The organism is Kribbella sp. CA-247076 (genome assembly GCF_050942445.1).
GTDB lineage: Bacteria > Actinomycetota > Actinomycetes > Propionibacteriales > Kribbellaceae > Kribbella.
The window spans coordinates 4,385,888-4,440,679 of the sequence record NZ_CP192051.1; the positions used below are offsets into that span (position 1 = coordinate 4,385,888).

Genomic DNA, 54,792 nt, shown 5'->3' on the forward strand with positions numbered 1-54,792 from the left:
CACCTCAGCCGTCATACGTCGGACCGGACCAGGATCAGGTTCAGCACATCACGACGGCGAGGATCTCGCAGGTTCAGCGCCGGTCGCGGAACCGGTGCAACACCCGTCGACGGGTGTTTCCCTGCCGGACCGGCGGCTCAGGCGTGCTGGGCACCGTCCGGTCGGGAGCGGGTGTCTGCAGACCGCTCGCCGACGGGTCGAGCTCGATCCGACGCTCGGTCGACGTCTCGGTGACCCGGTCGGCCTGCGGTTCGGCGGGCGCCGCCGTGGACTCCTCGACCGAGCGGTACTCCTCCTCGACGGCCGGGTCCAGCGACTGGGTGCGCACGCGGCGGCGCTGGTTGGTGATGTAGTACGACAGCCAGATCCCGGCGGCGCCCGCGAGCATGACGATCACACCGACGACGTTCAGATCCAGCGTGCCGCGGTCGTCGCGGATGCCGAAGGCAAGGATCGCCCCCGCCGCGATCAGGAAGATGCCGGCTCCGATACTCATCTCAACGCCTCCAGGATCGCCAGGACTGCCCTGCCCGACCGGTACCCAGCGTCACCCACCGTGAACCCACCGAGCTCAGCTCGCGGCCGCAGCGGGTCTGCGCAGGTGCCTGCCGGACACCTTCCACGTGCTCAACAGGTGCTCGGCGAAAAGGTTGTCGACGGCAAGCGAGCACTGGGCCCCGAACAGTACGTCGCCGATGGCTTCGGGATGCTCGGCCACGTAGCTGCCGCAGAGATCGTGCGCCGCGATCTGCTCGTGGACCGCGTCCGCCTCGACGTGCTCGGTGAAGTAGCGGGCTTCCTCCTCCGACGCACCGAGCCTGGCCGCGCCGGCGGCGTACTGGCGGTTCGGCAGCGTCGACGTCATCTCGAGGGCCGCGAGGTGCCCGAGGAGCGCGCCGGTCCATCGGCGGTGGATCGCGAACAGCGACATCACGTTGGACACCGCCAGCGTGACGGCCGGCACCTCCGGGACGTAGTACCCGTAGCTGTCGTCGAGCCCGAGCCAGCGCATCGTCGTACGGAACAGTTCGGAGTGCATCCGCTCCCGGCGACCGCCGCCGTACTCGTCCGCCTCGATCTCGACGAGGGCCGCCTTGGCGGAGCCGTCCAGCCGCGGGATGCCGAAACTGTGCGGGTCGGCCTCCTTGAGCTGGTAGACCGATCGGTGCAGGACGAACTGACGGAACCGGTCCTTGGTGGCATGCCGGCGCAGGTACGGCGCCAGCCGGGGACCGTCGTCGGCGTCGATCAGCGCGCGCAACTGGACCGCTACCGGCTCACCGGTCGGACGGATCCGGCAGCTGGCTTCGAGCCAGTCGACCCATGGCCGCTCCAACCGGGTGCGGAAGGCAATGACCTCCGGATCCCACTGGCGATCGGGGTCGACGTGCTCGAACCCGCGGTACTGCAGCTCGTAAGCGACCCAGAGGGCCAGCTGCAGGTCCTCGTCGGCGAACGGCCGGAGGGACGGCGTGACCTCGACGGTCGCGGCTCCGTCGTCGCCGCCCGTGAGCCGGTGGTTCAACCAGGCGCTGAGCGGCCCACGTGGCGGTGGTAGCTGCATGCAGATCTCCTCTCGAGGGGCAGCGAGCCGGTACCCGCCGGAAAACCGGGTGAGATCGGGGACCGGATGGGTACTGCCGGTGCATGACCTCGAAGGACGACAGCGGGACCGAGATCCGTGCCTACCCGGACGGTCCGATCCTGGTCAGGGGCGACTTCCAGCTCCTGGACGAGAACGGCGAGCCGATCCCGGCCGAACGCCGTACCATCGCGCTCTGCCGCTGCGGCCGGACCGGCATCCCGCCGTTCTGCGACGGCACGCACACGCTCACCCGGCACAGCCCGGCAAGCTGAGCCTGTCATCGGGGCGCCCGCGCCCGGATGATCACCACGTCCTCTTCCTCGAGGTCGGCGGGGATCGCCCCGGCCGCCTGCTGCGCGCGCATCAAGGGACCTAGCGGGCCGCGTACGCAGGCGCGCACCTCGGCGTCCACCAGGCCGGCCCGGCGCAGCCGCTGGAAGGTGGCGTCGATGCCGATGATCGACGAGTGCACGAGCAGCAGGACTCCTCCGGGCCGGAGATGAGCCGGAGCCGCGTCGCACAGCTCGTCGAGGATGAGCCGCCCGTCGCGACCCGCCGCCCACGCACGACTGGCGCCGTACCGGGGTACGCCGTGCCGCGATGACGGCACGTACGGCGGATTGCTGGCGATCAGGTCGAACCGCTCACCGGCGACCGGCGCGAAGGTCCGGCCGCGGAGCGTACGGACGTGCAGACCCGACCGCATCGCGTTGAGCCGGACCGTGAGCAGCGCACGCCGGGAGACGTCGACCGCGGTCGTCGCGGCCCCGCCCTCCGCCGCGGCGAGCGCGAGGACACCACTTCCGGTGCAGACGTCGAGCGCCCGGCCGCCCGGGCCGACGGCCTCGTGACGGATCGCGTCGGCGAGCATGAGCGAGTCGGAGATCGGGGCGAAGACGCCCGGCAGGGTGAGCAGTTTCACGGGGTGAACACCTCCGCGAGCCAAGGGACGACACGCTCGGGCCCGAGCGCCTTGAGGTGGTCGACCGGTGGGTGTTCGATGAGCTCGCGTACGTCGTCCAGACCGCCGGGCGCATGCGGTTCGGCGGCGTCGACGAGGTCGTGCAGACGGCGGCGGGTCGGCACGGCCTCGCCGGTCCGCAGGTCGAGGAGCTCGCCACGAACGCCGTCGCGGAGAGCGGCCCACCGGTTCTCGGCGATCCGCCAGGTCGGCGCGGGCGGCTGGAGGTCGCCGAGATGATGCAGGTCGGCCAGCCGGGCCGAGAGCGCGTGCACGAACCGGGCGATCGCGCTGGTCTGCTCGACGGTCGCCTGGACGTCGAGGACGCGCAGCTCGAGCGTGCCGAAGCGCAGGTGCGGCCTTAGCTCCCACCACCACTCCGACGCGTCGGTCACGGCGCCTCCGCGGACGGCCCAGGCGAGGTCTTCGGCGAAGTCGTCCCACGAGGTGATGATCGGCGGGACCCCTTGGCGGGGCAGTGCGGATGCGACCAACGGGCGTACCGAGCACAGACCGGTGTCGCGTCCACCTGCGAAGGGGGCGGCCGCGGCCAGTGCGGCCAGCTCGGGCAGGAGGTCTCGCAGCGCGTGGTAGACACTCAACGTGCAGTCGGCGTCGCCGAAGGCCAGGTGGACCTGCAACGAGGACACCAACTGCCGGCCGATCGCCTCCCGGTAACGGGCGCCGAGCTCGGCGGCGCGCTTCGTCGGCGACAACGGGGTAGGTCCGTCGAGGAGCGGGTGTACGGGAGCAGCGATCGCAGCTACGTCGGTTCCGCAGGCACTGGCGATCAGCGCGCGGCAGGACCGCAGCTCGTCGACGGCGTCCGCCACCTTCTCGTGCACCGAGGTCGCAATCTCCAACTGGCACGCAGGAAGCTCCGGCTTCACCCGGGGATCCCCGACGCCCGCCAGCACCGCCGCCGCGTCCACGGGCAACCACGTGCCCCGGTCGACCAGCAGCAGCTCCTCCTCGAACCCCACCGTCCCGGCAACGGTCCCCGAGAACACCGACCGCAACCGCTCGCCGCTGAGCGCCTCACGATCGGCAGGGCGGACAGACTCAGCCACACAAGCCTCCAGTCCACACCGGCACCAAATCCACCGGCCTCCGAAGGCTCACCTCTGAACCCGCACCCCCGGTTACCCACCCCATGCACGCCCGCAGTCTTCAGCTGCGGCGCCGCCCATTTCCTCCAGCGCCGCGAGGGTCGCGGCGACGGCAGGTGGCCGGTCCCCGGGAAGGCAGGCCGCCTGGATGTGGCGGAGCTCGCGCCGGCCGCTGAGAGGCTTGACCACGACCTGATCCGGTTCGAGTACGACGTTCAACCGGTGGGCGAACGTGATGCCGGCGCCCGCCGCGACCAGCGCCTGCGCCTCGATCGGCTCGTCCCCGTTCCCCGCCAGCCGGATCCGCGGTCGGGCCGGCAGACCGGTCAGCAGCCGGTCGACGAGCCGCGCGGCCGAGCCGGTGTGGGCCCGGATCCAGGTGTCGCCGGTCAGTTCGGACAGCTCGAGCTCGGCCCGGTGCGCCAACGGATGCCGGGCCGGCAGCAGGACGGTCAGTGGATCGTCGAACAGCGGCACGACCTCGACCCCGGCCACGGTCGCCGTCGGCTCCTCGGCGTACTCGAAGACGATCGCGACGTCGAGCGCGCCCCGGATCAGCTTGCTCACCGCCTCGTCGCGGTTGACCAGGTCGTCGGCGATGGTCAGGCCGGGATGCCGCTCCTCGAAGACGACGGCGAGCTCGGACGAGAGCACGACGAGCGCGGTGAAGAACGAACCGAGACGGACGGTGCCACCGCGGAGGCCGGCCAACTGGCCGATCTCCCACTCGGCGACGGCGAGCCGGTTGAGCACGGCGTCGGTGTGCTGCAGCAGGAGCGATCCCGCGTCCGTGACCCGCACGCCACGATGGGTCCGGACCACCAACTGCGTCCCCAGCCGGCGCTCGAGCAGGGACACCTGCCGGGAAACCGCGGGCTGGGTCAGGTTGAGCGACTTGGCCGCGGCCGAGAACGAGCCGTGCCGCACCACGGCCCGGAACGTCGTGAGCTTGTCGACCTCAAGCATGTTCTCAGCTTAGAACTGCCATGCCGGATCGGCATTTGAGGTATGAACTCGGCTCCGTTCGACTGGATCCATGAACTCGTACCGCGCGGTGCTCGTCACCTTCGTGCTCACCGGTCTGGTCTCCGCGACCTGGGCCGGCCGGCTGCCGGCCACCCAGGCCCGGCTGGAGCTGTCGACCGGGCGGCTCGGCCTCGTCGTCCTGGCCATCGAAGCCGGTGCGCTGATCGGGTTGCCTGTGGGCGGGCTCCTGGTCGGGCGGTACGGCAGTCGGTGGAGTCTCCGGCTGGGCCTGGCGTGCTTTCCCGCCCTACTGGCCGCGTTGGCGTTCGCCCCAACCCTGCTCTGGCTGGCGACAGCCGCCGCGATCTGGGCAGCCTTGAACAGTGTGATCGACGTGGCCATGAACACCGCCGGGATCGAGGTCGAGGCCGAGTACGGGCGGCCGTTGCTCTCGAGCCTGCATGCCGGGCAGAGTGCCGGACTGCTGATCGGTGGACTCGGGGCGGTGATCGGCGCCGCGCTCGACGTACCGCTGTGGGTGCATTTCGCGGCGATTGCCGTGCTGTGCGGTTGCCTGGGGTGCCTGGTCGCCGGCCGATTGCCGGCAGCGACTTCCAGGGATCGGCAGCTCGGCCGGCCCGACCGGCGGTTGTGGTTGCCCGGAGCGGTGGCCTTCTGCGGCTTCCTGGTGGAGGGCGGCGCGAGCAACTGGGCCGCGATCGACCTCAGCAGCCAGCACGACGCGCATCCCGCGGTCGCCGCGGCGGCGTACACGCTGTTCGTCGTGATGATGGCGGTCGTCCGGTACGGCGGGGATCGCATCGTCGACCGGTACGGACGGGCGCGCGCGGTCCGGGTCAGCGCAGTCACGGCGGCGGCCGGGACCGTGCTCGTCGTCGTCGCGCCGACCGCCGTCTCGGGCGTCCTCGGCTCGATCGCCGGCGTCGTGGTCGCCGTTGCCGGCTGGTCGATCGTCGGCGCGGGCGTGGCGCTGGTCGCGCCCACCGTGCTCGCCGCCGCTCCGGGCCTCGCGGGATCGGGGTCGCGATCGTCGGCGATCGCCGCGGTCAGCACGATGGGCTACCTCGGCGCGTTCACCGGGCCGGTCCTCATCAGCGGCGTCGCCGGCCGCAGCAGCCTCACCGTGGCCCTGACCGTGCTCACCGGCGCGGCCACCCTGACAGCTGCTCTCGCTCGCAGGGCCCTGAAGTCACCTGCGGGAGTCAGGTGAGTTGGTCGGGTGGGTTCTCCGGGCGGGTGTCGGTGAGGTAGCGGGCGGGGTCGCCGCCGGCGCTGGCGGCGGACGCCAGCCAGGCCTGCAGACCGTCGGGGTCACGGCGTTCGAGCTCGTCCAGGCACTGCTGTCGCGCCAGCACGATCCTCAGCCGGGCCGCCGGCGTCCTGGCCTGCCTCAACGAGAGGTAGCTGTCATGCCACTCCCGGCACAACTGCCGCGTGCTGACAGCTCGAGCCGGTGATGCCGGCGCTCCGGTGACGCGCGGCAGCACCCGGCCGACCACGCGCGGCGAAGTGGCGCCGACCAGCAGAAGCAGCAGAACGACGTTGCCGTGCAGTACGGCGCCAAGACCGAGGACCGCGATCACGGCGACCCCGGCGAGGAGCGCCCGCAGGAGGGTCTCGACGTCCGGCGTACTCCTCTCCCTGTCCTTCCCCGAGCGACTGACAACCGTCAGAAACGCCACGAAGACGGCGACCAACCCGACCAGGACCCAGACCTTCAGCGGCAGGACGAACAATCCGGCCACCACGCCGGCCGCGATCAACAGACCACAGACAACTCGCCAGATGACGCGGTAGGCGGCCATCCGACCTCCAGACAGGGGATCCTCACGGGCGGGAGGACTTCAAGTACCCCCACCGGCGCGGCACTAACCCCAGATCTTGCCCGATTTCGGCACGCCGTTGCCTAGAGCAACCAACCGTCGGGTTTCCAGGGTGGCGCCTCGGGTACGGCGGGTGCCCGTCGACCGAGGAGGCGCATCGCCCATGACAAACTGGGGATGGTGTACGGCGATCGCGCAGGTGCCGGGCGCCGGTGAGGTCGCTCTCCTCGTGGTGCAGCCACCGGCGGACGACCCGGTGCTGTCCGTCGGGTCCCCGGTGTCGGTCGCGGCCCTGTCCAGCGGAACGTGGAGCCGTGCGGCCGGTCTCACTGTCTACACGGTCGGGACCGTGCTCACCCGACTGCGGTCGCTGGGCGAGGACATCTACCCGCTCGCCACGGTCGATGTTCCGGCCAAGTGGCGCTCGATCACCCGCGCGACCGGTGTGGCCCTCTTCCTCCTGATTCCACCAGGCGCAGGTACGCCGGGCAGCCACCTCGTCGACCGCCTGCTCGCCCAGGCCGCCGAAGGGAACGTCCGCGGCGGCCTCATCGAAGTCCTCCCCGATCCCGCGGCCAACTGACCGCGGGGCCGCTCCTCAGCGTCCGGAGCCGCTGGGGCGATCGTCGTCGGGTGGGGTGGTGTCGACGTTCCGGATCTTGGTGTGCTCGGTCGAATGGGCGGCGGTCTCGTTCGAGTCGTGTCCCTTGATCGACTGCGCGCCCGACACGGCACCCCGGCCGGCGGCGAACAACGCCCAGAGCACGAAGGCGACGGCCGCCAGCACCAGCACCATCACCAGGATCCACAGCGGAGCACCCATCATCGCCTCCTGATCGAAAACGCCTCGGTACCCCGGCGTCCCCGCTCCAACCCCCGGCGTACATGCAGGCCGCCACCTCGGGTACCGCGTGACCATGACTCACAGCGACACAGAAAACGCGGCCTGGACCGGACTTGCCCTGGTCACCGGAGCGTCCAGCGGCATCGGGCTGGAACTCGCCCGGCAGTTCGCCAAGCACGGCTACGATCTCGTGATCGCGGCGGAGGACGACGGCATCGAGACCGTCGCGCCCGAGCTGCGGACCGCGGGCGAACGCTCGGTGCAGGTCGAGGCGGTGCGCGCCGACCTGGCGACCCCCGAAGGGATCCAGCGCCTCGTCACCTGCGTCGGCGACCGTCCGCTCGTGGCAGCCGCACTCAACGCGGGCATCGGGGCCGGCGGCTCGTTCACCGAGAACGACCTGGCCGCCGAGCTGCGGCTGATCGACCTGAACGTGAAGTCGACCGTCGCCCTCGCCAAGCCGCTGCTGCGCGACATGGTCGCCCGCGAGGAGGGCCGCATGCTGATCACCTCGTCGATCGCGTCCACGCTGCCGGGCTCGTACCACGCGGTGTACAACGCCAGCAAGTCGTTCCTGCAGTCCTTCGCCGAAGCCCTGCAGGACGAGCTCAAGGACTCACCGGTCACGGTGACCTCGCTGATGCCGGGACCCACCGACACGCAGTTCTTCCGCCGGGCCGGGATGGAGGACACCCGCGTCGGCCAGTCGGACAGCAAGGACGACCCCGCCGAGGTCGCCCGCCAGGGGTTCGAGGCGATGATGGCCGGCCGGGACCGGGTCGTCGCCGAGTCGCTGATGACGAAGGCGCAGGAGCTGGCGAACAAGGTCGTGCCGGACAAGCTCAAGGCCGCGGCCCACCGGAAGATGGCGGAGCCGAAGGGCGGCTGACACTCTGCACTAGGGTGCAGGCATGGGGAGCAGTGTCTACGTCGCCTCGGTAGAGGGTTCCACCGGGAAGTCCACGGTCGCGCTCGGCCTACTCCAGCAACTGTCGCGCCGGGTCGAGCGGGTCGGCGTGTTCCGGCCGATCGTCCGGCCGGACACCGCCCTGCACGGCGGGCGCGACTACGTCCTCGACCTGCTGATCGCGCACGACGCGGTCGACCTCGAGTACGACGACAGTGTCGGCGTCACGTACGACGAAGTGCACGCCGACCCCGACGCCGCGCTGGACCTGATCGTGCAGCGCTACCACGCCGTCGCCGACCGGTCCGACGCCGTCGTGGTCGTCGGCAGCGACTACACCGACGTCGGCACGCCGACCGAGTTCTCGTTCAACGCGAAGATCGCCGCCAACCTCGGCACGCCGGTCCTGCTCGTGCTCAACGGGTTCCGGCGCAGCCCGCGGGACCTCCGGGCGATCGCGGACCTCGCGGTCGGAGAGCTGCGGGCGAACCACGGCTCGCTCGCGGCGCTGGTCGCGAATCGCGTCGACCCGGAACGGATCCCCGACGCGGTCGCGGCCCTCGCCGGCACCGGTGGACCGGCGTTCGCCCTGCCGGAAGAACCGCTGCTGAGTCAGCCCACGGTGACCGACCTGTTGGCCCCGATCGACGCCCGGCTGCTGAGCGGGGACCCGGCGTTGCTGTCCCGCGAGGTCACCGGTCTCGTGATCGCCGGGATGACCATGCCGAACGTGCTCGACCGGGTGTTCGACGGCGCCGCGGTGGTGACCGCGGCCGACCGGCCGGAGGTCGTCCTCGGCGTCCTGATGGCGCACGCCTCCCTCAACTTCCCGCGGATCTCGACGGTGATCCTGAACGGCGGGTTCACCCTCCCGCCCCAGGTCCAGCGACTGATCGACGGGCTCGGCGTCACCCTGCCGATCCTCGAGACCACCCTCGACACCCAGTCGACCTCGACCGCGCTGACCGCCGTCCGCGGGCGGCTCACCAAGGAGTCGCCACGCAAGGTCGACGCGGCGCTCACGCTGTTCGACCAGCACGTGGACGGTACGGCGCTGCTCGACCAGCTGGCCGTCGCCCGCAGCAGCGCGGTGACCCCGTTGATGTTCGAGCACCAGCTGATCGACCAGGCAGTTGCCGAACGCAAGCACATCGTCCTGCCGGAGGGCGACGAGGAACGGATCCTGCGCGCCGCCGACGTCCTCCTGCGCCGCGGGGTGGCCGACCTGACCCTGCTCGGGAGCCCGGTCGCGATCAGCGCGAAGGCCGCCACGCTCGGCGTCGACGTCGCCGCGGCCACGGTCCTCGACCCTGAGCACGACGACCTCGCCGAGGAGCTGGCGGCCGAGCTGCACCGGCTCCGGCAGCACCGTGGCGTCGACCTGGACCGGGCCCGCGAGCTGGTCCGCGACGTCTCGTACTTCGGCACGATGATGGTCCAGCTCGGCCTGGCCGACGGCATGGTGTCCGGTGCGGTCCACACCACCGCCCACACCATCCGGCCGGCTCTCGAGGCCGTCAAGACCGTCCCTGGGGTGTCGGTCGTCTCGTCGGTGTTCTTCATGTGCCTGCAGAACCAGGTGCTCGTGTACGGCGACTGCGCGGTCAACCCCGACCCGACCGCCGAGCAGCTCGCGGACATCGCGATCTCCTCGGCCGAGACCGCGGTCGCCTTCGGCGTGGAACCACGCGTCGCCATGCTCTCGTACTCGACCGGCACGTCCGGCTCCGGGACCGACGTGGAAAAGGTGTCCAAGGCAACAGCCATCATCCGCGATCGCGCACCCGAGCTGCCGGTCGAGGGCCCGATCCAGTACGACGCCGCCATCGACGAGGCCGTGGCCCGGACGAAGCTGCCGGGCTCCCCCGTCGCCGGCCGGGCGACCGTGTTCATCTTCCCCGACCTGAACACCGGCAACAACACGTACAAGGCGGTCCAGCGGTCGGCCAACGCGGTCGCGGTCGGCCCGGTCCTGCAGGGCCTCCGCAAACCGGTCAACGACCTGTCCCGCGGAGCGACCGTCCGGGACATCGTCAACACGGTCGCGATCTCCGCCGTCCAGGCCCAGCAGACCCCGAAGGCAGGCACCGATGACCGACCGTGACTCCGGCCGGGCAGCCGATGAGGCCATGGATCATGTCCTGGTCGTCAACGCCGGTTCGTCGTCGCTGAAGTACAGCCTGGTCGACGCCGGCACCGGCGAGGCGACCGGCTCCGGTCTGGTCGAGCGAATCGGCGAGAGCCAGGGCCGCCACGTCCATCGCGGCCCGGACGGCGAGACCGAGACATCGGCGAAGGTCCCGACGCACGAGGACGCACTGCGCGCGGCGATCGAGGCGTTCGAGGCGCACGGGCCGTCACTGGACGACGTCGAGCTCGCCGCCGTCGGTCACCGCGTCGTCCACGGCGGGGCGACCTTCGGCGCACCGGCGCTGATCGACGACGACCTCGTCGCCGCGGTCACCGACCTGGTGCCGCTCGCGCCGCTGCACAACCCGGCCAACCTCGAGGGCATCCGGGTCGCCCGCCGGCTCTTCCCCGACCTCCCTCAGGTCGCGGTCTTCGACACCGCTTTCCACCAGACGCTTCCACCGCACGCCTACACGTACGCCGTACCGTCGTCGTGGTCGGAGGAGCACGGGATCCGGCGGTACGGCTTCCACGGGACGTCGCACGCGTTCGTCTCCCAGGAGGCGGCCCGGCTGCTCGGACGCGACCCGGCCGACGTCAACGCCATCGTCCTGCACCTGGGCAACGGCTGTTCGGCGTCCGCGGTCCGGGGCGGCGAGTCGGTGGAGACATCGATGGGGCTCACGCCGCTCGAGGGGCTGGTGATGGGCACCCGTTCGGGGGACGTGGACCCGGCGATCCCGGCGTACCTGATGCGGGAGCTGGACCTGTCGATGGACGACATCGACGAGGCGCTCAACAAGTCGTCCGGGCTCAAGGGACTGACCGGCGAGAACGACTTCCGCGAGGTCTCCCGGATGCGCGCCGACGGCGACGAGCGGGCCGCGCTGGCGTTCGACGTCTACTGTCACCGCATCCGCAAGTACGTCGGTGCGTACTACGCCGTCCTCGGGACCGTGGACGCCGTCGTGTTCACCGCCGGCGTCGGCGAGAACTCGGCCGAGGTCCGGGCGGCCGCGCTGAGCGGACTGCAGCGGCTCGGGATCTCCGTCGACGAGGACCGCAACGCCGAGAAGTCCAAGAAGGCACGCCACATCTCCCCCGACGACGGCGATGTCGCGGTGCTCGTCGTACCCACGAACGAGGAGTGGCAGATCGCCCGCGAGAGCGTCAGCCTGGTCCGCTCCCGGTAGCCGGGAGCTCGACCGTGGTCGCGCGCGGGAGGTCGCGCACCGACCGCGACACCAGGGTCACCAGGGCGATCACGACGTACACCACGCCGGCGACGACCATGACCTTCTGGACGCCGAACACGAGGCCGAGCGGACCGAACAGCAACTGACCGATCGGGATCGCGACGAACGAGCCGAGCATGTCGTAGGAGTACGCGCGCGACAGCATCTCGTCCGGCACGTGCTCCTGCATGGCCAGGTCCCAGCCGAGCCCGAAGACCTGGCTGCCGACGCCGGCCAGGAAGGCCCCGACCATCCCGACCAGGAGGATGGGCTCGATGCCGAGCACCAGCATGGGGATGCCGTTCAGCGCGACCGCGCCCATCCCCCACAGCAGCGGCCGGCGGAACGAGATCCGGATCAGGGCCAGCGAGCACATCAGGAAGCCCACCGCCTGCGCCGAACGGATCAGGCCCCAGCCGGCCTCGCCGATGTCGGTCTGGGTGGCGAGCACCGGGCCGAGGGTGTTGAACCCGCCGCTGCCGATCGCGTTGAGCAGGGAGAACGAGGCGACGACCACCCACAGCCAGGTCGTGGACCGGAAGTACGTCCACCCCTCGCGCAGGTCCGCGATCGCGCCCTTGCGCCGTTGCCCCTCGACCGGTCGCGGAAGGCGGACCCCGGTCAGCACGAGCATCGCGAGCAGGTACGTCGCGCCGTCCACGGCCAGCGCCCAGCCCGGGCCGACGACGGCCACGAGCACGCCGCTCACGGCCGGGCCGAGCACCATCAGCGCGTTCTCGGGCACCGCGAGCACCAGGTTCGCCGCCTTCAGTTGGTCGCGTGGGACCAACTGGGGCAGGACGCCGGCGAGCGCCGGCATACCCGCCGCGGTCGCCGTGCCGTTGATCGCGGCGAGCGCCGCCAGGTGCCAGACCTCGGCGGTCCCGGTGATCACCAGCGCGGCCGTCGCCAGTTGGCTGAGACCGGACAGCACGTTGGTCGCCTGGATCATCAGCGTCCGCCCGAACCGGTCGGCCAGCACCCCGCCGGCCAGCAGGAACACCACCATCGGAATGCTGTACGCCGCCAGCACCGTGCCCAACGCGGTCGCCGAGTCGCTGACGTGGAGTACGGCGAAGGACAGCGCGACGCCGGCCATCGTCGTACCCGCCTGGTCGATCAGCCGCGACAGCCAGTAGTAGCGGAAGTTCCGCTCACGCAGCGGAGCGAGCGCGCCGCTCACGACCGCGCGTTCCGGGTCAGCTGGAACGTCCAGGAGGTCGCGCTGACGTGCACGGTCCCCGGCGTCCGCGGCGGCTGGTTGTGGTCGTGCACCAGGTGCGACGCCTCGGTCAGCAGCTCGCGCACCCGCTCCCACACCTCCGGCGTCACCCAGCCCTCGAGATCGCTGAAGTGGTTCGGCGTGCCGGCCTTCCGCTGGGCGATCCGCCGTTCCAGATCACGCGCGAGCGCCCGCACCTCGGCGATCCGGCTGTCTGTCGTCGACCGCGTCCGGCGCTGTCCCCGCAGCTCGTGCGGATACCGGTAGCGTTTCGCCACCCCGCCCCGGATCCGCTCCTCCCCCGCCTCCACGATCGTGCCCGACTCGAACAGGATCCGCAGATGGTACGACGCGTTCGCATGCGTCAGCCCCAGCTCCCGCGCCACCTCGGCCGCACTCATCGCCGACCCGGTCAGCAACGACAACATCCGCAACCGCACCGGATGAGCCGTCGCCCGCAACTCCCTGACCTCGTCCACAGCCATCCCACTCCCCAACAACTCTTGGGCAGTATCATGCCGGAACCCGGGCCGACCGTCAAACAGTTCTTGGACGGTCGGCCCGGGTCGTCGCGCCGTGGGAGCTACTTGGCGATCGTGTAGCGGATGGTGTCGTGGCGGAGGAGGTCGCCGGAGGTTTTGACGATTCGGAGGGTGTGGGGGCCGTTCTTCAGGGTGGTGGTGAAGACCTCGCGGGCCGTTACCCGGGTGTCGTTGTGGAGGTTGACGCGGCGGATCAGTTTGCCGTCGAGGTAGATGTCGGCTTCGCCCTGGTCGGGGGCGAGGGCGGTGATCCACTGGACGCTGTTGCCGGTGAAGGTGAACGTGACCGCGTCACCGTTGGCGGTGGTGGCGTGGATGTCGTCGCGGTAGTCGCCGCGGAACCGGAAGTCCAGCTTCGTGGTGCCGGTCGGCTGGGCCGCGAGATACTCCTTCTTCACCGTGACCACGCCGCCGTCGACGGTGTAGTCGGTGCCCTTGACCAGGTCCGTGCCGGCCTTGGAGACAGCCAGCAGTTCGCCCGGATCGCGGCCGATCTGGACGCTCACGTCGGCCGGGGCGTTCTTGTCGAACGTCGCGGTGTCCGGGTTCAGCAGGCTCTCCTGACGGACGTTGAGTTTGTCCAGCAGCATGAACTGGCCGGACTTCTTCACGCCACGGATCGTGTGCGTGCCGTTCGGCAGGTCCGAGATGCTGTAGACCACCTGCTGGGCACCGCGGCCCTCCTCCTGATAGGTGCTCACGGTCTGCTTGAACTGGCCGTCGACGTAGATGTCGACGTCACCCTGCGAGTTGTGCTTCTCGGTCACGTAGTCCACGCCGGTCCCGACGAAGGTGTACGAGAAGGAGTCGCCGTTGGCCTCGGTGTACTGCACGTCGTCCTGGTAGTCGCCGAGCCCGCGCCCCGTGCTCTGACTCCACGAGCCCGTGTAGACGATCTGCGAGTCGTTGTTGTTGACCTCGATCGTCCGTACGCCGGCATCGGTCGAACGAGCCTTGGCCGAGGCGGAGTCGGTCACCGTGACGGTCAGCGGCTCCGAGACCGCGGGCACCTCGCGGTTGCCGTTGCGCTGCCAGTCACCGTCGTACCCGACCCGCAGGTCGTCGTCGTTGACGGTGATCGCGGAGTTCTTCTGCGGGGTGACCTTGAGCAGCCGGACGCCGTGGATCGGCACGTCCTTCGCGGTGAAGCCGGTCGCGAACCGACCGAAGTTCTTGCGGTCCCACAGATCGCGCACCTGCGCGGCTCCGGTCAGCCCGAGGTCCGACCAGTTGACGGTCATGTCCGCGTCGGTCTGGCCGAGGTTGAACAAGGCAACGGTGTACGAGCTGTCGGGGTTCAACGAGAACCACACCTGCCGGTTGGTCCTGGTCGACACCGGCTGGGCGGGACGCCCGGCCTGGTTGACCGCGATCACCTCGCGGTTCGTCAGCAGTTCCAGCCCGTATGCGTCGAGCTTGGTCATGTCGTTCCCGATGTACAGCGGCGCCGCGGACACGGCCCACAACGTCGCCGCCGTACGGCGTTCGTCGCGGGTCAGACCGTCCATCTGGCCGTTCCCGACGTTCAGCGAGTCGAGGTCGTTCCAGCCACCGGGGCCGGCGTGCCGCCACCAGTCGGCCAGCTTCGGGAACAGGCGCGCGATGTTCTGCCACGTGGTCAGCGCCTGGCCGGGGCAGTAGCACTCGACGTCCCAGTCGATCCGCCAGCCGTTCGCGTACTGCTTCCAGTAGTCGGCGTAGTTGATGTCGAGCGCCCAGGACAGCTCGAGCCAGATGCCGTGCCGGGCCAGCGCCTGCGACCAGGCCTTGACGTCGTCGCGGGCGTCGAGCGACAGGTCGCTGATCCCCGAGCCCGGTGTCACGCTGTCGAACTTGAGGAAGTTGACGCCCCACGCGGCGTACAGGTCGGCGATCGAGTCGATGTACTTCTGCGCGCACGGCTTGGAGAAGTCGATCTTGAAGCCGAGGCCCCAGTAGTCCGCCTTCTGCAGCGGCCGCACCGGCAGGTCACCGGTCCGGCACTCCGGCGCGCCGTACACCGGCAGGTTGGCGTCGATCAGCGTCTGGCCGATCCCCGGGATGCCGTAGAGCCCGACCTTCTGGCCGTTGCCGTGGATGTGGTCGATCACGTCCTGCAGACCGTCCGGGTACAGGGTCGTGCTCGGTACCGGCCGGCCGTAGTCGTCGATGTCGCCGTTCCAGCCGGCGTCGATGTTGATGTACTCGTAGCCGTACGGCTGGAGCTTCGCGTGCATGGCGTCCGACTGGGCCTTGAGCTGAGCCGCCGTGATCCACTGGTTTCCCGGCGGGGCGTAGACCTGCATGCTGTAGCTGCTCCAGCCCATGTAGGGCTTGAGCGCCTGCTCCCCCGCCGGTCCCCCGGCCGCGACCGTCGCGACGGCGGGCTCGGCAGTCGGGGCCGGCGCGGCGGCCGGTGCCGATGGGCCGGTCGGGCCCGGTGCGGCGGACGACGTGGCCGCGAGTCCGGCCGAGAGCAACCCGGCGAGGGCGAGGCCCACGACGAAACCTCTTCGTGGGCCTCGTCGGACCAAGGTCGGTAGGGATCTGGTCATGAGCGGTGACCTCTCTGACGATGTGTCAGCCGAGGCCCCACCCGTCCGGGTCCCCGGCAAGAATCCGAGAACCCGGATCGGATAGGATATTTGCTCCTTTACTTAACTCTGTCAAGATTCTGGCGCCGGTCAGCCGCGGTACAGCGAACCGCCACCCGAGATCGCCACCGTCGCGGCCTTGCCACCGACGTTCAGGCTGATGATGAACGTCGACCCCGACTGCCGGACCCGGTACGTGACCGAGCCACTCGACCGCACCGGGACCACGAACGACAGGATCGACGCCGTCGTGCCGGACCGGGCGAGCATGATCGTCGGCGCCGACCTGCGGACGTAGCTGCTCGGGTAGTGCCAGCCCTGGATCGGGTTGGTCTGCGCCTGCTTGAGCAGCGTCGCGCCGGCCGGCAGCGCCTGCTTGAACGGCAACTGGAACACGATCGTCTTGGTCGCATCCCCCGGCGCCATCGCCACCGCGGTCGTCCGCGAGTACACGGTCGCCCGCTGGTCCGGCGGCAGGTGCCACAGCGTCTGGAACGCCTGCGCGGTACGCGCCGACGCCCGGTCCCAGGTGACGATCAGGTCCGGATCCTTCAGCACCAGCACCGACCGCACCCGGCTGATCCCACTGCCCGGCGCGTCGGTGAACGTGTACGACTCCGCGTTCGTCTTCACCGAGTACGCCGTCAGCCGCGTCGCCGGGTTCACGTCCTTCGACAACGGCGTCGTCATCACGCTGTGCGCCGACGGGCTCATCGTCCAGGTCCGCCAGACGCCCGCCGAGTACGCCGCATAGCCGCCGTCGATCACGATGTCCCGCCCGCGGGACGTGTACGTGATGCTGGTGTGGTCGCTGTGCCCGTGGAACGCCCGGGCCGGCCCGTACCGGATGCTGTACGTCGACTCGCCCGCGAACTTCCGCGCCGGGTCGGTCCCCCACCCGGTCCGGCCGAACACGTAACCGGCCGAGTACACGCCGACCCGCCACGGCGGCGTCGTACCCTTCGTCCCCAGCGAGCCCGCGTACTCCATCGGCGTGCCCACCCACGGGTACGTCGACTGGAGCTCGGTGTCACCGAGTTGGTGCAGCTTGCCCATCGAGTTCGTCGCCAGCGCCAGCCACTTGGCCAGCAGCGCACGGCGGGTCGAGATCGTCGTACCGGGCGAGACACCACAGTTCTGCATCACCGCGATCGCCCGGCCCCAGAGCGAGTAGTTGAACGCGGCGTACCCGGTCGACTGTTCGTTGGTCGAGCCCTGCGCGTCGATCGAGGTGGTGATGCCGGCGCCGAACCGCTGGACCGCCAGGTTCTTGTAGTCGGTGCGGTTCAGCGTGCAGCCGACACCGAACAGCGCGATGCTCTCGTCGGTGCCGTGGTTCCAGGCGCCGCTCCAGTTGTACGTCAGGAACCGTGCGTGACTCAGCAGTGCCGCATCGACCCACGCGTACCGGGTCGGCACGGTGGTGACCTTGAGCCCGGACAGGATCGCCTGCCGCAGACAGATGAGGACGTTGGTCCGGTGCATGGTGGACTCCCAGGCACCCACGTTGCCCTTCCACGAGTACGGGTTGTCCCGGTACCAGTCCCAGGCGATTGTGTTCACCCGCGTCAGCGCGGTCAGGTCACCCTGGCCGGCCGCGACGATGCCCTGACCGAGCCAGCGCAGCGAGTGGAACCACATGTACCAACTGGCGTTCTTGTACGGGTTCGCCAGCCAGTTGATGTTGCCGCCGCCGTTGCCGACCCTGGCCGGCGCGTACGGTCCCCAGGCGAACGTGTCGCGGTACAGGTTCGCCAGCGGGTTGGTCCGCTCGATCCCGCTGAACCCCGGACACGCGTAGAACGGTGCCGCCAGGGTCTGCACCTTCTCCGTCCCGATGTCGGTGGCCGGCGCCGTCGTCGCGGGAACGACGTTGCTGCCGCCGGGCACGAACTGTGCGTCGTCCGGGCCCTCCGGCGCGGGCACGATCTGGATGCCCGGCTCTGCCGTCGGTGCCTGACTGTCTCCTGGTGCCGCTTGCACACCTTGTGCCGCTTGCGCCCCCGCCAGCAGTACGGCGATCGCGACGGCCACGGCGGCCGTCCTTCGTAATCGCATGACTGTGTCCTTCCCCCACCGTCACCACACCCCGCGGCGACGTGCTTCCCCTCTACTGGCCTTGATGCACAGCGGCCGGCAAAGGTTGTGAAGTGGTCAGATCCAGCCGTTGTGCCGGGCGATCCGGTAAGCCTCGGCGCGGGAGTCCGCCCGCAGCTTCTGGGTGATGGCCGCCAGGTAGTTGCGGACCGTGCCCTGGGACAGCACGAGCCGGCGGGCGATCTCGCGGATCGGCCGGTCCTCGCCCGCGGCCGCCAGGACCTCGGCCTCGCGCGGCGTCAGCGGTGACGGCGGCTCGGTGAGCGCGTCGGCGGCGAGGACCGGGTCGACGTAGCGCTGGCCCGCGTGGACCCGCCGGACGACGTCGGCCAGCGCGGTCGCCGGTGCTCCCTTGGCGAGGAAACCGCGGGCACCGGAGGTGAGCGCGCGCCGCAGGAGGTGCGGTCGGCCGTGGCCGGTGAGGATCACGCCCGCGCAGTCGGCCAGCTGCCGGCCGAGCTCGGTGATCACGGTGATGCCGTCGAGGTCAGGAAGCTGCAGGTCGATCACCGCGACGTCGGGACGGTGAGCGAGGGCCAGGTCGATGGCCTGCCGCCCGTCCGCGGCCGTCGCGACCACTTCGAGGTCGGGCTCGCGCTTCAGCAACTCGGTCAGCGCCGCGCGGATCAGCTCTTCGTCCTCGGCGAGCAGCACCCGGATCGTCACGCCTGCCTCACCTCGGAGTCAGCTCCACCCGGACCTCGTACTCCGCGCCGGCCCGACCCGCGACCAACCGTGCGCCCGCGTCCGCGCAGCGCGCAGCCAGCGACGCCAACCCGGTGCCGGGCTCCACCGAAGCGCTGGTCCGGAGGCCGTCGTTCACGATCACCAGTGTGGCGCACGGCCCGGCGGTCTCGAACCGGATCGACACCGTCCGGGCGTCGCTGTGCTTGAGGATGTTGCTGACCGCCTCACGCACCACCGCCGCCAGCAGCCGCGATCGATCGAGCGGCACCCGCTCGACCTCCACAGCGACGTCGGTCCTGATCCCGGCCGAGCCGAGCACCAGCTCCGCGGACGCGAGCTGGGTGGCCAGGTCGGCGACGGTCTCACCGTGCACGGCCGACCGGGCCTCGGCCAGCGTGGACGCCGCGAGCGCTCGGATCTCGTTGCTCTCCGCCGCCGACCGCGCCGGATCCTCCGCGGCCAGCTCGGCCGCCAACTCAGCCTTCAGCGCGATGATCCCGAGCCGGTGCCCGAGTACGTCGTGCAGCTCGCGACTGACCCGCAGTCGCTCCTGGGCGAGCACCAACCCGGCCTCGGCCTGCCGTCCCGCCTCGGCCGCCCAGACCAGCCCGAGCAGCCACACCAGCACCAACCCCGTCAGCCAGACGACGACCGCCGTACCGACGACGATGCCAAGGTTCGCGACCACGGATCCGTCGAAGGCCAGAGCTCCGGCGACCGCGCCGGCGACCAGAACGACGGCGGTCGCCATCCCGGCCAGGCGGTCGGCGAGCACGCCCGCGCCGACCGCGAAGCCGGCCATCCACGCCCACGGCTCCTGGCCGGCCTCGGCCCACGCGTACGCCGGCAGCCACAGACCGACCGTCACCACGCCGAGCACACCGACGAGGAGGCGGCGGCTCCGGACGGATTGCTTGGGGCTTACTGCTGAGCGCAGTACGAGCGTCAGTGCGACGGCGAAGAGCGCGAGACCGACGACGTACGCCGTCGTGGACAGCGGCGACGGCGGTCGGGCCAGCCGGAGCGGGAACACCAGCGCCCACGCGTAGCTGGCGAGCAGCGCGCCGAGCACGACCAGTCGGGGACTGATCGCGGACCGGGTGCCGGGATGCGGGCTCATCGGCTCACATTCCTCCGGCCGGAAGCGCATGCCTGAGTCATGACAACTGCACGTGCCGATTGAGCGGGCGCCTCTCCATCCTCGGAGTATGACGACGATGGAGGTCCCGGTGTCGGAGCCCGGCGACGAGCAGGCACGCCCGCACCGCTGGCGGCGGTACGTCCCCTGGCAGGGGCGCGCCACCCGCGTCGACCTGGCATTGATGGGCGCGATCCTGCTGGTGGTCGCGTTCGGCGTGGCGCTCCGGCCGGTCAAGCCGTTCCTGATCGCGTCCCATCCGGTGCTGCTGGCGTTCCTGACCGGCGACCTGACCGCGATCGGCGCCGCGGCGGCGTACGCCCGGATCGGTGAAGCCCAACTGTCGCTGGTCGTGCTCGCCGGCGCGACCGGGATGACCAAGTTCGACTGGCTGACGTGGTGGACCGGGCGGCAGTGGGGCGGCGGCATCGTCCGGATGTTCACCACCAGCGAGCGCACCCAGCGGTTCGCCGCCCGGGCCACCGAGCTGAATCCCTGGATCATCCGGGTCGCCGTCGTTCTCGCCGTACTCCCCGGTGTCCCGACCGCCGTCGTCTACGCGATGGCCGGCTGGGCCGGGATGCGCCTGACCACCTTCCTCCTCCTCGACCTCGTCGGCACGCTCGCGATGACCGCCCTCGTCGCCGGTCTCGGGTACCACCTCGGCCAACAGGCGGTCGACGTCGTCCTGCTGATCGACCGGTACGCCGCCGCCGTCAGCCTCACGCTGATCGCCACGGCGGCCCTTGTCCCGTGGGTGAAACGCCGGCTGCGAAGGTAAGTCGCGCGGGCATGCATCCACGCGGGTGGGCTGGGTACCTCGGGCGACCGTTCGACGTCGACCAAGGAGTTGCGATGTTCCGCCACACGAAGCGGTTGCAGTTCGAAGCCAAACCCGAACGTCCCGATCCGGTCTACGCGCGCAAGCTGCAGGAGCTCATCGGCGGCGCCTACGGCGAGATGAGCGTGACGATGCAGTACCTGTTCCAGGGCTGGAACTGCCGGATGGAGGGCAAGTACAAGGACCTCCTGATGGACACCGCGACCGAGGAGATCGGGCACATCGAGATGCTCGCCACGATGGTCGCCCGGCTGCTCGAGGGCGCGCCCGCCACCACCACGGCCGACGCCGTCCAGGACCCGGTGATGGCGGCGGTCCTCGGCGGCATGGACCCGCAGCAGGCGATCATCGCCGGCGGCGGCGCGCTGCCGGCCAACTCCCAGGGCGTTCCCTGGAACGGCGGCTACATCGTCGCCAGCGGGAACCTGCTCGCCGACTTCCGGGCGAACGCGGCCGCCGAGGCGCAGGGACGGCTGCAGACGGCCCGGCTGTACAACATGACCGACGACCCGGGCGTGAAGGCGATGCTGCAGTTCAACCTCGCCCGGGACACCGTGCACCAGAAGCAGTGGCTGAAGGCCATCGAGGAGCTCGAAGCCGACGGACTGGAGACCCCGATCGTGCCGAACGCGCTGTTCGATGAGGAGGACCAGGAGCACAACCACACCATCTGGCGGCTGTCCGACGGCTCCGACGGACCCAAGGGCGGCTGGTCCGAGGGCGACGACCCGCTCGAGTACCTGACCGACCCCGAGCCGCTCGGTGGCCCGGCCTCCGCGCCGGCGCCCGACCCCGCGCTGTTCGGCACCTACTCGGCCACCCAGGACCTGAAGGGGACCGTGAAGTCCAAGGCGAAGTCCGCCGCCCAGAAGGCCACCAGCAAGAAGAAGTAGTGGTCACGCGGAGGGGGCGGGACCACACCCCGCTCCCTCCGGCAGGTCCCGCTCCCTCGGCAGACCCGCTCCCTCCAGCGTGCCCGCCCCGTGCGGTCAGCACCCACCCAATCCCGCACATGGTTGCCTTGGGCAAGTGATCAGGTGCGGAGGTCCTCGATCTCCAGGACCTTGATCGTGGTGCCGGCGCCGACGAGTTGGTAGCTGACGCGAAAGCCGAGGCAGTAGAGGACCATCACCTCGTCCTCGTCCGGCCGGCCCCAGCCGGTGTGCAGCGGCAGGTTGGCCAGCTTGTCGACCAGCCGCGCGGCCTCGGCCGGCGCACGACTGCAGAACGCGGCGTCGAGCTGCGCGACCGCCCGCGGACTCCAGACCAGACTGTTCGGTGGCATCGGTTCGAGGCGGTTCCCCGAACCCGCGGGTCGAAACAAGTGAACGGCGACGCTTCAGCCTGTTTGGGGTGGGTACCCGGGAGTGGTCCGGCCGTGGTTCAACCCTAGCCACCTCCGCCGGACAGTGATTCTCAGGCGGCTCACATGTCGTTCATTGCCCAGCAGCCCCGGTCGTCCGCACCTGTCGTGGACAGCACCGAGACCCGCAGCGAACTGGCGGCGGCTGCGGAAAGACTCCTCCGGGAGGCCGCGACCCTCACCGGAACCCGGCGGGACGATCTGCTCGATCAAGCGATTGTTGTTTCCGTGCCGCTCGCCCGCACGTTGGCGAGCCGCTACTACCGGCGCGGTGTCGACGCCGAGGACCTGGACCAGGTCGCGTACGAGCATCTGGTCAAGGCCGCCCGCAGCTACCGGCCGACCGACGGCTCCGACTTCCGGTCCTTCGCCATCCCGACCATCCGGGGCGGGATCCGGCATCACTTCCGCGACCATGCGTGGGCGGTCAAGATGCCGCGCCGGCTGCAGGAGACGCAGACCCGGATCAGCGCGGTCGAGGGTGCGCTGGCGGCCCGCCTCGAGCGCTGGCCGACGTCGCACGAGCTCGCCGAGGCGCTCGACCTGGACGTCAGGGAGGTCGTGGAGGCGCAGCGCGCCCAGGGGTGCTTCACCCCGTCGTCGCTGGACACTCCCCTGCACGACGGCTCGTCGGTGACGCGTGGCCAGCAGGTCGCCGATCCCGCGGACACCTACCAGCTCATCGACCAGATCGAGTCGTTGCGGCCGGTGGTCGACGGTCTGGCGGCGCGCGACCGGCTGATCTTCCAGCGGCGGTTCCTCGAACACCGGACCCAGGCCGAGATCGGTCACGAGATCGGCGTCAGCCAGATGCAGGTCTCCCGGCTGCTCGGCCGGATCATGCTCCAGTTGCGTCTGGCGCTGTCGGTCTGACGGCCGGGTCGCCGTTGGCCAACGGTGATCCCGGCAGACGCGTGGCCTGGTCCGCGAGGATCAGGCCCGCCTTCTGCAACAGCTCGCCCGCACTGACGAGCAGCCGCGCGTCGTGTTCGCTGACTCCCGACTCCGGCCGCCGGTCGGCCAGGCAGACGGCCAGCGCCTCGGCAGCAGTCACCAGGCGGCTCAAGGCGTCGAGGTCGGCCGTCCATTCCTCCGGCGAGGGCTGGGCCACCGACTCGAGGAGACGCTGCGCCGAGTACAGGGCACCGGCCGCGCCGCGGATCCGGGCCGCGTTGCTCTGCGGACCATCGATTCCCGGGTATGCCATCCGGTCGTCACCGCCTTTCGTCTGTCGGGAGCTGCGGTGGGTGGGGTCGCAGTACCCAGGCGCAGTACCCATACGCACACCCAAAGTTGCGGATCCCTTGATTTCCGCCGGATTCCGGACGAGCAGCGCTACTGGCGGTGTACAAGCACTTCGACCGGGTACTGCGGCCGTTCTCGTCGACCAAGGGGAGGTTCGAGCCGGATGCGAGTGCTCGGAGTGAACGCGATCTTCCACGATCCGTCGGCCGCGCTGGTGGTCGACGGACGGATCGTGGCCGCCGCCGAAGAAGAGCGGTTCAGCCGTCGCAAGCACGGCAAGCGGCCGGTGCCCTGGTCGGCCTGGGAGTTGCCCGAGCAGGCGATGCGCTGGTGCCTGGACCAGGCCGGCCTCCGGCCGCAGGATCTCGACCTGGTCGGCTACTCGTTCGACCCCGCCCTGTGCGTCGACCTGGCGGACCTCGGCGTGACCGACCCCGGCGACGCCGTCCGCACCGACTACGCACGCCGGGCTCCCAAGTTCCTGGCCGCGGCCTTGCCCGGCCTCGATCCGGACAAGGTCCAGTTCGTCCAGCACCACGTGGCGCACGCGGCATCGGCCGGGTTGGCCGCGCCTTTCCAGGACAGTGCCTGCCTGGTGCTCGACGGCCGCGGCGAACGCGCGTCCCACCTCGCCGGGCGCTACCGCGGCCCGGACCTCGAGGTCTTCGCCGCGCAGGAACTCCCCCACTCACTCGGCCTGCTCTACGAGGACCTGACCGAGCACCTCGGCTTCCTCCGGTCCAGCGACGAGTACAAGGTGATGGCGCTGGCGTCGTACGGCAAGCCGCGGCATCTGGACGACTTCCGCGAGCTCGTCCGGGCCACCGGGGACGGCGGGTTCGTCACCGAACCGATCGACTGGGAGGCGTACGCACCCAAGGCCCGCAAGGGCGACTCGCTCGGCGACGCACACGCCGATCTCGCCTGCAGTGCGCAGCAACGGCTCGAAGAGGTCCTGCTCGACCTCGCCCGGTGGTTGCACGACCGCACCGGCGCACGGAACCTGACGATGGCCGGCGGCACGGCGCTGAACTGCGTCGCGAACTCCGTGCTCGCCAGACGCGGTCCGTACGACGAGATCTGGGTGCAGCCCGCGGCGGGCGATGCCGGCACCTCGCTGGGCGCGGCCCTTCACCTGAGCGCCGGAGCCGGTCGTACGCCGGAGCCGATGACGACCGCCGCACTCGGCCGGGGCTGGTCCGACGACGAACTGGCTGCCCGCTTGGCGCAGGCGTCGCTGCCGTTCGAGACCCCGCGCGACCTCGCCGCGACCGTGGCCGACGCCTTGGCGGGCAACGCGGTGGTCGCCTGGTTCCAGGGCCGGTCGGAATTCGGGCCGCGGGCCCTCGGCCACCGGTCGTTGCTGGCGCATCCCGGCGATCCCCGCAACCTGGAGCGCCTGAACGACATCAAGGGCCGCGAACAGTTCCGGCCGATCGCGCCGCTGGTCCTGGTCGACCGGGCGGCGGAGATCTTCGACGGCCCGCTGCCCAGCCCGTACATGCTGTTCGTGCACGACGTCGTCGGCGAGTGGCGGGAACGGATCCCCGCGGTCGTGCACGTCGACGGCACCGCACGGATCCAGACCGTCGACCCGGCGGCCGAGCCGCTGCTTGCCGAGCTTCTGCATGAGTTCGACCGACGCACCGGACTGCCGGTCCTCGTCAACACGAGCCTCAACACCGCCGGCCGTCCGATGGTCGACAGCCCGTCGGACGCCCTCGAACTGTTCGGATCGACCCCGGCCGACCTGCTCGTCCTCGGACCGCATGTCGTCCGCCGCGCGGAGTCGTTCCGATGACGAGTTGGACGGTGGTCGTGCCCACCCTGGGCCGTCCGTCCTTGTCCGACCTGCTGGCCGACCTCGCCGCGCAACCGCATCAACCCGACCAGGTCGTGCTCGTCAACGACGGACCGGACCCGCTGACCGCGGGCTCGGACGACCTCCTGATCGCCGTCCGCTCGAGCAACGGCCGCGGTCCGGCGGCCGCCCGCAACCTCGGTTGGAAGGCCGCCGGCACCGAGTGGGTGGTGTTCCTCGACGACGACGTCCGGCTGCCAAGCACCTGGTCGGCGGACCTGCTGGCAGACCTTGGCGCCGCGAGCCCTGAGGTCGCGGGTGTCCAGGCCAAGATCCTCGTACCCGATCCGGAGGGACGGCGGCCGACCGACTGGGAGCGCAGTACGGCGGGGCTCCGGAACGCGCACTGGGCAACGGCGGACATGGCCTACCGGACCGTCGCACTGCAGGCGGTTGACGGGTTCGACGAACGCTTCCGGCGCGCGTACCGAGAGGATGCCGACCTGGCCCGGCGCATCCGTAACGACGGCTGGCGGCTGGTCCGCGGTGAGCGGCATATCGTCCACCCGGTACGCCCGGCCGGCTTCTGGATCAGCGTCCGCGTGCAGCGGGGCAACGCCGACGACGCGCTGATGCGTGCCGTCCACGGGCCACGCTGGCGGGTGCGCACGGAGTGCCCACCGGGACGGTTCCCACGGCACGTCGCCACCGTGGCCGCAGCTGCGCTCGCACTGAGCCGCTACCGGCGTTCAGGACTGCTCCTCTGGCTGATCCTGTACGCCGACTTCGTCGTACGCCGGATCGCGGCCGGCCCACGTACTCCTGCCGAGACGGGCCGGATGGCGGTCACCTCGTTGCTGATCCCCTTCGCCGCAGTGGGCCACCGGATCGCCGGCTGGTGGCGGTTCCGCGGGAGCGGCGCCTGGCCGGAGCCGGTCCGGGCGGTGCTGTTCGACCGGGACGGCACGCTCGTGCACGACGTCCCGTACAACGGCGACCCGGAGAGGGTCAGTCCGGTCGACGACGCCGCCGAATCGGTCGAACGGCTTCGGTCGGCGGGCCTGCGGATCGGGGTCGTCACCAACCAGTCGGCGATCGGCCGCGGCCTCGCGACCGCGGCGCAGGTGTCCGCGGTCAACGACCGGATCGACCGGCTGGTCGGACCGTTCGACACCTGGCAGGTCTGTCCGCACACCGTCGAGGACGAGTGCGGCTGCCGCAAACCGGCCGCCGGGCTGATCCGGTCCGCTGCCCGGAGTCTCGGCGTACCACCCCGGCAGATCGTGGTGATCGGTGACATCGCCGCCGATCTGGGCGCCGCGGACGCCGCCGGTGCCCGGTCGATCCTGGTACCGAACGGCCGGACGCGCCCGGAGGAGATCCTGGCCGCCCGGCTCACGGCGCCCGACCTGCGGACCGCCGTGGACCACGTCCTCACGAGGCTCCGATGAGGAGCGTCCTGGTCGCCCGGCTGGACAACGACGGCGACGTACTCCTCGCCGGACCGGCGGTCCGTGCGATCGCGGCCCGGGACCGGGTCACGCTCCTGGTCGCACCCAGCGGCGAGCAGGCCGCGCGCATGCTTCCCGGTGTCCGCGATGTGCTGACCTGGCCGTGTCCGTGGACGGGATTCTCGCCGCCCGCTGTGGACCGGCGCTCGGTCGACACGTTGATCGACGCGCTCGGGCTCGAACACTTCGGTGCGGGCTTCGTGCTGACGTCGTACCACCAGAGCCCGTTGCCGCTGGCGCTCCTGCTGCGGCTCGCCGGACTGAAGTACCTCGCGGCCAGTTGCGAGGACTACCCGGGCGCACTCCTCGACCTGCGTCACCGGCCACGGCCGGGCCACGAGGTCGAACGCAACCTCGACCTCGTCCGCGCGGCCGGATACGAGCTGCCCGCCGGGGACGACGGAGCCCTGCGCGTGCGGAGCGTCCTGCCTCCGCCACCGCGCGGGTACGTCGTCGTCCACCCGGGCGCCTCCGTCCCGGCCCGGACGGCGAGCCCCGGCTGGTTCCGCGCCCTCGTCACCGCCCTCGCCCGGACCGGTCATCGCGTGCTCGTCACCGGTTCACCGGCAGAGCGCGAGCTCACCAGCTTCGTTGCTGGGAGCAACGGTATCGACCACGGCGGGACGACGGGCTACGCCGAACTGGGCGCGTTGCTCGACGGCGCCGACTGCGTGGTCGTGGGCAACACGGGCCCGGCGCACCTGGCCGCCGCGGTCGGCACACCGGTGGTCTCGCTGTTCGCGCCGGTGGTGCCGGCCGATCGCTGGGCGCCCTGGCGGGTGCCGTCGATCCTGCTCGGCGATCAGCAGGCGCCCTGCCGCGACACCCGCGCCCGCGAGTGCCCGATCCCCGGTCATCCCTGCCTGAACAGTGTCGCGATCGAGGAAGCGGTCATCGCGGTGCGCAAACTCCTCGAGGAGGTCACGTGAAGATCCTGGCCTGGCATGTGCACGCGTCCTGGATGACGTCGTTCGTCCAGGGTGAGCACGACTACCTGGTGCCGCTGGTCCCGGACCGCGGACCCGACGGCCGCGGACGGGCCCTGACCTACGAGTGGCCGTCGTCGGTCCGCGAGGTGACCCCCGCGGAACTCGCCGCCGAGGAGATCGACGTCGTCGTCCTGCAGCGTCTCGAGGAGCTCGAGCTGTTCCAGCGCTGGTCGGGCCGCGCGCTCGGCCGCCGCGGAGTGCCCGCCGTGTACGTCGAGCACAACACGCCTCGCGGCGACGTCGACGAGTGGATCCATCCGCTGTCCGCCCGGTCGGACATCCCGATCGTGCACGTCACGCAGTTCAACGCGATGGCCTGGGACAACGGTCTCGCGCCGACGGTCGTCGTCGAGCACGGCGTACCTGACTACGGCTACCAGTACACCGGCCGGCTCGACTCGCTCGCGGTCGCCGTCAACGAGCCTGTACGGCGCTGGCGCGTGGCCGGCCTGGACCTGGTGCAGCGCGTCGCTCAGCGGGTGCCCGTCGGTGTCTACGGGATGGGCTCGGAGCAGCTCGCCGGCCGCTTCGGACCAGGACTGGCTGCGACCGACGACCTCTCGCAGAAGGAACTGCACGCCCGGACGGCGGAGCACCTCGCCTACCTGCACAGCTGCCGCTGGACCAGTCTCGGGCTGTCGCTCGTCGAGGCGATGACCCTGGGCTGTCCGGTTCTCGTGATCGCCGCGACCGCCGCGGCCGAGTCGGTGCCTCCGCACGCCGGCGTCGTCAGCTCCGACGCCGACATACTGGCGCGAACTGCCGTGCGCTGGCTGGCCGACCGGGACGAGGCCCGCGAGGTCGGGCTCGCGGCCCGGCAGCACGCGCTCGAGCGCTTCGGCCTGCCCCGCTTCCTCGACGACTGGAACCGAATCCTGAAGGAGGTGTGCCGATGAGGATCGCGATGATCTCCGAGCACGCGAGTCCGCTGGCAGTTCTCGGCGGAGCCGACGCCGGCGGCCAGAACGTCCATGTCGCGTCGCTGTCGCTGGCCCTGGCCGAACGCGGCCACACGGTCGACGTCTACACCCGGCGCGACCATCACGCCACGCCCGAACGGATGCGTCTCGGTCCCGGTGTCGAGGTGATCCAGGTCCCGGCGGGACCACCGCGGCCGGTCGCCAAGGACGACCTGCTGCCGTACATGGGCGAGTTCGGCGACTGGCTGACTGTGTTCTGGGCCGACCGGACGCCGGACGTCGTGCACGCCCACTTCTGGATGTCCGGGGTCGCGTCCGCACATGCTCGCCGGCGGATGCCGTTGCCGAGCGCGCAGACCTTCCATGCGCTCGGGTCGGTCAAGCGCCGTCACCAGGGACGCCAGGACCCGAGTCCGGACGAGCGCGTCGACATCGAGACGGCGCTCGCCCTGCGGTCCGATGCCGTGATCGCCACCGCGACCGACGAGGTGCGCGAACTTCTCGCTCTGGGAGCACCTCCCGAGGTCATGCACGTCGTACCGTGCGGGGTCGACGCGTTTCCTCCCGTGCCACCGTCCGACAGCCGCTGGCGCTCCGGCCGCGGCCGGATCCTCTCACTCGGCCGGCTGGTCGAGCGCAAGGGTGTGGACACCGTCATCGCCGCACTCGCCGACGTCCCCGAGGCGGACTTGGTCGTGGCCGGCGGTCCGCCGACCGGGTTCGACGCCGATCCGGAGGTGCTGCGACTGCGGGCCGTTGCCGCGGAGGCGGGGCTAGCCGATCGTGTCTCGTTCATCGGCCCGATCAGCAGGACCGAAGTACCCGGACTGCTGCGGTCGGCCGACGTGGTTGCCTGCACCCCGTGGTACGAGCCGTTCGGGATCGTGCCGTTGGAGGCGATGGCCTGCGGGCGTCCCGTGGTCGCGTCAGCGGTCGGCGGTCTGTTGGACACGGTGATCGACGGGGTGACCGGAATGCACGTGCCGCCACGGGATCCGGCGCGGCTGGCCGTCGTACTGCGGGAGTTGCTCGCCGATCCTGGTCGCCGGGACGCGCTCGGTGCGGCCGGGCACGCCCGGGTCCTGGCGGAGTACACCTGGCCGACGGTGGCCGAGGCGACGGAGGGCGTGTACCGGCGGATCGTGTCTCCGGTGACCTCGGGGAGGGTGGGATGACGGTGAAGTTCGGCACGTTGACCGAGCACCTCGACCGGCTCGGCGACGGGTTGGCGAGCCTGGCGAAGCAGAACGACGTCCTCGACCGGTGGGCCGAGACGCTGGCCGTCACGTTCGCCGCCGGGAACCACCTCCTTGCCGCAGGCAACGGTGGCAGTGCGGCCGAGGCGCAGCACCTGACCGCCGAGCTGGTCGGCCGGTTCGAGTCCGGACGCGCGGCGCTGCCCGCGATCGCGCTGCACGCGGACACGTCGGCGTTGACGGCGATCGGCAACGACTTCGGCCAGGAGCAGGTGTTCGCCCGGCAGGTCGAGGCGCACGGGCGTCCGGGCGACGTACTGATCCTGCTGTCGACCAGTGGCGCCAGCCCGAACCTGCTGGCCGCCGCCCGGGCCGGCCGCCTCGCCGGCCTGCAGGTCTGGGCGATGACCGGTCCCCTGCCGAACCCGTTGGCCGGAGAGGTCGACGAAGCGCTGGCGATCGAGTGCGCCGCCCCGACCGCGGTCCAGGAGGCGCAGCTGATCGCCATCCATGCACTCTGCGCGGCGCTCGAACGTGTCTTGCTCCCGGAGCCGGAGGTCCGCCGATGATCACCCGAGTGCTCGTGATCGGCGACGTACTCCTCGACCGCGACATCGACGGCGAGGTGCACCGGGTCTCGCCGGAAGCACCGGTCCCGGTGGTCGAGATCGGTGCCGAGGCCGAACGCGCGGGCGGCGCGGGCCTGGCCGCCTCGCTGCTGGTGAACCGGCCGGGGATCGAGGTTCGCCTGGTCACTGCTCTGGCCGACGACGAACCGTCCAAGCGGCTGTCCGCGCTGCTGACCGAGCAGCTGCCGGTCACCGTGATCGCGAGTACGCCGGGCACCCGGTGCAAGACCCGGATCCGCAGCGCCGGTCAGTCCGTCCTGCGGATGGACGTCGAAGCCGAGGCGGCGATCATCGACCAGCCGGACCTCGAGGCCCTCGAGGCGGAGCTGGAGGACTGCGACGCGGTCCTCGTGTCCGATTACGCCGGCGGTCTGGTCGGCCATCCGGGTGTCCGGTCGGTCCTGCGCCGCTGGGCGAGCCAGCGCGCGATGGTCTGGGATCCGCATCCGCGCGGCGCCGAACCGGTCCCGGGCCTGTGCCTCGTCACTCCGAACAAGGCCGAGGCGCGACAGTTCTCGCAGCTGCCGACGGGATCGCTCGACCAGCTCGCCGAGCACCTGCGCGACCAGTGGCAGGCGTGGGCGGTCGCCGTGACCGACGGCGCGGCCGGGGTGTTCCTGTCGTCCGGCGGCAGTCCGACGACCTTTGTCCCGGCGCCGTTTCGGCACCAGGGCGACGCCTGCGGGGCGGGCGACCGATTCGCGGGCACCGTCGCCGCCTCACTCGGCGCGGGCTCGGTGGCCCGTACGGCGGTCACGGACGCGGTCGACGACACCGCCCACTGGCTGCGCGCCGGCGGAGTGAACGCGCTCGTCCCCGCCGAACGCGTCCTCGACTCCGAGCAGCTCACGGCGGCCGACCTCATCCGGCGGGTGCGCACCGCCGGCGGCACCGTGGTCGCGACGGGCGGCTGCTTCGACGTCCTGCACGCCGGTCACATCGCCGGTCTGGAAGCGGCCCGGCAGCTCGGCGACGCGCTCGTGGTGCTGGTGAACTCCGATGCGGGCGTGCAGCGGCTCAAGGGCGCCGGCCGGCCGGTGAACCCGATCGAGGATCGTTGCCGTGTACTCCGGTCGCTGCGGTGCGTGGACGCGGTCGAGGTGTTCGGCGGCGACACCCCGGCGGAGCTGCTCGACCAGCTCCGCCCCGACATCTGGGTCAAGGGCGGCGACTACGACGCCGAGTCGTTGCCTGAGGCCCCCATCATTCGCGGCTGGGGCGGCCGGGTGGTCGTGGTTCCGCTGCTGCCCGGCCGCTCGACCAGTGCGATCCTCGACGGAAGGAGCATTCGATGAGTGTGGAACGAGTCGCCGTGACCGGTGGCGCCAGCGGCCTGGGCGCGGCGGTCGTCCGGGCCGTGGAGAAGGCCGGCGGTACGGCGGTCGCGCTGGACCGGCAACCACCTGGGGAGGACGTGCGCTGGGTCGACGTCGACCTGTCCGACCCGGCGGCCGCCGAGCCGGCCGTTGCCGAGGCCGAGCGCCTGATCGGTCCGCTCACCGGCGTCGTCACCGCGGCCGGCATCGACTCCTGCGGCCTGATCGAGCAGGTCCCGCTGGAGGACTGGGTCCGCGTCGTCACCGTGAACCTGATCGGTACGGCGGCGATCGCGCGGGCCGCCGTACCGCGGCTGGAGAGCACCCGCGGCCGGCTGGTCACCGTGGCCTCGACGCTCGGACTCCGGGCCCTCAGCGACGCGACGGCGTACTGCGCCTCGAAGTTCGGCGTGGTCGGGTTCTCCCGGGCGCTCGCGGTCGAGACGGCCGGACGGGTCGGCGTGACGATGGTGGTGCCGGGCGGCATGCGGACCAGCTTCTTCGACGGACGGCCGGACCAGTACAAGCCCGGGGACGACGCCATGCTGAACGATCCGGCGGTCGTCGCCGACACGATCGTCTACGCGCTCGGGCAACCGGCCGGCGTGGAGATCCGCGAGCTCGTGGTCTGCCCGTCGGTGGAGCCGTCCTGGCCGTGACGGCGCCCGTTCTCGTCCTGCGTGCGCTCGGTCTCGGGGACGCGCTGACCGGCGTACCCGCTCTGCGTGGTCTTCGCCGACTGGCTCCGGACCGGCCGTTGCTGCTGGCCGGTCCGGACAGGATCGGAGGGTGGCTGGCGGACCAGGGGATCGTCGACGACGTGCTGCCGACCACGAGTTTGGCGGACCGGCCACCCGGCCGTGCACTCGGCAGCCACCTCGCCGTCAACCTGCACGGGCGCGGTCCGGAGAGCCACCACCTACTGCAGCGTGGCCAGGCGGCCGACCTGCTCGCCTTCGACTGTCCGGCCGCGTCGTACCACAGCACGACGCGGTGGCGACCGGACGAGCACGAGGTCGACCGGTGGTGCCGTCTCGTCATCGATGCCGGCGGCAACTGTTCGGCGGAGGATCTCCGACTCCCCGTCCCCGCGGCGCCGGCCACGGGTCTCGTCGTCGTGCATCCGGGCGCGGCAGCACCGGCACGGCGATGGCCGGTCGACCGCTGGATCGCGGTTGCCCGGGAGTTGCACGCCGACGGGCTCGACCTGGTGGTGACGGGCACCGAACGCGACCTTTGCGGCGCGATCGCGCGGGCGGTTCCTGTGTGCGATGCGAGCGGCAGCCTTCCGCTCGAGGAACTCGTCAGCCTGGTTGCCCAGGCAGGGCTCGTGCTCAGCACCGACACCGGGATCGCTCACCTCGCGACGGCGACCTGCACGCGTTCGGTCACTCTCTTCGGACCTACTCCCCCGGCCTGGTGGGGGCCGGCGATCGACGCCGAGTTGCACACGGTCATGTACCACGGCAGCAGTCCCGGCGATCCGCACGCCGATCGTCCGGACGAGGCGCTGCTCCGGATCACCGTGCCGGAGGTGCTGACTGCGGCTCGGGCACAGCTGTCCGGAACCACGCCACGGTCTTCTTGAGCCCGTCCCGCCACCCGACCTGCGGCTCCCAGTCCAACAGCTTCCGGGCCCGCGTGGTGTCCGGCCGGCGTACGGCGGGATCGTCGACGGGCCGGTCGACGAACGTGATGCCCGAACTCGTCCCGGTGACCGCGATGACGTCCTGCGCGAGACCGAGGACCGAGCGCTCGTCCGGGTTGCCGATGTTGACCGGGCCGGCGTGATCGCTGAAGGCCAGCCGCAGGACGCCGTCGACGGTGTCGCTGACGTAGCACACCGAGCGGGTCTGGCTGCCGTCGCCGGCCACGGTCAGCGGGTCGCCGGCCAGCGCCTGGCGAATGAACGTCGGGATCGCCCGGCCGTCCTCGGGGCGCATCCGCGGGCCGTAGGTGTTGAAGATCCGGACGATCGCGGTGTCGAGCGACTCGCTCGTCCGGTACGCGGTCGTCAGCGCCTCGGCGTACCGCTTCGCCTCGTCGTACACCCCGCGCGGGCCGAGCGGGTTGACGTGGCCCCAGTACTCCTCCGGTTGCGGGTGCACCTGCGGGTCGCCGTACACCTCCGACGTACTGGCCAGGAGGAAGCGGGCGCCCTTCTCCTTGGCGAGGCCGAGCGCGTGCCAGGTGCCGATGGCACCGACCTTCAGGGTCTGGATCGGCAGGCGGAGGTAATCGATCGGGGACGCCGGGCTGGCGAAGTGCAGCACCAGGTCGACCTGGCCGGGGACGTGCAGGAAGTCGGTGATGTCGCAGCGGGTCAGGGTGAAGGCCGGGTCCGGCAGGAGGTGCGCGACGTTGCCGGGCACGCCGGTGACGAAGTTGTCCAGGCAGATCACCTGGTGGCCGTCGGCGAGCAGTCGCTCGCACAGATGACTGCCGAGGAAGCCCGCCCCACCGGTCACCACAACGCGCTGTCCGGTCATCTTCGATTCCTCACTCCTCCCGTGTCGACGAGCGCGGTCGGTACCCACGCGGGGCGGCTCCACACCCGCGGGATTCCACCGGTACGGCGACGGGTACCGGCCGGCCATGACTGAGCCGGCCGACCTGCAGCCCGACCTCGACGTCCAGCCGGCACCGGAGGGGCACGAGCGGCCCGACGGTGTCGACGACCTGACCGTCGCGGCGGTCGGAACGCTGACCGACGCGGTGGAGACCGCGATCCGGGCCCGCGGTCACCTGTACGCGTTCCACCAGCTCACCGGCCGCGCGGACCACCGCCTCGACGATGCCGTCGAATTGCTGCGCGAGGCCGGCCACCACGACCTCGCGGACCGGATCACCACCGAGCTCATCGGCCGCAACGTGATCCCCGGCCACTGGACCTTCCAGATCATCGAGGCGTACGACGACCACTACTTCGGCCTGTTCACCGAGCTCGAGAAGCAGGCCCGGGAGCAACTCACCGGCGGCAAGCGGCACCTCAACGAGGCCGAGATGAAACAGCGCCGCGTGACGCCGAACCATCCCGGCCACGAACTCTGAGGAGCTACCGAGTCGTCGACCCGGCGCCGCCGGGAAGGTCGACCTCCTCGTTCTCCGCGGGGAACTTGTCCGGGTTCTTCGTCACCGCGGCCCGGACCCCGCCGATCAGCCGGACGACCTTGCTGCGCGGGGCCGACCAGTACTCCGCACTCTCGGCGCGCACCCTGATCAGGATCAGTTCGGGCGTCTCCAGGCCGTCGGGGAACCAGGCCTGCAACAACGGGGACCAGAGCTCCTCGGCCTTACCACGGTCCTGCACGACTTCCGCCGTACCCGCGACCGAGGTCCACTCGCTCTGCTTGTCGTTGGAGAAGCTCACGTTGACCTGAGGATTCGTCCGCAGCTGGTCGACCTTGGCGGAGTCCGAGGCGGCGAAGAACCACAGGTCGCCGTCGAACTCGACCTCCTGCAGCGCCATCGGACGGGAGAGGTGACGACCGTCGGCCGTCATCGTGGTCAGCATGCAGATCGTTGCCCGGTCGACCAATTCGGCGACCTTCGCCATCCCTTCGTCGGCCATGTCCGCCGTGCTCACGGGTGCGTGGACCGGGTCGAGGCCGCCGGCTGGGTAGTGCGGCGGGTGAGCAGTACGCCGAGCAGGATCATTGCGAGCCCGAGGGCGAGGTGCAGCCAGTTGTCGGCGGTGTTGACCGGAACGAAGTTCGCCGCGCTGGTCTGGTCGATGACGAGGCCGTAGATCCACAGGATCAGGTAGACGGCACCGCCGCCGATCAGGTAGTTCCTGGCACCGCTCACGGTGCGCGCCAGCGCCAGGCCGGCCACGCCGAACAGCAGGTGGACGATGTTGTGCAGAACCGACACCTGGAAGATGCCGAGCAGCAGCGCGTCGGAGTGGTGACCCGCGAAGCTCATGGTGTCGTAGTCGGTGGTGATCCCCGGGACGAACCCGAGGACGCCGACGGCCAGGAAGACGACCGCCACCCCGAGCGCCGCCTTCTGAACCGGCGCGGACGCGCGCCGGGTAGTCGTTGCGTCGGACATATCGAGCCTCATTTCTCCGTAACAGGACCCCGCCGCGGTACCCCGTTCCCCACCCTGTATCCGCGACAACACACCCCGCTCCCGGCCCCAAGGTGCGCGGGATGCGGGCCGGGCGTGCGCGGTGCTGAGGCCGGGCGTGCGCGGTGCGGAGGCCGGCGTGGGTTGCGGGGAGGACGTGGGCCGGCCGCGGGCTGCGGTCGGTGATCGGCGGTGGCTCCGCCCAACGCGCCTGATCAGGCCGCGGCCCGCGACCGGGGTTCACCGACGGCCGGCCCCACCCGGGACCGGCCGTCGTCACTCGTCGGCCGGCGAGCCGGCCGTTGTTGGTGGTTAGGTGGTGGAGCCTGATTGGCGGACGTTGTCGGCGGACTGTTGGGCGTCGCCCTTGACCTGCTGGGCTGCCGACCGGCTTTCGTCCGCCACGTCGCCGGCGGCCTGGGACGCGGACTGCTTGACGTTCTCGACGGCTTCCTGCGCCGGCTCCTGCAGGTGCTCCTTGACCTCCTGCGCCACCTGGGCGGCCTGCTCCTTCACCGGACCGGCCGCGTCCATCGCCCTGTCCTTGGCGTCCTGCGCGAGCTCGCGTTCCTTCGTCGACGCCGGCATCGCCGCGGCCACGACCCAACCGGCCGCGAACGCGATCACTCCGGCGGCCAACGGCGTACCCCGCGTCCTGGACCGCGCCATATCAGGCGCCGAGGTGACCGCATCACCGACCTTGCTGCCGGCGTCCTGCACCGTCGACACCGCCGAGCCGGCCGTGTCGCCGGTCGAGCCCATCACCTGCTCCTTCAGCCGATGGACGCCGGACTTCGCGCGATCCACCCGCCGGCCGACCACGCGGCCCGGGCTGACCTTCTCGGTCAGGGCGTCGACGTCCCGGCCGACGTTGCGGCGGGTCGCCTCGATGTCCCGCTTCAGCTGTTCCGGGTCTTCAGCCATTTCGCGTCCTCCTTGAGTGATTCGACCGTCTGGTCGGGTTTCGGGTTGACGTCCCGCAGTTCCTTGCGTCCCGTCGACGCCAGTACGGCGGCGACGATCGCCCAGACGGCGGCGACGATGAGCGCCGCCCAGACCAGGTCCATCACCTCGTCCAGGGCCCACATCACCGTGAGCGAGACGAACAGCGCGACCATCCAGCCGGCGAACGCCGCGCCGCCGAGCATGCCCGCGCCCTTGCCCGCCTTCTTCGCCTCGACCTGCAACTCGGCCTTCGCCAGCGCCAGCTCCTGGCGGGTCAGCTGCCCGAGGTCGTTGGTCAGCTGGGAGACGATCTGACCGACCGACTCGTCCATCGACAACCGGTCCGGACCGCTGTCGGGTGGGGATCCGCCGACGGTCATCGGGGTTCCGATCCCGGCCCGAACCGCGGCGTCACCGGCGCTCCGGGATCCGGGTCCGGCGCGACCGGGGTGGGCTCGGGCGGCGGTGTCGTGGTCGGCGCCACCGGCGGAGCGGTCGCCGGCGCCGGCGGCGGGACCAGGTAGTCGTCGCCCTGGCCTACAGGCCCGTTCCCCGTGTCCATACCGCCTGCCGTACCACCGGCGACGCCACCCGAAATGCCACCCGACGTGTCGCCCGGCATCCCGGTCGACATGCCGCTCGAGGTGGCCGGCGTACCGCTGGACATGCTGCCTGACCTGCTGACCGAGGTGTCCGCGCCGCCGGAGGCCAGGGCGCGGGTCAACCGGCCGGCGACGACGCCGGCGGCCACCGCCGCGAGCAGGAACGTGCCGGGCTTGCGCCGCGCGAACCCACGGACCTCGTCGAGCAGGTCACCCGGCTCGTGCTTCTGCAGGAAGTCCGCCGCCTGGTCCGTCAACTCGGCACCGCGGTGGGCCAACTGCGCCCCGAGACCGGACTGACCGTGCTCGGCCATCCCCCGCAGTTCGTCGCCGACCGAACGGAGGCTGTTCGCCGCCCGCTCCTTCTGCTGACCGGCCTGCTGCACGAGCTCGTCCCGGGTCTGCCCGGCCATCCGCCGGGTCTCCTGGCCCAGGTCCGACTTCACGGTCGAGGCCTTGTCCTTGACGGTCCCGGCCACCTGACGAGCGGCCTCGGCCGACGTTTCCTTCAGCTGCCCGGCCTCGTCCCGGGCTGCCTCGGCCACACCTTCCGCGGGTGGACTACCGGCGTCCATCCGCTGGTTCGTCGTGGGCGTCATCTGATGACTCCTTCCAGGAGCATGAGTGGTCTGGCGCGCGAGCGCATGCGACTGATCGGCCGCCGCCGGACCGGCGACAGCTGAGAAGAGAAAGGGGCGTGGCGTGCTCACCACGCATCGAGAAGGCGGCGGCACACTGTCGTACCACCTCTGAACTGCCGGGCCAGTACCCAGCGGCGGACCCACCAATCCCCCCGCACATGCAGGCGGAACACGCCCGAGCAGGCGATGCATTCGTTCGCCTTCAGCGGGGCACAGCGCTGCTAGGTGGCCACTGAGTCCGACGGGGATGAGGCCACCAGGTCGGGTGGGTTGAGACCACAGCCCACCCGACCGCCCGCAACCTCAGGGCCGGCGCCAGGCGGGATCCGAGAGGTGGCTGCCGGCCATCGGGCCCATCTGCAGCATGCCGCCGTCCGCGACCACGCTCGTGCCGGTGACGTACGACGCCTTGGCCGAGGCGAGGAACGCGATCACCGCGGCGATCTCGCGGGCGTCGCCGGGACGTCCCAGCGGAACCCCCGGACGGTCCTTGCCGTGCGGGTCCTCGTCGGTCTGGCCGGTCATCGGAGTGGCGATCTCGCCCGGCGCCACGGCGTTCGCGGTGATCCCGTACTCCCCGAGCTCGAGGGCCAGCGTCTTCATCAGCAACCCGAGTCCGCCCTTGGCCGCGTCGTACGGCGCGGCGCCGACCCGCGGCTGGTGCTCGTGCACGCTGGTGACCGCGATCAGCCGTCCGCCGCGCCCCTGGTCGATCATCCGCCGCGCGGCCTTCTGCAGGCAGAGGAATGCACCGTCCAGGTCCACGCTGAGGACCTTGCGCCAGTCCTTGTAGTCGAGGTCGACCGCGAGCTCACTCGTCCCGGTGCCGCTGTTCGCCACGAGTACGTCGATGCCGCCCAGCCGCTCGATCAACCGGTCGATCGCATCGGCCGCGTCCGGCAGGACCTCGAGGTCCAGCTGCTCGACCTCGGCCGACCTCCCCAGGCCGCGGACCTCCTCGGCGGTCTCCTCGGCACCGGCCTGGTCGCTGTGCCAGGTGATCCCGACGTCGAAGCCGTCCTGTGCCAGCGCGACCGCGGTCGCCTTGCCGATCCCACTGTCCGATCCGGTGACAATCGCTTGAGGCATGCGCCCGCGGTACCCGCCGGGTAGCCGGGAAAACCTGCGCTAGTCCGAGGCAGGCGGTGTGCCGGTGCCTTGTCCCGCAGGAGTCGGAGAGTCGGAGGCCGGGGTGCTCGGTTCGGGAGTCTCGGACGGCGGCGGGGTCGAGGAGGTCGTGGTGGTCGACGTCATTCCCTGAGTCGGCGACGTGGGGGTGTCGCTGCTCCGCGGCGGGGTGCTCGACGTCGTTCGGCTCGGGGCCGTCGTACTGGGCTCGGTCATGGTCGAGGTCGACGGAGTGGTCGAGGCAGGCGACTGCGATGGGGCCTGGGACGTCGGCGCCGACGTGGTCCGGTCCGTCGTGGTGGTGGATCGGGTCGGGTCGTCGGTGGTGGAGGTCCTCGGTGTGGTTCCCGGCGTACTGGAGGTCACGCCGGGCTGCGGGCCGACGTCGGTCGTCGGTGGCACGCCTGGATCCTCACGGTTGAGCAGGACGCCGGCGACGACCGCGCCGGCAGTCGCGAGTACGGCGATCGCGCCGGCCAGGAGCACCCGCTTGCGTCCCTGGCCAGGCGGCTCGAGCACTGGGGTCACGGGAGTCGACGGCTCGGCCAGGACGGTCGCGGGGACGACAGCAGGTGCAGCCGCTGGGACCACCGCGAGCGGTTGGGCGTCGCCCTGGGGACACAGCGCGCCGTCCGCGATCTCGGCGGCGGACGGGCGGTCGGCGGGATCCTTGGCGAGCATCTGGAGGAGAACGGTCTCGAACGGTCCGCCGAGCTCCGGCTGCTCCAGGCTTGGCGGTGCCGGGGCCGCGTCGACGTGCTGGTAGAGAACAGCCGTCGGGTGTTCGGCGGTGAACGGCGGTCGGCCGGTCACCAGCTGGTAGAGCACGCACCCGAGGGAGTACACGTCGGACGCCTTGCCGGCCTGGCCGCCGCGGGCTCGCTCCGGAGACAGGTACAGCGTGCTGCCGATGATCTGCCCGGCGGCCGTCAGCGTGGTCGCGCCGTCCCCCGGGACGTGCGCGATGCCGAAGTCCGCGACCTTGACCGTGCCGTCCCCCGCGAGCAGCAGGTTGCCAGGTTTCACGTCCCGGTGGACGACGTCCTCCCGGTGTGCGGCTGCCAGGCCGGTGGCGGCCTGCTCGACGATCTCGATCGCCCGATCCTTCGGCAGCGGTCCCTGGGCGGCGAGCTCGTCGGCGACCGTCCCGCCCTCGACCAGCTCCATCACCAGGAAGAACCCGTCGTCGTGATTGCCGAAGTCGTACACGGAGACCACGTGGGGGTCGCTCAGCCGCGCGGCGGCGCGCGCCTCCCGGTGGAACCGCTCGGCCGCCCGCGGGTCGCGGTCCGACGGCAGCAGCACCTTCACCGCGACCGCACGCCCCAACTGCTCGTCGACGGCGCGGAAGACCTCCCCCATGCCTCCGCGCCCGATCGACGGACCCAATCTGTACCGCTTCGCTACCAGCATTCCGACACCCGTACCCAGCCCGACCGAAAACCAACCCGCGTCCTGCGGCGATCACTTGTAGCCGAACGCGTGCGGTGGGTCGCCGAGTTCCCGGGCGCTTAAATCGCGGACCGGTTGAGGTCTAGGCCACTGGGTTGGACTCAGTACTACGGACGCGTCCAGCGGACCGAGACGCGTTCCCACTCGCGGGCCCAGTCCTCGGCACGGCGGCGGTCGAGTGGTCGCCGGGCCAACCGGAATGTTGCCCATAGCAACGGCCAGGCGAGCATCGGCAGCGTCATTCCGGCGGAGGTGCCGAGGGCCGCGCTGTCGGCGGGCTCCCTGGGCGCGCGGGTGAGTGCGCCGGACGCGTCGAGCCAGACCGTCAGCTCGGCGCCGGCCTCGGTGCCGATCACGACGTCGGCGGTCCCTTCCCGGGCAACCCCCGACGGGTCCAGCCAGCCGATGCGAACCGTCGACGTCACCTGCCCGGGACTCGACGGCACGGCCTCCGCGGTGCTCTCCAGGGTGCGCGCCGGCACGGACTGCAGCAGCGCACGGTGCCGGTCCGCCTTCTCCTCGGCGCGGGCGGTGATCGTCGTACCGAGGACCACCGCCGCGGGAACCACGAGGAGCGCGGCTACGAGCGCGCTGACGAGCAACGCCGACTCGAGCCTGTCCACCCTGCGGCGCAAGGGATTGCGGCCGAACCCGAGGCGCCGGAGGTACATCAGGACCGACAACTCGGCCCGGCGCGGGTGGGTGGTGCTCATCGCGGCCTCCTCGATCGACTCCGCAAGGCAAGACAGGACAGCCACCCGGTTTGTGACGCCGTTTGCCGTCGGCAACGCGGTCCGTGGTGCGTGGCCGGGCCCACGCACCACGTGGTGGCGGCGACCACGGAGTCGCCCACGGACTTCCCAGGGCGCGAGCGCGCGGGCGGCACCGGACTGTGAAAGAGGGGGCCGGAGAAACCTGTCAGAGCGGGAGAAGGGCCGAACGTGAACGCCGCAACGGTGAAGGAGACACTAGACCACGAAGCCACGGGCGCGGAACGGCTGACCGGCGACCTCGACGAGGCCGTCGAGCTCTTCGTCCGCGCACGACCCCGGCTGATGGCGATCGCCTACCGGATCCTCGGCAGCACCGCCGAGGCCGAGGACGTCGTCCAGGAGACCTGGCTGCGCTGGCAGAAGGTCGACCGCACGATCGTCGAGAATCCGCAGGCGCTGCTGGCGACGATGACCACCCGGCTCGCGATCAACGTCCGGCAGTCGGCGCGCAGACGCCGCGAGACCCCGGTGGAGGCCTGGACCCCCGAGGTGGTCGACCCGGCCGACGACCCGGCGAACCGCGCCGAGCGCGGCGACGCGGTCGAGCAGGCGGTGGCCCTCCTGATGGCCAGGCTCACGCCGAGCGAGCGGGCGGCCTACGTACTGCGGGAGGCGTTCGACTACCCGTACCGGCAGATCTCCGAAGTGCTCCACCTGGGCGCCGCGAACGCCCGCCAGCTGGTCTGCCGGGCCCGCCGCGCGATCGCCGACGAAGGTCGCGCGGCCGTGGAGACGGCCTCGCACCAGCACCTCCTGCACGCCTTCCTCACCGCTGCCCGGGGCGGCGACTTCACCGACCTGGAAGAAGTCCTGGTCGCCGATCTGGCCAGTTGAGTGCGATGGCCGCTATCGAGGACTACGCACTGATCGGTGACCTGCGGACCGCGGCCCTGGTCGGCGCCGACGGATCCATCGACTGGCTGTGCCTGCCGCACTTCGACTCCCCCGCGGTGTTCGCGGCGCTGCTCGGCGATGCCGGCCACGGCCGCTGGACCCTCGCGCCGGTGTCCGGTGGCCGCTGCACGCGCCGCGACTACCGGGCCGACTCGTTGATCCTCGACACCGAATGGGTGACGTCCGGGGGCCACGTCCGGGTGACGGACTTTATGTCCCCGACGGGTCCTGAGGGCGAGGTGGTGCGCATCGTCGAGGGACTGTCCGGCAGCGTCCACCTGCACACCTCACTGACGCCGCGGATGGACTACGGCCGCGTCGTACCAGTACTTCGTAGCGTCGACAGACACGTCGTCGCCACGGCCGGCGAGGACACGGTGTGGCTGTCGAGCAGTGTCGGCCTCAGCCTGTACGCCGGCTCCGCGAGCGCCGACTTCGTGGTTGCGGCCGGCGAACGGGTGTCGTTCGTCCTGACCCACGGCGGTACGTCGCCGACCGACCCCGCGCAGGCCCTGGCGGAGACCGCGTGGTTCTGGGAGCGGTGGATCGCCAAGTGCACGTACGACGGTCCGTGGGCGGATGCGGTCCGGCGCTCGCTCGTCGTCCTCAAGGCACTCACCCACGCGCCGACCGGCGGGATAGTGGCCGCGGCGACGACGTCGTTGCCCGAGCACATCGGCGGCACCCGGAACTGGGACTACCGGTTCTGCTGGCTGCGGGACGCGAGCTTCACGCTGGAGGCGTTCCAGGCCGCCGGCTACCTGGACGAGGTCACCGCCTGGAGCGAGTGGCTGGCGCGGGCGGTCGCCACCGACCCCGACGACGTACAGATCATGTATCGCCTGGACGGCGGGCGCCGCCTGGACGAGCGGAGCGTCGACTGGCTGCCCGGGTACCAGGCGTCGGCGCCGGTGCGGATCGGCAACGCGGCCGCCGGCCAGGTACAGAACGACGTCTGGGGCGAAGTACTGGACGCGCTCCCGGGGGCAGACACGGCGATCCACCGCCTCCTCCGCGAGCGGCTCGAAGACAACTGGCAGGAACCCGACCACGGCATCTGGGAGGTCCGCGGACCGCGGCGCCACTTCGTCCACTCCAAGGTGATGGCCTGGGTAGGCGTCGACCGCACCGTCCGCTTCCTCGAGCAGCAGCCGGACGCGCCCGAATCCCTGCAGCGGCTGCGGAACCTCCGCAAGACCATGCACGAGGAGATCTGTCATCGCGGCTTCAGTACGGCGCTCCGCAGCTTCACCCAGTGCTACGGCTCCCAGCGCCTCGACGCGGCCGGTCTGCTCCTCCCCCGCTACGGCTTCCTCCCGTGGACCGACCCGCGCGTGGTCGGCACCGTGGACGCGATCCAGTCCCAGCTGACCCAGGACGGGCTGGTCCTGCGGTACGCCGTCGGCGACGGCCGGCCGAACTGCGACAGCATCCAGGGGACCGAGGGCGCGTTCCTCGCCTGCTCGTTCTGGCTGGCCGACGCGTTGCACGGGATCGGCCGCACGGACGAGGCCGAGGCGCTGTTCGACCGATTGCTCGCCCTGCGCAACGACGTCGGTCTGCTCAGTGAGGAGTACGACGTCGCGACCGGGCACCACCTCGGGAACACCCCGCAAGCGTTCAGCCACGCAGGGGTGGTCACCACCGCCCTCCGGCTGGGCAGTCGTCGCCCGGACTTCGCGCCCGTCGCCATCGCCAGCTGACCTCGCGACCGCTCCGACCGAAAGCTCCCCCGCCTGGGTGGCCGGACCGTGGGTTCGTTGCACGCCCGCGCCGCGGCCGGATAGGCTCTGCCTCCAGGCGGTGGGCGATGGTGATCGATAACCGGGGTGTTCGGCTGCAGGGTCGCCGGCGTGAATCCGAGACTCTCGACGGGCTCGTGGCCGCTCTGGGAGCCGGGCAGAGCGCGGCGCTGGTCCTGCGCGGGGAGCCCGGCATCGGCAAGACGGCTCTGCTGGACTACCTCCATTCCCAGGCGACGTCGTTCCGGACGATCCGCGTCGCCGGCATCGAGCCCGAGCTGGAGCTGCCGTACGGCGGTCTGCACCAACTCTGTGCGTCCCTGCGGACCTACCTCTCCAACCCCCGGTACGAGGCTCTGACGACTGCGATCGGCCTGAGTGCGGGTGACGCACCGAACCGGTTCCAGGTCGGTCTCGCCGTGCTGAGTCTGGTCACCGAGGTCGCCGAGGAGCGGCCGTTGGTCTGCCTGGTCGACGACGCGCAGTGGCTCGACCGGGAGACGATCCAGACGCTCGCCTTCGTGGCCCGGCGCCTGGGTGCCGAGCGGGTCGCGCTCGTGTTCGCCGTCCGCGAGACCGGGGACACCCGTGAGCTGGCCGGCCTCCCGGAGCTCGTCGTCGAGGGCCTGGGGCACGACGATGCCCGCGCGCTCCTCGACCGGGTGGTCACCGGCGCACTGGACGAGCACGTGCGGGACCGGTTCGTCGCCGAGACCCGAGGCAACCCGCTGGCCCTGATCGAGCTTCCCCAGTCGATGTCGGGGCTGCTCGCCGGCGGGTTCGCGCTGCCCGACGCCAGGCCGCTGGTGCCACAGCTCGAGGAGGGCTTCGTCCGGCGACTCGAGCCGCTCGGCGCCGACACGCGCCTGCTCCTGCTGGTCGCAGCGGCCGAGCCGGTCGGTGACGTGGCACTGCTCTGGCGGGCGGCCGAAGCGCTCGGCATCAAGCCCGGCGCGGCCGCGAGCGCCGAGTCGGCCGGCCTGCTGGAGATCGGCGCCCGCGTCATGTTCCGGCACCCGCTGCTCCGCTCCGCCGTCTACCGGGCCGCCTCGGGCGAGGATCGGCACACCGTCCACGGCGCCCTCGCGGACGCCACCGACGGTGGTCACGATCCCGACCGCAAGGCCTGGCACCGGGCGCACGCCACGCTGGGTCTCGACGAGAGCGTGGCCGCCGAGCTGGCGGCCGCGGCCCGGCGGGCGCAGGGACGCGGCGGCGTCGCGGCGGCCGCCGCCTTCCTCGAGCGCGCCGCCGAGCTGACCCCGGACTCGGGCCGCCGGGCCGAACGGTCGCTCGTCGCCGCCGGGGCCAAGTTCAGGGCCGGCGAGTTCGCCGCCGCCGACACGTTGATCGCGACCGCGGAGATCGGGCCGCTGGACGACCTGCCGCGCGCGCACCTGGTGCGCCTGCGCGCCCAGATCACCTTCGCGCGGCGGCGGAGCCTCGCTGCCTGTCCCCTGCTCCTGGACGCGGCCGGGCGACTGGAGGCCCTCCACGACCCGTCCGCGCGGGCGGCGTACCTGGAGGCACTCGGGGCCGCGATCGTCACCGGCAGCGCCGACGCGGTCGAGACGGCCGCGAAGGCGGCTCGCACAGCGGCGCCCGCTCCGCCGCCGGCCAAGCCGACGGATCTGCTGCTGGACGGGCTGGCCGTGCGTTTCACCGAGGGGTACGCGGCCGCCGTCCCGATGCTCAGGTACGCGCTGCAGGCCTGCCGGGACGAGGCGGTCGCCGGCGAGACCAACCTGGTCGAATGGTTGTGGTTGAGCTGCCCGGTCGCACCCGAGCCGATCGCCCCCGAACTGTGGGACGACGAGACCTGGCACCAGCTGGCCGATCGCGCGGTCGGCCTGGCGCGCCGGTTCGGCGCTCTCGGCCTTCTTCCGGTCACGCTGTCGTATCGGGCGGGGGTGCACCTGCACGCCGGCGAGTTCACGTCCGCGGCGGAGCTGATCAGCGAGTCGGACACCATCGCCGCGGCCACCGGGAACGCGCCGGTGCGGTACGCGCGGCTGATGCTTGCCGGCTGGCGCGGCGACGAGGACGCGGCGCGGCCCACGATCGAGGCCGCGGTCAAGGAGGCGACCGACCGCGGCGAGGGCCGGGCGCTCGCGTTGGCCAGACATGTGAGCGCGGTGCTCTACAACGGTCTCGGGCGGTACGACGCCGCCGTCGAAGCCGCCGGCCGGGCGTGCAGTCAGGAGGATCTCGGATTCTCCGGCTGGTCGCTGTCCGAGCTCGTCGAGGCCGCCGCGCGCGCCGACGTACCGGAGACGGCGGGCGAGGCGCTGCGGCAGCTCGAGGAGTGCACGGAGCCGGCCGGCACCGACTGGGCGCTCGGCATCCTGGCCCGCGCCCGCGCGCTGCTGGCCGAGGGCGCCGCCGCCGAGGCGTTCTACGAGGAGGCGATCGAACGGCTCGGGCGCACGCGGGTCGCCGTACACCTGGCGCGCGCACACCTGGTGTACGGCGAATGGCTGCGCCGCGAGAACCGGCGGCAGGACGCACGGTTCCACCTGCGCGTCGCGTACGACAGCCTCAGCGACATGGGGGCGCGGGCGTTCGCGGAGCGGGCTCGACAGGAGCTGGCGGCGACCGGGGAGACCGCCCGCCGGCGTGAGCCGCACACCCAGCGCGTCCTGACCCCGCAGGAGGCGCAGATCGCGCACCTGGCCGCGAAGGGTCATACCAACCAGGAGATCGGCACCCAGCTGTTCCTGAGCCACCACACGGTGGAGTGGCACCTGCGCAAGGTGTTCAGCAAGGTCGGCGTCAGCTCACGGCGGCAGCTCACCACCACCCTGATCGACGCCGTCGCCCCGGTCTCCGTCGCCTGATCCCTCCTAGGTGACACGGCGGCCGTGTCACAAGCGCCACCGTCGTCCGGTCAAGTTCACCGTGGCTACCGCGCGTGGACTTGCTGGAGGAACGATGAGACGAACGATCACGGCCGCCGCCCTGGCCGTCACCCTGGCCACGGTCGCGGCCTGCGGTGGCGGTGGCGAGGCGAGCCCGGACGCACAGGCGAACGGCCCGATCACGATCTGGTACTCGAACAACGCCGAAGAGGTTGCTTGGGGCAAGCAGATGGTGGCGGCCTGGAACGCGGCGCACGCGGACCAGAAGGTCACCGCTCAGGAGATCCCGACCGGGAAGAGTTCGGAGGAGGTGATCGGGGCGGCGATCACGGCCGGGAACGCGCCGTGCCTAATCTTCAACACCTCGCCGGCGTCGGTGTCGCAGTTCCAGAAGCAGGGCGGGCTGGTGCCGCTGGACGGGTTCGACGGTGGGACGTCGTACGTCGAGGAGCGGTCCGGTGATGTCGCGGGGCAGTACAAGTCGACCGACGGCAAGTACTACCAGCTGCCGTGGAAGTCGAACCCGGTGATGATCTTCTACAACAAGAAGGCGTTCGCCAAGGCCGGGCTGGATCCGGAGAAGCCGGCGCTGGCGACGTACGACGAGTTCCTCGCGACCTCGCGGAAGGTGGTGGCGGGCAAGGGTGCGCAGTACGCGATCCTCCCCGCGCCGAGCAACGAGTTCTTCCAGTCCTGGTTCGACTTCTACCCGTTGTACGCGGCCGAGACCGGCGGGAAGCAGTTGGTCGAGGACGGCAAGGCGACATTCGCGTCCGACGAGGGGAAGAGGGTCGCGCAGTTCTGGCGGACCATGTACGCCGAGAAGCTGGCCGGCCAGGAGAAGTACACCGGCGACGCGTTCGCCGACGGCAAGGCCGCGATGGCGATCGTCGGCCCGTGGGCGATCTCCGTGTACAAGGGCAAGGTCGACTGGGGTGTCGTGCCGGTGCCGACCTCGGCGGGGAAGCCGGCGAACGAGGTCCACACGTTCTCGGATGCGAAGAACGTGGCGATGTACTCGGCGTGCAAGAACCGTGGCACCGCGTGGGAGGTGCTGAAGTTCGCGACCAGCCAGGAGCAGGACGGCAAGTTCCTGGAGACGACCGGACAGATGCCGCTGCGCAAGGACGTCGGTGCCGCCTACCCGGACTACTTCGCCAAGAACACGGACTACAAGACGTTCGCGGATCAGGCCGCGCGGACGGTCGAGGTGCCGAACGTGCCGAACTCGATCACGATCTGGCAGACGTTCCGGGACGCCTACTCCAAGTCGGTCATCTTCCGGCGCGAGGACCCGGGTCCGGCCCTGGACGGCGCGGCACAGAAGATCGACGAGCTCGCATCCCAGTCATGACCACTACCGCGCCCGTCCGCGAAGCCCCCACCCGCCGAGCTCCCGTCAGGCGAGCCCGGCGGGGGCGGCTGACCGGCGAGCAGCCGGTCGGCACCGCGCTCGTCACGCCGTACGTCGCGTTCCTGGCGCTCGTGTTCGCGTATCCGCTCGGGTTCGCGGTCTACATGTCGTTCCACGACTACTTCTTCACCGCGCCGGGCGCGATCGTGGAGCGGCCGTTCGTCGGGCTCGACAACTACGCGACCGTGCTGTCCGATCCCGCCGTACGACGTGCCTTCGGCAACGTGCTCGTGTTCCTGGTGATCAACGTGCCGCTCACGGTGGTCCTCTCGCTGTTGCTCGCGTCCGCGCTGAACGCGGCCATCAGATGGCGAACGTTCTTCCGGGTCTCGTACTACGTCCCGTACGTGACGGCCAGCGTCGCGGTCGTCGGTGTCTGGCTCTTCCTGTTCAACACCGACGGACTCGTGAACTCCATCCTCGGACCGCTCGCACCGGACCCGTCCTGGCTGGTGAACTCGACGCTGGCGATGCCGACGGTCGCGATCTACGTCACCTGGAAGCAACTCGGCTTCTTCATCCTGCTGTATCTGGCGGCGCTTCAGAACGTGTCGAAGGATCTGTACGAGGCGGCGTCGATGGACGGCGCCGGCCGGTGGAAGTCGTTCCTCAACGTGACGGTCCCCGGCGTCCGGCCGGCCACCACCCTCGTCGTCCTGCTGGCGACGGTGACCGGCGCGAACCTGTTCACCGAGCCGTACCTGCTCACCGGTGGCGGCGGTCCGGACGGGGCGTCGGCCTCACCGGTCCTGATCATGTACCAGAAGGGCATCGAGCAGGGCAGCCCGGACATCGGCGCCGCGATCGGCATCCTGCTCGTCATCGGCGTCCTGATTCTGGCGCTGATCGAACGGCGCTTCGTCGGAAAGGAAGACTGATGCGGTGGCGTTTCGTCGCGTTGCTCGTCGGCGCGTTCGTGTTCCTGTTTCCGTTCTACTACATGCTGATCGGCTCCCTGCAGGCCGAGCCCGACCCGTCCGTGGGCGGGGCGTTCCCGTCGCCCGGCAACCTCACCGGGCACAACTATGTCGAGATCAACGAGGCGATCAGTCTGGGCCGCACCCTGCTCAACTCGGGGATCTTCACCGGCGGGGTGATCCTCGGGACGCTGGTGTTCGGCGTGCTGGCCGGCTACGCGCTGGCGCGCCTGCGCTTCCGCGGGCGGGGTGCAGTCTTCAACCTGATGCTGCTCGTCCAGGTGATCCCCTTCCAGCTGCTGACCATCCCGCTGTACGTGCTGATCGTGCGCAGTTACGGGCTGGCCGACTCCTATCTCGGGATGATCCTGCCGTTCGCGATCAACTCGACCGCGGTCTTCGTGTTCCGGCAGTACTTCCTGCAACTCCCGCAGGAGCTGTTCGACGCCGCCCGGATCGACGGAGCCGGCGAGCTCGGCATCCTGTGGCGCGTCGCCATCCCGCTGGTCAAGCCGGCCCTGCTGACCGGTGTGCTGCTGACGTTCATCGGGCCGTGGAACGAGTTCCTCTGGCCGTTCCTGATCACCAAACAGCAAGACCTCCAACCACTCGCGGTGGCGTTGTCCAACTACCTGACCACCGTGTCGGCCCGCGCCGCCAACCCGTTCGGCGCCGTCCTGGCCGGCGCCTGCGTCCTCGCCGCCCCCGCGGTGGCCATCTTCGTCTACTTCCAACGGCACTTCATCTCCCAGGGCATCGAGTCCGGGCTGAAGGGTTGATCCGAGAAAGGCTGTTCTGTCGTGACTGTTCCTTACACCCTGACGCGTGTCGGCGTGCTGATGACGCCGGAGCCGGGCAACGACCTGGAGGCCGAGGGCGTGCTGAACCCGGCGACCGGGCACACCCCGGACGGCACGCTGTATCTGCTGCCGCGGCTGGTCGCGGCCGGTAACGTCTCCCGCGTCGGCCTGGCCGAGGTGGAACTCAAGGACGGGGTGCCGGTCGGCGTCCGCCGCGACGGGGTCGTGCTCGCCCCCGACGAGGGCTGGGAACGCGGCCTGAACAACGCCGGCGTCGAAGACCCCCGCGTCACCTGGATCCCCGCGCTCGACACCCACGTCATGACCTACGTCGCCTACGGCCCACTCGGCCCGAAACCGGCGCTCGCGGTCTCGCGGGACCTGCGCGACTGGCGGCGGCTGGGGCCGTTGCACTTCGAGTACCAGCCCGACCTGGACACCGACCTGAACCTGTTCCCGAACAAGGACACCGTGTTCTTCCCCGAACCGGTCACCGGCCCCGACGGCCAACCGGCCTACGCGATGCTGCACCGCCCGATGTGGGACCTGGGCTGGTTCCGCGACGGCGAAGGCGTCCACCTGCCCGCCGGCGTCACCGACGACCGCCCCGGCATCTGGGTCTCGTTCGTGCCGGTGGCCGAGGTCGACAAGGACGTGCGGAATCTGGTGCACCTGCGTCACCACCGGCTGGTGGCGATGTCGCAGTACCCGTTCGAGGAGTTGAAGATCGGCGCCGGGCCGGCGCCGCTGCGGGTCCCGGAGGGGTGGCTGGTGATCCACCACGGCGTCACCGGCGAGCAGCCGAAGGGGTTCGACCCGACCACCCAGAAGGTCAGCTACACCGCCGGCGCGCTGCTGCTCGACGCCGCCGATGTCACCAAGGTGATCGACCGCACCACCGAACCACTGCTCGTCCCCGAAACCGAACAAGAACGCGTCGGCACCGTCGGCAACGTCGTCTTCCCCACCGCCATCGAGGAGATCGACGGCGTGCGATACGTCTTCTACGGCATGGCCGACGCGGCCATCGGCGTCGCCCGATTGGACCGGCTGGCATGACCGTCACCCGTGACCTCGGCGCGCTGATCAAGGCCTACGACATCCGCGGCATCGTTCCCGATCAGCTCGACGAGGAGCTCGCCTTCCAGGTCGGTGCCGCGTTCGCACACCAGCTCGGCGCGGAGCAGATCGCGGTCGGGCACGACATGCGCGTGTCCTCCCCCGGTCTGGCCGACGCGCTGGCACGTGGCGTCACCAGCCGCGGGACGGATGCGTTGGCGATCGGACTCGCCTCGACGGACCTGCTCTACTTCGCGTCCGGCAGCCGCAACGTGCCCGGTGCGATGATCACGGCCAGCCACAATCCCCCGGCGTACAACGGCATCAAGCTGTGCCGGCCGGGCGCCGCACCGGTCGGCCAGGACACCGGCCTGCGGGAGATCAGGAAGCTGCTGGAGACCGGTCTCCCCCGGTACGACGGGGCGCCCGGCGTCCTGCGGTACGACGACCTGCTGCCGGAGTACTCCGACTACCTGCACGGCCTGGTCGACCTCGGCGGCCGGCGCCTGAAGATCGTGGTCGACGCCGGCAACGGCATGGCCGGCCGGACCGTCCCGGTCGTGCTGAAGCACCCGGCCTTGGAGATCGTCCCGCTGTACTTCGAGCTCGACGGCACCTTCCCCAACCACGAGGCGAACCCGATGGATCCGGCGAACCTCGCCGACCTGCAGGCCGCGGTCCGCCGGGAGCACGCCGACCTCGGGCTCGCGTTCGACGGCGACGCCGACCGGTGCTTCTTCGTCGACGAGAACGGCGCCGCGGTCTCCCCCAACAACATCATCGGCCTGGTCGCGAGCCGCGAGCTGGCCCGCCATCCCGGATCGGCCGTCGTCTACAACGCCATCACCAGCAGGGCCGTCGCCGAACAGATCACCGAGCACGGCGGTCGACCGGTTCGCACCCGCGTCGGCCACTCGTTCATCAAGCAGGTCATGGCCGACCACGACGCGGTGTTCGGTGGCGAGCACTCCGGACACTACTACTTCCGCGAGTTCTGGCGGGCCGACAGCGGCATGCTCGCCGCCCTGCACGTGCTGGCCGCCCTGACCACCACGAACCAGCCGTTCTCGAAGCTCACCGCCGAGTTCTCCAGGTACGTCGCCAGCGGTGAGACCAACCTCCGGGTCGATGACATCCCGGCCGCACTGGAGCGCGTCGAGGCCGACTACCTGGCCGCCGGCGCGACCACGGACCACCTCGACGGCCTGACCGTCTCACTGCCCGGTGGCGCCTGGTTCAACCTGCGTCCCTCCAACACCGAGCCGTTCCTCCGCCTGAACGTCGAAGCCGCCGACGCGAGCACGATGAACAAGCTCCGCACTGAGGTTCTCGCACTCGTCAACGCCTGACGAATCGCGGGCCTGCGGGCTGCGCAGAACTCGGTGTGATCCTGCCGACTCCCTGTCACACGGCGAGCACGCGTCCGGTCGTAATGGGTAGATCGTTGCGAAGGTCAACGACCGCTCGAAGCCAGCTCACACCGAAGGGTGCCGCCATGCCCCAGTCGAGTACGCAGGAGGGACGAAGCGCCGTTCCCCGGCGGGTGTCCGCCGACGGTCTCCGTCGCTTCGTGGAGACCTTCGCCGAGGATCATCCGCCGCTGTCGCTGGCCGCCGCCGACCTGACCATCAAGGACCCCGACGAGGTCCGCCGCCGGTACGGCGGGGTGTTCAACTACCTGACCCGGGTCGAGCTGGAGGTCGAGCGGAACGTCCTCGAACTGCGTGCGCTGATGCCGGACGCGACCGAGACCGACCGCCTGTTCTACGAGGACGTCTGGTCGCCGCAGGAGTTGCAGCACGGCATCCTGCTCGATGCCGTCCAGCAGGGCTTCGGGATGACCCCGGCCGAGACGGGCCTGGCCGTCAGCGCCCGCATCCGGCTGGTCGGCGTACTCTCGCATCTGCCCGGCATGCTCGGCGTCATCCGGCTGCTCTACTACCTGACCGGCGCAGCCACCGAGCGGTCCGCCGTGGTGGCGTACTCGCGGCTGGTCGACGGGCTCCGGTCGATGGGCGAACACGCGATCGCCGAGACGGTGATCGCGCCGATCAAGCGGCAGGAGCCGGGACACTTCGCGTTCTACCGGATGTCGGCCGAGGTGCTCGTGGGTGAGGAAGGGCTGAGCGACTGGCAGCTCGCGCTCGCGCGGATCCTGCGCCGCCGATCGTTCGACCTGGTCGGCGTGAACAACCGCCGGCAACGCGCGGACTTCGGTGACGTCGCCCGCGCGCTCGACTTCGACCGCGACCTGCTCGAGGTCGCCCGGCAGGTGAGCCTGGTGGAACGCGAGCTCCTCTGGGCCGAGCGCCAGGGCCTGAAGATCCCGGCCTACATCATGGCCGCGCTGAAGGAAGCGATGGCCCTGAGTCTGGCCCGGGAACAGGGCCGCCGCAGCTGAAGCGTGCTCAGGGCAACGACTCGTCGGTGGCCGCGGTCGCGCCGTAGCGGGCGCGGATGAGCTCCAGCACCAGATCGGCCGTACGGTCCAGGTGGCTTCGACCGTCGGGCAGCATCGCGGTCGGACTGATGTAGCTGCGCGGACCGACGTGCGTGGCCGGATCGAGCCGGTGCACGGTGAGCTGGCCGGTCCGCAGCGCCCGGTTCCAGGCGGTCCGGCGCAACAACCGCCAGCGCTGCGGGAAGATCCAGGTACTGACCCGCTCGATCCGGTCGCTCGCGCTGGTGAGCTGATGGACGTGCTCGGCGTGGGTCAGATCGTTGGCGCCGTTGTGGAAACCGCCGAGCAGGATCAGCAGGAGCGGGCAGCGCAGCTGGGTGTACAGCTCGTCCACCGCACCGGTGGCCACCTGCGCACCACCGCTGTAGCTCAGCAGGACGACGGGGATCCCGCTGTCGGCCTGGTAGCCGGCGAGTCGGAGCTGCGTGGCGATCTGGTTGCCGACGGCCCCGTTGTACAGCGGCCGGTACCGGCGGTCGGCGGCCACGAACGTCTGGACGACGTTGTGCAGGAAGAGCAGCAGGCCCGCCCGGCGGCGCAGCCAGTTCCACACCGGCCGGCCGGACAGTGGCGCGGCCAGCGGTGAGTACGGTTGGACCTGCCCGAGCACCCGCAGCTCCGGGGCGCCGTCGAGCAGAGCCTTGACCAGCTGACCGCCGTCCCGGCTGTCGTGGAAGTGGCGTTTGCCGATGCCGTCGAGGAACACCAGGTACGCCGCCGGTGGCCGGTCAGGCGCCGCGCCGCGGGCATAGGGCAATCCCTCCGGGAGCTGACTGACCGGAGTCCTCCAGCCCACGCTGTACGCGAGCACCTCGTAGCGGGCCAGCAGGGCTTCGATGATCAGCGCCAGGCCGAGCCCGAGGACCCAGAGCAGGAAGGTGTTCACGCGACGGCCTTCCGTGCGCCGGATGCCAGGATCGTCGCGACCAGCCGCCGTACCAGCTCGACGGCGAGCGCGAGTCCGACGCCGGCCACGGTCACACAGGCGGCGGCGATCCACCAGCCCAGTCCGCCGGCGTCCGCGAGAGCGCCGGCCAGATTCACGCCGACGGCTGCCAGGAGCAACAGGTGCAGCAGCGGCCCGAGCCACGGGAAGGCGAGGATGCCCGCGAGCACCAGCGGTGCGACCAGCGCGGGTGTCCACACCAGCCCGGAGGTGTCGGTCCGTGCCGAGGAGTCCACGAGCCCGGCGAGAGTCCACGCGGTGAGCGGCCAGAGCGCGATCACGGTGGCCTCGATCAAGGCGCCGACCAGCAGCAGACTCGCGACCAGCGGGCGCGACATTCCCGGCCGGCGGGAGACCAGTGGAAGGACCCGGCCGGCCGCCTCGGAGAGACCGGCCAGCAGGATCAGCGCGACGACCGGGGTCATCGATCAGCCTTCC

Annotated in this window: 55 protein-coding genes (1 of these 55 running past the window's edge); 28 read left to right on the plus strand and 27 right to left on the minus strand. The window is 70.9% G+C overall.

Annotation, left to right across the window (positions count from 1 at the left end; all coding sequences use genetic code 11):
• Positions 1-73 precede the first annotated feature (73 nt).
• Positions 74-496: a DUF6458 family protein gene (locus ACQPYZ_RS20760; protein WP_433158403.1), complete on the minus strand. Its 423-nt coding sequence runs from the start codon at positions 494-496 to the stop codon at positions 74-76.
• 75 nt (positions 497-571) lie between these two features.
• Complete coding sequence (locus ACQPYZ_RS20765) at positions 572-1,564, minus strand: iron-containing redox enzyme family protein (protein WP_433158405.1); 993 nt, start codon at positions 1,562-1,564, stop codon at positions 572-574.
• 83 nt (positions 1,565-1,647) lie between these two features.
• Here ACQPYZ_RS20765 and ACQPYZ_RS20770 point away from each other — a divergent pair, with 83 nt between their 5' ends.
• Positions 1,648-1,857 carry a CDGSH iron-sulfur domain-containing protein gene (locus ACQPYZ_RS20770; RefSeq protein ID WP_433158408.1) on the plus strand — a complete coding sequence of 70 codons (210 nt, stop codon included), beginning with the start codon at positions 1,648-1,650 and terminating at the stop codon, positions 1,855-1,857.
• Between the two features lie 5 nt (positions 1,858-1,862).
• On the opposite strand, the gene ACQPYZ_RS20775 is transcribed toward ACQPYZ_RS20770, so the two are convergent.
• The 3 genes from ACQPYZ_RS20775 to ACQPYZ_RS20785 all read right to left on the minus strand — a co-directional run bounded on the left by ACQPYZ_RS20775 (position 1,863) and on the right by ACQPYZ_RS20785 (position 4,621).
• Positions 1,863-2,507, minus strand: a complete 645-nt coding sequence (locus ACQPYZ_RS20775; RefSeq protein ID WP_433158410.1) for a HemK2/MTQ2 family protein methyltransferase — start codon at positions 2,505-2,507, stop codon at positions 1,863-1,865.
• Positions 2,504-3,616 carry a carboxylate-amine ligase gene (locus ACQPYZ_RS20780; RefSeq protein WP_433158412.1) on the minus strand — a complete coding sequence of 371 codons (1,113 nt, stop codon included), beginning with the start codon at positions 3,614-3,616 and terminating at the stop codon, positions 2,504-2,506. Before ACQPYZ_RS20780 ends, ACQPYZ_RS20775 begins: the two co-directional genes overlap by 4 nt.
• Before the next feature lie 72 nt (positions 3,617-3,688).
• On the minus strand, positions 3,689-4,621 hold the full coding sequence (locus tag ACQPYZ_RS20785; RefSeq protein ID WP_433158414.1) for a LysR family transcriptional regulator: 933 nt from the start codon (positions 4,619-4,621) through the stop codon (positions 3,689-3,691).
• Positions 4,622-4,691: 70 nt separating this feature from the next.
• On the opposite strand from ACQPYZ_RS20785, the gene ACQPYZ_RS20790 reads away from it, so the two are divergent.
• Positions 4,692-5,852: an MFS transporter gene (locus ACQPYZ_RS20790; RefSeq protein WP_433158416.1), complete on the plus strand. Its 1,161-nt coding sequence runs from the start codon at positions 4,692-4,694 to the stop codon at positions 5,850-5,852.
• Here the strand turns inward: ACQPYZ_RS20790 and ACQPYZ_RS20795 are convergent.
• On the minus strand, positions 5,845-6,447 hold the full coding sequence (locus ACQPYZ_RS20795; protein WP_433158419.1) for a hypothetical protein: 603 nt from the start codon (positions 6,445-6,447) through the stop codon (positions 5,845-5,847). The genes ACQPYZ_RS20790 and ACQPYZ_RS20795 overlap by 8 nt on opposite strands.
• 181 nt (positions 6,448-6,628) lie before the next feature.
• Between ACQPYZ_RS20795 and ACQPYZ_RS20800 the strand changes: the two genes are divergently transcribed.
• The gene (locus ACQPYZ_RS20800; RefSeq protein ID WP_433158421.1) at positions 6,629-7,048 is read left to right on the plus strand and encodes a hypothetical protein; all 420 of its coding nucleotides are present in this window, start codon (positions 6,629-6,631) and stop codon (positions 7,046-7,048) included.
• Positions 7,049-7,063: 15 nt separating this feature from the next.
• On the opposite strand, the gene ACQPYZ_RS20805 is transcribed toward ACQPYZ_RS20800, so the two are convergent.
• The gene (locus ACQPYZ_RS20805) at positions 7,064-7,288 is read right to left on the minus strand and encodes a hypothetical protein (RefSeq protein WP_433158423.1); all 225 of its coding nucleotides are present in this window, start codon (positions 7,286-7,288) and stop codon (positions 7,064-7,066) included.
• 94 nt (positions 7,289-7,382) lie between these two features.
• Between ACQPYZ_RS20805 and ACQPYZ_RS20810 the strand changes: the two genes are divergently transcribed.
• Genes ACQPYZ_RS20810 through ACQPYZ_RS20820 form a run of 3 tightly spaced genes read left to right on the plus strand, consistent with a single transcriptional unit; the run spans position 7,383 to position 11,539 of the window.
• Complete coding sequence (locus tag ACQPYZ_RS20810) at positions 7,383-8,198, plus strand: SDR family NAD(P)-dependent oxidoreductase (protein ID WP_433158425.1); 816 nt, start codon at positions 7,383-7,385, stop codon at positions 8,196-8,198.
• A 22-nt stretch (positions 8,199-8,220) separates the two neighbouring features.
• The gene (pta, locus tag ACQPYZ_RS20815; protein WP_433158428.1) at positions 8,221-10,320 is read left to right on the plus strand and encodes a phosphate acetyltransferase; all 2,100 of its coding nucleotides are present in this window, start codon (positions 8,221-8,223) and stop codon (positions 10,318-10,320) included.
• The gene (locus ACQPYZ_RS20820; RefSeq protein WP_433158430.1) at positions 10,307-11,539 is read left to right on the plus strand and encodes an acetate/propionate family kinase; all 1,233 of its coding nucleotides are present in this window, start codon (positions 10,307-10,309) and stop codon (positions 11,537-11,539) included. The genes pta and ACQPYZ_RS20820 overlap by 14 nt, the downstream gene beginning before the upstream one ends.
• Here the strand turns inward: ACQPYZ_RS20820 and ACQPYZ_RS20825 are convergent.
• From ACQPYZ_RS20825 to ACQPYZ_RS20850, 6 genes are all read right to left on the minus strand, one after another.
• Complete coding sequence (locus tag ACQPYZ_RS20825) at positions 11,517-12,764, minus strand: MFS transporter (protein ID WP_433158432.1); 1,248 nt, start codon at positions 12,762-12,764, stop codon at positions 11,517-11,519. The two genes, ACQPYZ_RS20820 and ACQPYZ_RS20825, sit on opposite strands and share 23 nt — an antisense overlap.
• On the minus strand, positions 12,761-13,282 hold the full coding sequence (locus tag ACQPYZ_RS20830) for an ArsR/SmtB family transcription factor (RefSeq protein WP_433158434.1): 522 nt from the start codon (positions 13,280-13,282) through the stop codon (positions 12,761-12,763). The genes ACQPYZ_RS20825 and ACQPYZ_RS20830 overlap by 4 nt, the downstream gene beginning before the upstream one ends.
• 104 nt (positions 13,283-13,386) lie before the next feature.
• Positions 13,387-15,825 (minus strand): X2-like carbohydrate binding domain-containing protein, encoded by a 2,439-nt coding sequence (locus tag ACQPYZ_RS20835; protein ID WP_433158437.1) that lies wholly within the window; start codon positions 15,823-15,825, stop codon positions 13,387-13,389.
• A 183-nt stretch (positions 15,826-16,008) separates the two neighbouring features.
• Positions 16,009-17,976 (minus strand): heparinase II/III domain-containing protein, encoded by a 1,968-nt coding sequence (locus tag ACQPYZ_RS20840; RefSeq protein WP_433158439.1) that lies wholly within the window; start codon positions 17,974-17,976, stop codon positions 16,009-16,011.
• 96 nt (positions 17,977-18,072) lie between these two features.
• Positions 18,073-18,681: a response regulator gene (locus ACQPYZ_RS20845; RefSeq protein WP_433158442.1), complete on the minus strand. Its 609-nt coding sequence runs from the start codon at positions 18,679-18,681 to the stop codon at positions 18,073-18,075.
• 7 nt (positions 18,682-18,688) lie between these two features.
• A complete protein-coding gene (locus ACQPYZ_RS20850) occupies positions 18,689-19,822 on the minus strand; it encodes a sensor histidine kinase (RefSeq protein ID WP_433158445.1) in 1,134 nt (377 codons plus the stop codon).
• A gap of 88 nt (positions 19,823-19,910) precedes the next feature.
• On the opposite strand from ACQPYZ_RS20850, the gene ACQPYZ_RS20855 reads away from it, so the two are divergent.
• Both ACQPYZ_RS20855 and ACQPYZ_RS20860 read left to right on the plus strand, forming a co-directional pair.
• Positions 19,911-20,621 carry a DedA family protein gene (locus ACQPYZ_RS20855; RefSeq protein ID WP_433158447.1) on the plus strand — a complete coding sequence of 237 codons (711 nt, stop codon included), beginning with the start codon at positions 19,911-19,913 and terminating at the stop codon, positions 20,619-20,621.
• Positions 20,622-20,695: 74 nt separating this feature from the next.
• Positions 20,696-21,574, plus strand: a complete 879-nt coding sequence (locus ACQPYZ_RS20860; protein ID WP_433158450.1) for a manganese catalase family protein — start codon at positions 20,696-20,698, stop codon at positions 21,572-21,574.
• A 140-nt stretch (positions 21,575-21,714) separates the two neighbouring features.
• On the opposite strand, the gene ACQPYZ_RS20865 is transcribed toward ACQPYZ_RS20860, so the two are convergent.
• Positions 21,715-21,966, minus strand: a complete 252-nt coding sequence (locus ACQPYZ_RS20865; protein ID WP_433158453.1) for a type II toxin-antitoxin system RelE/ParE family toxin — start codon at positions 21,964-21,966, stop codon at positions 21,715-21,717.
• A 144-nt stretch (positions 21,967-22,110) separates the two neighbouring features.
• Between ACQPYZ_RS20865 and ACQPYZ_RS20870 the strand changes: the two genes are divergently transcribed.
• Positions 22,111-22,917 carry a sigma-70 family RNA polymerase sigma factor gene (locus tag ACQPYZ_RS20870; protein WP_433158455.1) on the plus strand — a complete coding sequence of 269 codons (807 nt, stop codon included), beginning with the start codon at positions 22,111-22,113 and terminating at the stop codon, positions 22,915-22,917.
• Here the strand turns inward: ACQPYZ_RS20870 and ACQPYZ_RS20875 are convergent.
• Positions 22,883-23,251, minus strand: coding sequence for a hypothetical protein (locus ACQPYZ_RS20875; protein ID WP_433158458.1), 369 nt, complete (start codon positions 23,249-23,251; stop codon positions 22,883-22,885). The genes ACQPYZ_RS20870 and ACQPYZ_RS20875 overlap by 35 nt on opposite strands.
• A gap of 201 nt (positions 23,252-23,452) precedes the next feature.
• Here ACQPYZ_RS20875 and ACQPYZ_RS20880 point away from each other — a divergent pair, with 201 nt between their 5' ends.
• The 9 genes from ACQPYZ_RS20880 to ACQPYZ_RS20920 are packed head-to-tail and all read left to right on the plus strand — an operon-like array spanning position 23,453 to position 33,239.
• The gene (locus ACQPYZ_RS20880) at positions 23,453-25,090 is read left to right on the plus strand and encodes a carbamoyltransferase family protein (RefSeq protein WP_433158460.1); all 1,638 of its coding nucleotides are present in this window, start codon (positions 23,453-23,455) and stop codon (positions 25,088-25,090) included.
• Positions 25,087-26,541: an HAD-IIIA family hydrolase gene (locus tag ACQPYZ_RS20885; protein ID WP_433158463.1), complete on the plus strand. Its 1,455-nt coding sequence runs from the start codon at positions 25,087-25,089 to the stop codon at positions 26,539-26,541. The genes ACQPYZ_RS20880 and ACQPYZ_RS20885 overlap by 4 nt, the downstream gene beginning before the upstream one ends.
• Positions 26,538-27,530, plus strand: coding sequence for a glycosyltransferase family 9 protein (locus ACQPYZ_RS20890; protein ID WP_433158465.1), 993 nt, complete (start codon positions 26,538-26,540; stop codon positions 27,528-27,530). The genes ACQPYZ_RS20885 and ACQPYZ_RS20890 overlap by 4 nt, the downstream gene beginning before the upstream one ends.
• Positions 27,527-28,486: a glycosyltransferase gene (locus ACQPYZ_RS20895; protein ID WP_433158468.1), complete on the plus strand. Its 960-nt coding sequence runs from the start codon at positions 27,527-27,529 to the stop codon at positions 28,484-28,486. The genes ACQPYZ_RS20890 and ACQPYZ_RS20895 overlap by 4 nt, the downstream gene beginning before the upstream one ends.
• Positions 28,483-29,685: a glycosyltransferase gene (locus tag ACQPYZ_RS20900; protein WP_433158470.1), complete on the plus strand. Its 1,203-nt coding sequence runs from the start codon at positions 28,483-28,485 to the stop codon at positions 29,683-29,685. The genes ACQPYZ_RS20895 and ACQPYZ_RS20900 overlap by 4 nt, the downstream gene beginning before the upstream one ends.
• Positions 29,682-30,275: a D-sedoheptulose-7-phosphate isomerase gene (locus tag ACQPYZ_RS20905; protein ID WP_433158472.1), complete on the plus strand. Its 594-nt coding sequence runs from the start codon at positions 29,682-29,684 to the stop codon at positions 30,273-30,275. The genes ACQPYZ_RS20900 and ACQPYZ_RS20905 overlap by 4 nt, the downstream gene beginning before the upstream one ends.
• The gene (locus ACQPYZ_RS20910) at positions 30,272-31,630 is read left to right on the plus strand and encodes a PfkB family carbohydrate kinase (RefSeq protein WP_433158474.1); all 1,359 of its coding nucleotides are present in this window, start codon (positions 30,272-30,274) and stop codon (positions 31,628-31,630) included. Before ACQPYZ_RS20905 ends, ACQPYZ_RS20910 begins: the two co-directional genes overlap by 4 nt.
• Positions 31,627-32,310 carry an SDR family oxidoreductase gene (locus ACQPYZ_RS20915; RefSeq protein WP_433158477.1) on the plus strand — a complete coding sequence of 228 codons (684 nt, stop codon included), beginning with the start codon at positions 31,627-31,629 and terminating at the stop codon, positions 32,308-32,310. Before ACQPYZ_RS20910 ends, ACQPYZ_RS20915 begins: the two co-directional genes overlap by 4 nt.
• Positions 32,307-33,239, plus strand: coding sequence for a glycosyltransferase family 9 protein (locus ACQPYZ_RS20920; RefSeq protein ID WP_433158480.1), 933 nt, complete (start codon positions 32,307-32,309; stop codon positions 33,237-33,239). Before ACQPYZ_RS20915 ends, ACQPYZ_RS20920 begins: the two co-directional genes overlap by 4 nt.
• Here the strand turns inward: ACQPYZ_RS20920 and ACQPYZ_RS20925 are convergent.
• Complete coding sequence (locus ACQPYZ_RS20925) at positions 33,172-34,140, minus strand: UDP-glucuronic acid decarboxylase family protein (RefSeq protein ID WP_433158483.1); 969 nt, start codon at positions 34,138-34,140, stop codon at positions 33,172-33,174. The genes ACQPYZ_RS20920 and ACQPYZ_RS20925 overlap by 68 nt on opposite strands.
• Before the next feature lie 106 nt (positions 34,141-34,246).
• Between ACQPYZ_RS20925 and ACQPYZ_RS20930 the strand changes: the two genes are divergently transcribed.
• Entirely contained in the window at positions 34,247-34,702 is a 456-nt protein-coding gene (locus ACQPYZ_RS20930) for a hypothetical protein (RefSeq protein ID WP_433158486.1), read from the plus strand.
• 4 nt (positions 34,703-34,706) lie between these two features.
• Here the strand turns inward: ACQPYZ_RS20930 and ACQPYZ_RS20935 are convergent, their stop codons facing one another.
• From ACQPYZ_RS20935 to ACQPYZ_RS20970, 8 genes are all read right to left on the minus strand, one after another.
• On the minus strand, positions 34,707-35,222 hold the full coding sequence (locus tag ACQPYZ_RS20935; protein ID WP_433158488.1) for a pyridoxamine 5'-phosphate oxidase family protein: 516 nt from the start codon (positions 35,220-35,222) through the stop codon (positions 34,707-34,709).
• Positions 35,223-35,233: 11 nt separating this feature from the next.
• Entirely contained in the window at positions 35,234-35,704 is a 471-nt protein-coding gene (locus tag ACQPYZ_RS20940) for a DUF4383 domain-containing protein (RefSeq protein ID WP_433158490.1), read from the minus strand.
• Positions 35,705-36,034: 330 nt separating this feature from the next.
• Positions 36,035-36,646 carry a DUF3618 domain-containing protein gene (locus ACQPYZ_RS20945; RefSeq protein ID WP_433158493.1) on the minus strand — a complete coding sequence of 204 codons (612 nt, stop codon included), beginning with the start codon at positions 36,644-36,646 and terminating at the stop codon, positions 36,035-36,037.
• Positions 36,622-37,047: a phage holin family protein gene (locus ACQPYZ_RS20950; RefSeq protein ID WP_433158496.1), complete on the minus strand. Its 426-nt coding sequence runs from the start codon at positions 37,045-37,047 to the stop codon at positions 36,622-36,624. The genes ACQPYZ_RS20945 and ACQPYZ_RS20950 overlap by 25 nt, the downstream gene beginning before the upstream one ends.
• Positions 37,044-37,868 (minus strand): hypothetical protein, encoded by an 825-nt coding sequence (locus ACQPYZ_RS20955; protein WP_433158498.1) that lies wholly within the window; start codon positions 37,866-37,868, stop codon positions 37,044-37,046. The genes ACQPYZ_RS20950 and ACQPYZ_RS20955 overlap by 4 nt, the downstream gene beginning before the upstream one ends.
• Before the next feature lie 345 nt (positions 37,869-38,213).
• Entirely contained in the window at positions 38,214-38,999 is a 786-nt protein-coding gene (locus tag ACQPYZ_RS20960; RefSeq protein WP_433158500.1) for an SDR family oxidoreductase, read from the minus strand.
• A 39-nt stretch (positions 39,000-39,038) separates the two neighbouring features.
• Entirely contained in the window at positions 39,039-40,400 is a 1,362-nt protein-coding gene (locus ACQPYZ_RS20965; protein WP_433158502.1) for a serine/threonine-protein kinase, read from the minus strand.
• A 197-nt stretch (positions 40,401-40,597) separates the two neighbouring features.
• A complete protein-coding gene (locus tag ACQPYZ_RS20970; protein WP_433158504.1) occupies positions 40,598-41,203 on the minus strand; it encodes an Rv1733c family protein in 606 nt (201 codons plus the stop codon).
• 228 nt (positions 41,204-41,431) lie between these two features.
• Here ACQPYZ_RS20970 and ACQPYZ_RS20975 point away from each other — a divergent pair, with 228 nt between their 5' ends.
• From ACQPYZ_RS20975 to ACQPYZ_RS21015, 9 genes are all read left to right on the plus strand, one after another.
• Entirely contained in the window at positions 41,432-42,097 is a 666-nt protein-coding gene (locus ACQPYZ_RS20975) for a sigma-70 family RNA polymerase sigma factor (protein WP_433158507.1), read from the plus strand.
• Positions 42,098-42,102: 5 nt separating this feature from the next.
• The gene (locus ACQPYZ_RS20980) at positions 42,103-43,860 is read left to right on the plus strand and encodes a glycoside hydrolase family 15 protein (RefSeq protein WP_433158509.1); all 1,758 of its coding nucleotides are present in this window, start codon (positions 42,103-42,105) and stop codon (positions 43,858-43,860) included.
• Between the two features lie 176 nt (positions 43,861-44,036).
• Positions 44,037-46,736 (plus strand): LuxR C-terminal-related transcriptional regulator, encoded by a 2,700-nt coding sequence (locus ACQPYZ_RS20985; RefSeq protein ID WP_433158512.1) that lies wholly within the window; start codon positions 44,037-44,039, stop codon positions 46,734-46,736.
• A 94-nt stretch (positions 46,737-46,830) separates the two neighbouring features.
• The gene (locus ACQPYZ_RS20990) at positions 46,831-48,111 is read left to right on the plus strand and encodes an extracellular solute-binding protein (RefSeq protein ID WP_433158515.1); all 1,281 of its coding nucleotides are present in this window, start codon (positions 46,831-46,833) and stop codon (positions 48,109-48,111) included.
• Positions 48,108-49,049, plus strand: coding sequence for a carbohydrate ABC transporter permease (locus ACQPYZ_RS20995; protein WP_433158518.1), 942 nt, complete (start codon positions 48,108-48,110; stop codon positions 49,047-49,049). Before ACQPYZ_RS20990 ends, ACQPYZ_RS20995 begins: the two co-directional genes overlap by 4 nt.
• Complete coding sequence (locus ACQPYZ_RS21000; RefSeq protein ID WP_433158520.1) at positions 49,049-49,867, plus strand: carbohydrate ABC transporter permease; 819 nt, start codon at positions 49,049-49,051, stop codon at positions 49,865-49,867. Before ACQPYZ_RS20995 ends, ACQPYZ_RS21000 begins: the two co-directional genes overlap by 1 nt.
• Before the next feature lie 21 nt (positions 49,868-49,888).
• Positions 49,889-50,947: a glycoside hydrolase family 130 protein gene (locus ACQPYZ_RS21005; RefSeq protein WP_433158523.1), complete on the plus strand. Its 1,059-nt coding sequence runs from the start codon at positions 49,889-49,891 to the stop codon at positions 50,945-50,947.
• Complete coding sequence (locus tag ACQPYZ_RS21010) at positions 50,944-52,296, plus strand: phosphomannomutase/phosphoglucomutase (RefSeq protein WP_433158526.1); 1,353 nt, start codon at positions 50,944-50,946, stop codon at positions 52,294-52,296. Before ACQPYZ_RS21005 ends, ACQPYZ_RS21010 begins: the two co-directional genes overlap by 4 nt.
• A gap of 146 nt (positions 52,297-52,442) precedes the next feature.
• A complete protein-coding gene (locus ACQPYZ_RS21015; RefSeq protein WP_433158529.1) occupies positions 52,443-53,348 on the plus strand; it encodes a GTP-binding protein LepA in 906 nt (301 codons plus the stop codon).
• A gap of 7 nt (positions 53,349-53,355) precedes the next feature.
• Here ACQPYZ_RS21015 and ACQPYZ_RS21020 read toward each other — a convergent pair whose 3' ends face one another.
• The 3 genes in view from ACQPYZ_RS21020 to ACQPYZ_RS21030 are tightly spaced (at most 3 nt apart) and all read right to left on the minus strand, a layout consistent with a single transcriptional unit that may run on beyond the window.
• The gene (locus ACQPYZ_RS21020) at positions 53,356-54,294 is read right to left on the minus strand and encodes a hypothetical protein (RefSeq protein WP_433158531.1); all 939 of its coding nucleotides are present in this window, start codon (positions 54,292-54,294) and stop codon (positions 53,356-53,358) included.
• Entirely contained in the window at positions 54,291-54,779 is a 489-nt protein-coding gene (locus ACQPYZ_RS21025; RefSeq protein ID WP_433158534.1) for a hypothetical protein, read from the minus strand. The genes ACQPYZ_RS21020 and ACQPYZ_RS21025 overlap by 4 nt, the downstream gene beginning before the upstream one ends.
• A 3-nt stretch (positions 54,780-54,782) precedes the next feature.
• On the minus strand, positions 54,783-54,792 hold the final stretch of the coding sequence (locus ACQPYZ_RS21030) for a macrolide family glycosyltransferase (RefSeq protein ID WP_433158536.1). 1,208 nt of this gene lie beyond the right edge of the window; 10 of the gene's 1,218 nt are visible here — the last part of the coding sequence; the start codon falls outside the window, past its right edge; its stop codon occupies positions 54,783-54,785.

Excerpts from the sequence above, each read along its gene's own strand:
- ACQPYZ_RS20760 (WP_433158403.1), bottom strand. The coding sequence starts at position 496 with ATGAGTATCGGAGCCGGCATCTTCCTGATCGCGGCGGGGGCGATCCTT.
- ACQPYZ_RS20765 (WP_433158405.1), bottom strand. The coding sequence starts at position 1,564 with ATGCAGCTACCACCGCCACGTGGGCCGCTCAGCGCCTGGTTGAACCAC.
- ACQPYZ_RS20770 (WP_433158408.1), top strand. The coding sequence starts at position 1,648 with ATGACCTCGAAGGACGACAGCGGGACCGAGATCCGTGCCTACCCGGAC.
- ACQPYZ_RS20785 (WP_433158414.1), bottom strand. The coding sequence starts at position 4,621 with ATGCTTGAGGTCGACAAGCTCACGACGTTCCGGGCCGTGGTGCGGCAC.
- ACQPYZ_RS20790 (WP_433158416.1), top strand. The coding sequence starts at position 4,692 with ATGAACTCGTACCGCGCGGTGCTCGTCACCTTCGTGCTCACCGGTCTG.
- ACQPYZ_RS20795 (WP_433158419.1), bottom strand. The coding sequence starts at position 6,447 with ATGGCCGCCTACCGCGTCATCTGGCGAGTTGTCTGTGGTCTGTTGATC.
- ACQPYZ_RS20800 (WP_433158421.1), top strand. The coding sequence starts at position 6,629 with ATGACAAACTGGGGATGGTGTACGGCGATCGCGCAGGTGCCGGGCGCC.
- ACQPYZ_RS20805 (WP_433158423.1), bottom strand. The coding sequence starts at position 7,288 with ATGGGTGCTCCGCTGTGGATCCTGGTGATGGTGCTGGTGCTGGCGGCC.
- ACQPYZ_RS20810 (WP_433158425.1), top strand. The coding sequence starts at position 7,383 with ATGACTCACAGCGACACAGAAAACGCGGCCTGGACCGGACTTGCCCTG.
- pta (WP_433158428.1), top strand. The coding sequence starts at position 8,221 with ATGGGGAGCAGTGTCTACGTCGCCTCGGTAGAGGGTTCCACCGGGAAG.
- ACQPYZ_RS20820 (WP_433158430.1), top strand. The coding sequence starts at position 10,307 with ATGACCGACCGTGACTCCGGCCGGGCAGCCGATGAGGCCATGGATCAT.
- ACQPYZ_RS20840 (WP_433158439.1), bottom strand. The coding sequence starts at position 17,976 with ATGCGATTACGAAGGACGGCCGCCGTGGCCGTCGCGATCGCCGTACTG.
- ACQPYZ_RS20850 (WP_433158445.1), bottom strand. The coding sequence starts at position 19,822 with ATGAGCCCGCATCCCGGCACCCGGTCCGCGATCAGTCCCCGACTGGTC.
- ACQPYZ_RS20855 (WP_433158447.1), top strand. The coding sequence starts at position 19,911 with ATGACGACGATGGAGGTCCCGGTGTCGGAGCCCGGCGACGAGCAGGCA.
- ACQPYZ_RS20860 (WP_433158450.1), top strand. The coding sequence starts at position 20,696 with ATGTTCCGCCACACGAAGCGGTTGCAGTTCGAAGCCAAACCCGAACGT.
- ACQPYZ_RS20865 (WP_433158453.1), bottom strand. The coding sequence starts at position 21,966 with ATGCCACCGAACAGTCTGGTCTGGAGTCCGCGGGCGGTCGCGCAGCTC.
- ACQPYZ_RS20870 (WP_433158455.1), top strand. The coding sequence starts at position 22,111 with ATGTCGTTCATTGCCCAGCAGCCCCGGTCGTCCGCACCTGTCGTGGAC.
- ACQPYZ_RS20875 (WP_433158458.1), bottom strand. The coding sequence starts at position 23,251 with ATGGCATACCCGGGAATCGATGGTCCGCAGAGCAACGCGGCCCGGATC.
- ACQPYZ_RS20880 (WP_433158460.1), top strand. The coding sequence starts at position 23,453 with ATGCGAGTGCTCGGAGTGAACGCGATCTTCCACGATCCGTCGGCCGCG.
- ACQPYZ_RS20885 (WP_433158463.1), top strand. The coding sequence starts at position 25,087 with ATGACGAGTTGGACGGTGGTCGTGCCCACCCTGGGCCGTCCGTCCTTG.
- ACQPYZ_RS20890 (WP_433158465.1), top strand. The coding sequence starts at position 26,538 with ATGAGGAGCGTCCTGGTCGCCCGGCTGGACAACGACGGCGACGTACTC.
- ACQPYZ_RS20900 (WP_433158470.1), top strand. The coding sequence starts at position 28,483 with ATGAGGATCGCGATGATCTCCGAGCACGCGAGTCCGCTGGCAGTTCTC.
- ACQPYZ_RS20905 (WP_433158472.1), top strand. The coding sequence starts at position 29,682 with ATGACGGTGAAGTTCGGCACGTTGACCGAGCACCTCGACCGGCTCGGC.
- ACQPYZ_RS20910 (WP_433158474.1), top strand. The coding sequence starts at position 30,272 with ATGATCACCCGAGTGCTCGTGATCGGCGACGTACTCCTCGACCGCGAC.
- ACQPYZ_RS20915 (WP_433158477.1), top strand. The coding sequence starts at position 31,627 with ATGAGTGTGGAACGAGTCGCCGTGACCGGTGGCGCCAGCGGCCTGGGC.
- ACQPYZ_RS20925 (WP_433158483.1), bottom strand. The coding sequence starts at position 34,140 with ATGACCGGACAGCGCGTTGTGGTGACCGGTGGGGCGGGCTTCCTCGGC.
- ACQPYZ_RS20930 (WP_433158486.1), top strand. The coding sequence starts at position 34,247 with ATGACTGAGCCGGCCGACCTGCAGCCCGACCTCGACGTCCAGCCGGCA.
- ACQPYZ_RS20935 (WP_433158488.1), bottom strand. The coding sequence starts at position 35,222 with ATGGCCGACGAAGGGATGGCGAAGGTCGCCGAATTGGTCGACCGGGCA.
- ACQPYZ_RS20940 (WP_433158490.1), bottom strand. The coding sequence starts at position 35,704 with ATGTCCGACGCAACGACTACCCGGCGCGCGTCCGCGCCGGTTCAGAAG.
- ACQPYZ_RS20945 (WP_433158493.1), bottom strand. The coding sequence starts at position 36,646 with ATGGCTGAAGACCCGGAACAGCTGAAGCGGGACATCGAGGCGACCCGC.
- ACQPYZ_RS20950 (WP_433158496.1), bottom strand. The coding sequence starts at position 37,047 with ATGACCGTCGGCGGATCCCCACCCGACAGCGGTCCGGACCGGTTGTCG.
- ACQPYZ_RS20955 (WP_433158498.1), bottom strand. The coding sequence starts at position 37,868 with ATGACGCCCACGACGAACCAGCGGATGGACGCCGGTAGTCCACCCGCG.
- ACQPYZ_RS20960 (WP_433158500.1), bottom strand. The coding sequence starts at position 38,999 with ATGCCTCAAGCGATTGTCACCGGATCGGACAGTGGGATCGGCAAGGCG.
- ACQPYZ_RS20965 (WP_433158502.1), bottom strand. The coding sequence starts at position 40,400 with ATGGGGGAGGTCTTCCGCGCCGTCGACGAGCAGTTGGGGCGTGCGGTC.
- ACQPYZ_RS20970 (WP_433158504.1), bottom strand. The coding sequence starts at position 41,203 with ATGAGCACCACCCACCCGCGCCGGGCCGAGTTGTCGGTCCTGATGTAC.
- ACQPYZ_RS20980 (WP_433158509.1), top strand. The coding sequence starts at position 42,103 with ATGGCCGCTATCGAGGACTACGCACTGATCGGTGACCTGCGGACCGCG.
- ACQPYZ_RS20990 (WP_433158515.1), top strand. The coding sequence starts at position 46,831 with ATGAGACGAACGATCACGGCCGCCGCCCTGGCCGTCACCCTGGCCACG.
- ACQPYZ_RS20995 (WP_433158518.1), top strand. The coding sequence starts at position 48,108 with ATGACCACTACCGCGCCCGTCCGCGAAGCCCCCACCCGCCGAGCTCCC.
- ACQPYZ_RS21000 (WP_433158520.1), top strand. The coding sequence starts at position 49,049 with ATGCGGTGGCGTTTCGTCGCGTTGCTCGTCGGCGCGTTCGTGTTCCTG.
- ACQPYZ_RS21010 (WP_433158526.1), top strand. The coding sequence starts at position 50,944 with ATGACCGTCACCCGTGACCTCGGCGCGCTGATCAAGGCCTACGACATC.
- ACQPYZ_RS21015 (WP_433158529.1), top strand. The coding sequence starts at position 52,443 with ATGCCCCAGTCGAGTACGCAGGAGGGACGAAGCGCCGTTCCCCGGCGG.
- ACQPYZ_RS21025 (WP_433158534.1), bottom strand. The coding sequence starts at position 54,779 with ATGACCCCGGTCGTCGCGCTGATCCTGCTGGCCGGTCTCTCCGAGGCG.